The organism is Catenulispora pinisilvae (genome assembly GCF_015356865.1).
GTDB lineage: Bacteria > Actinomycetota > Actinomycetes > Streptomycetales > Catenulisporaceae > Catenulispora > Catenulispora pinisilvae.
This window is the reverse complement of record NZ_JAAFZA010000029.1, coordinates 1-57,671: the sequence shown is the minus strand read 5'-3', so window position 1 is coordinate 57,671 and position 57,671 is coordinate 1. Positions and strand designations below refer to the sequence as shown.

Below are 57,671 nucleotides of genomic sequence, written 5' to 3'. Positions count from 1 at the left end.
TCTCGGGGTCACCGGACTTGAAGATGCCGGAGCCGACGAAGACGCCCTCGGCGCCGAGCTGCATCATCATCGCGGCGTCGGCCGGGGTGGCGATGCCGCCGGCGGTGAACAGCACGACCGGCAGCTTGCCGGTGCCCGCGACCTCCTTGACCAGCTCGTACGGCGCCTGGTGGTTCTTGGCCGCCAGGAACAGCTCGGAGGAGTCCAGCGTCGTCAGCCTCTTGATGTCGGCGCGCAGCTGGCGCATGTGCCGGGTGGCCTCGACCACGTTGCCGGTGCCGGCCTCGCCCTTGGAGCGGATCATCGCCGCGCCCTCGGCGATCCGGCGCAGGGCCTCGCCGAGGTTGGTGGCGCCGCAGACGAAGGGGACGGTGAACTCCCACTTGTCGATGTGGTGGGTCTCATCGGCCGGGGTCAGCACCTCGGACTCGTCGATGTAGTCCACACCGAGCGCCTGGAGCACCTGGGCCTCGACGAAGTGGCCGATCCGGGCCTTGGCCATGACCGGGATGGAGACCGCCTCGATGATGCCGTCGACCATGTCCGGGTCGCTCATCCGGGCCACGCCGCCGTCCTTGCGGATGTCCGCGGGCACCCGCTCCAGCGCCATCACCGCGACCGCGCCGGCGTCCTCGGCGATCCTGGCCTGGTCGGGGGTGACGACGTCCATGATCACGCCGCCCTTGAGCATCTCGGCCATGCCGCGCTTGACGCGGGCGGTACCGAGTTCGGGGGCCTGCGAGCTGGTCTCGTTCACGGACACGGTGGACCTCACAAGGGAAGGTAGATTAAATAACTGCCGGATGAGCGGACTGCCTCCGGAGCACCATCCTAGAGGGCGCGCAAGTGTGATCCACCTGACAATCTGGCCAGGTCAGGATGCGGGAGTGGACGGTGAGGCGACTTGCGTCGGCTGGGACTCGTCAGAACCGCAGGTCCGTGATGGTCCTTACACACACCGTGCCCCTTACGCGCCTCTTACCGCGCCCCGCACGCCCGAGACTACCCGGCGGCCATCCCGCGCAAGCCGACCGGTTCCTCGTCGTCCATCTCGAACTGGTCCGGGAACGGCGCGTGTCCGGCCAACCGGAACCACCGCACCAGCCGCTGCCGCCGCAGCACCCACGTGACGCGCACGGCGTCGTTGTAGAAATGCCGTGACAACTGCACCCGCCGGCAGGCCGAGTCCAGTTCGACCAGCAGCGCGCCCCCGCCCGGCCGCTCCTTGAGCGCCAGGCTCTCCTTGGGGTCGTCGAAGACGTCGCGCAGCACCCGGGTCAGGTTCGTCTCCGCGAGGTCGCGGCTGTCCGCGGCGGCGTCGCGCGCGGTGTGCGCGGCGTCGTCGAGCAGGATCGAGGCGGCCGGGTCCAGCAGCCGAGAGGCCGCCAGGTCCAGCGACACCGAGGCCCGCCGCACGAGCTGCGCGTCCAGCGCGGCCCAGGCCGCGTCGCGCCGGGTGTGCAGACGGTCCAGCCGGTTGGCGGTCCAGCTGAGGTAGAGGCCGATGAGCAGGACGACCGCTGCGGCGTAGACGAGGACGGACACGGTTGGTCAGCCTAGTGGGCCGGGGGTGGTCTGGGCCCCTCGGTCGATGAGGGGGCGGGAAAGTACCGCGCACAGCGCAACCCCGGCTGAGCGCAGCGGTGGCTCTCAACCCTGCGTAGCGCGCGCTCGGTAGGCCGCGACGGTCGTGCGGCTCGCGCAGGCGTTGCCGCAGAAGCGCCGCGTGCGGTTCCGGGACTGGTCCACGAAGTAGTTTCCACAACCCGCCGCGGCGCAGCGGCCCAGCGTCACCGCCGGATCGCCGGCCGCCACCAGGGCGAGCTTCGCCGCGATCAGCTGGCCCAGCCAGCGCTCGGCGGGGGCGCCGTCGCGGCTGAAGTGGATGTGGAGGACGCCGTCGTGGTCGGACAAGTGCATCTCCGGCGGGTAGTCGCGCAGGAGCCGGTGGACCGCGTCGGGGGCGTCGCCGTCGACGAGCTGAGCCAGCGCGGTGCACACCAGGTCGGCGAGGCCGCCGTAGGTGCCGTCGGGCGGCGGGACGACCTCGTGTTCGTCGAAGAACGCCGCGACCAGTTCGCCGTCCAGGTCCAGCGTGGCGGTGTTGGCCAGCTCGACCGCGAGTCGGGTCACGTTTCCTATGTAGTCACCGTATTGCACTTGACCGCCTACATCGCCGATTCCTACTGTAGGCTCCATGATAGCTGACACCACCTACATAGCTCGGCGTTTGTGGCTGCTCGGAGAGTGGGACGCGGCGCTGGCCGCGCTGGCCCCCGACACCGAACCCGAGCTGCGCGCCGAGATAGCCGTGGAACGCTGGTTCTTCCAGTTGGCCGGGCACGACGAGGCCGAGCAGGCCGTCGCAGCCCTCGACCCGGCCTCGCCGGCGGCCCAGGTGCTGCGGGCGCGCCTGGCCTACAGCCGCCTGTTGTTCCGCCGCGACCCGCGTCCGGACGACCGCGCCGACGCCGAGGCCGGATTCCGGAACGCGGTGCGGGACGGCGACCGGGCCACCCGCGGCTGGGCCGAGTTCCACTGGGGATGCCTGCTCGACAACGTCGACGGGGACGCCGGCGGCGCGGTCCCGCGCTTCGAGGCGGCGCTCGAAGTCGGGGTGAAGGAGCGGGACGCGCGCTTGGAGTCCATCTGCGTCCGCCACCTGTCCGCACACCGCGAGCCCGCGGAGGGCGTCCAGATGCTGCGACGCTCGCTCCACCTGCGCGCGGCGCTCGGCGCCCGGGCGCTGACCCTCGCGGCACAGGCCGCGCTGGCCTCCGCGCTGCCCGAGGACGATCCCGAGCGCGCCGACCTGGTCCAGACCTACAGCGTCAGCGCCGAGGAGCTGCGGATCCCCTGGCTGCTCGGCGGTGCGACCGGCAGCACTGAGAGCTTCGAGGACTTCGAGGATTTCGAGGGCTGAATCAGGCAGCGAAAACGGCCCGGGTGGACCACCCGGGCCGCGCGACAGCCGTGGAACCTCAGGGCTCCAGCAACTCGGCCGCGCTCAGCGCCTCCACCTCGGCGGCCCGCGCCACCGAAGCCGGATCCGTCGTCACCATCTCGTACACCGCGAGCAGGTCCGCGGCCACCACCGACCAGTCGTAGCGGCGCACCGCGAGCGAGGCCGCCTCCGACAGCCGCGCGCGCTCCTTGGCGTCGCCCAGCAGCTCGATCGCGTCCTCGGCCAGGGCGTGGGCGTCGCCGACCGGGAACGTGCGGCCGACCGTGCCGCCCTCCAGGACCAGCTCGAAGGCGTCCAGGTCGCTGGCCAGCACCGGCGCTCCGGCGGACATGGCCTCGACCAGGATGATGCCGAAGCTCTCGCCGCCGAGGTTGGGCGCCACGTAGACGTCCACGCTGGAGAGCAGGCGTGCCTTGTCCGTGTCGGAGAGCCGGCCCAGGAACTCCACCTGGCCGCGCACCGCGTCCGGCAGGAACGCCGCGGCCTCCTCGGTGTCGCCGCCGCCGAGGACCAGCAGGCGCACGCCCGGGCGGGCCGCGGCGATCTCCGGGAACGCCTCCAGCAGCGTGGCCAGGCCCTTGCGGGATTCGTTGATGCGGCCGATGAACGCCAGCGTGCCGCCCTGCCCGGGCTGCGTCTGCCACTCCGCCTTGGGCTCGGCGCGTTCGTAGAAGCCGACGTCCACGCCGTTCGGGATCACCACCGCGTCGCCGCCCAGGTGCTCGACCAGGGTGCGGCGCGCGTATTCGGACACGGCGATACGGGCGCTGATCTTCTCCAGCGTGGGCTGGAGGATCGGGTACGCGACCGTCATCGCCCGCGAGCGCGGGTTGGCGGTGTGGAAGGTGGCCACGATCGGCCCAGAGCCGGCCCAGCAGGCCAGCATCGACAGGCTCGGCGAGGACGGCTCGTGCACGTGCAGCACGTCGAACGCGCCGTCGTGCAGCCAGCGCCGCACCCGCGCGGCGGACAGGAAGCCGAAGTTCACGCGCGCCACCGAGCCGTTGTACGGCACCGGGACCGCACGCCCGGCGTGGGTGACGTACGCCGGCAGCGAGGCCTCGTCGTCGGCCGGGGCCAGCACCGAGACCTCGTGGCCCAGCCGGATCAGGTGCTCGGCCAGGTCCCGGACGTGGTTCTGCACGCCGCCTGGGATGTCCCACGCGTAGGGGCAGACCACGCCGATTTTCACGACGCCCCCTGGGACGGCGACGACTCCGCCTCTTCGGGCTTCGGCTCCGCGGGCTCTGACTCTGCGGGCTCAGTCTCTGCGGGCTTCGCCTCTGCGGAGTCCGGCTCCGCCGGCTTCGCCTTGGGTGCCTTCGCCGGATCCAAGTCCGCGAGGAAGAACTTCTGCATCATGTGCCAGTCCGCCGGATGCGCCGCGATCCCCTCGGCATAAGCGTCGGCGAGCTGCTGGCACATCACGGCCACCTTCTCCGGCCGCTTCCCGTCCTCCGGAACCGGAATCTCCAGCCCCACCCTTATGCTCATCTGCCCATACGACGGGTACCACAGCTGCACCGGCAGCAGCGCCGCCCCGGTCTGCACCGCCAGCGCCGCCGGCCCGGCCGCGATCCGCGTGGCCTCGCCGAACATCGTCACCTGCGCGCCGCTGGCGCTCAGGTCCCGGTCGGCGACCAGGGCGACCGTCTTGCCGGCCCGCAGCCGCCGGGCCAGCGTGCCGAACACCGACGGGCCCCCGTCGTGCGGCAGCACTTCCATGCCCAGGCCGCGCCGGTAGTCCAGGAACTTCTCGGCCACCGACTCCGGCTTCAGGTGCTCGGCGACCGTGGTGAAGCCCTCGCCGGTGAAGTGCACCAGCCACACCCCGGCGTGGTCGTAGTTGCCGGTGTGGCCCAGGGCCAGGATCGCCCCGCGGCCGGAGGACATCGCCGCCTTCAGCCGCCCTATGTCCTCGGCGGGGAAGTCGACGCCGCTCATGATGCGCTCGCGGCTCCACGTCGGCACGCGGAACTGCTCGCAGTACTGCCGCAGCGCCGACCGCATGGCCTGGTGCGAGACCGCGCGCAGCGCCGCCTCCGACGTGTCCTTGCCCAGCACCCGCAGCAGGTTCTTCTCCAGCTGCCGCACCTGGCCGCCGCGCCGGGCCCACAGCCGGTCGGCGATGAGGTCGAACACCCGGTAGGCCGCGCGCTCCGGCAGCAGCTTCACCGCCCCCCACGCCGCCCCGTACCCCCAGCTGACCAGCCGCTCCTTGGCGCTTTCCGTACGCACGGTCCCCTCGCTCACGCGACCGCCTCCCCCTTGAGCAGTTGCTTGCGGACCAGCATCACCCGCTGCACCAGCGTGACGAAGGACCCGATGGCGATGGCCCACAGCGTGACCGCCTGGATGTAGGGCACGCCCAGCCCGGACAGGCCGGTCGCCACCAGCGACCCGACCAGCCGCTCGCTGCGTTCGACGTAGCCGACGTTGGCGTTCACCCCGAGCCCCTCGGCGCGGGCCCGGGCGTAGGACACCACCGCGCCCAGCGCCATGATCGCCAGACAGAGCCCGAACATCACCGGCTGGTTCCCGCCCCGGGCGAACCAGTACGCCAGCCCGCCGAAGATCGCCGCGTCCCCGAGCCGGTCCAGCGTGGAGTCCCAGAACGCCCCGAACTTGTCGGTGCGCTCCAGAATCCGCGCCATCGTGCCGTCGATCAGATCGGAGAACACAAACGCGGTGATGACCACCGTCCCGACGAAGAACGACCCGCGCGGGTAGAAGCACAGCGCCCCGGCGATCACGCCGAGCGTGCCGACCAGAGTCACCGCGTCCGGACTGATCCCGATCTTCAGGAAGAACCGGGCGGTCGGGGTGAAGATGGCGGTGAAGAAGGCACGCGCGTAACGGTTGAGCATGACCGTCCTGAAATCGGGTACGTGGGGTCAGTGGGGCGTCTGTCCCGCGGCCAGCCGACCGCGAGGCCATCATAGGGGTCCGGCCGCCTCCGGCTACCCTCGGTGGCCGGGCGGGACCGTCCCGGCCCGACCCCCTCGCACCCGTCGTCAGGCCTGGTCGAGCGCCTGGTTCAGGGCGGAGACCGCGGCCCGGACCATCGCCGTCAGCACTGAGGTGCTCAGGCCCACCCCCCAGACCTCATGACCATCCACCCGGGACCGGATGTAGCAGGCGGCCACGGCGTCGGCGCCCTGAGCCACCGCGTGCTCGGAATAGTCGAGTACTTCGAACCGGATCCCGGCCTTCGCCAGAGCGACGATCAGCGCCGACAGCGGCCCGTTCCCTGAGCCGGATACCGGGATAACACTGCCGTCGGCGCGGATCACGCTCGCCCCGACCCGGTGGCCGCCCTCCGGGAGCTCCTGGAACGCCGGCTCGGTCAGCTGCCACGGGCCGTCCTCCCCCGGCACCACATACGTCGCCCGGAACAGCTCCCACAGATCCTTCGGCGCCATCTCCTGACCGTGCTGGTCGGTGGCCCGCTGCACGACCTTCGAGAACACCGGCTGGAACTCGCGCGGCAGGTCGACGCCGTAGTGCGTGCGCAGCAGATAGGCCATCCCGCCCTTGCCGGACTGGCTGTTGACCCGGATCACGCCCACGTAGCCGCGCCCGACGTCCGCCGGATCGATCGGCAGGTACGGCACATCCCACGGCGCCTGGTCCGGCGGCACTCCCAGCTTGGCGGCCAAGGCGGCGTGGTGCGCCATGCCCTTGTTGATGGCGTCCTGGTGCGTGCCGGAGAACGCGGTGTAGACGAGGTCGCCGCCGTAAGGGTGCCGCACGTGGACCGGGATCCGGTTGCACTCCTCGACCACGGCCTTGATCGCGTCGATGTCGGAGAAGTCGATCATCGGGTCCACGCCCTGCGCGTGCAGGTTGAGCCCCAGCGTCACCAGGTCCACGTTGCCGGTGCGCTCGCCGTTGCCGAACAGGCAGCCCTCGACGCGCTGCGCCCCGGCCAGCACCGCGAGCTCGGCACAGGCCACGCCGGTACCGCGGTCGTTGTGCGGGTGCACGGACAGGATCACGTCCTCGCGGCGGGCCAGGTTCCGGCTCATGTACTCGATCTGGTCGGCGTAGATGTTCGGCGTCGCCACCTCGACCGTGGCCGGCAGATTGTGCACCACGGGGCGGTCGGCACAGGCGTCCCAGATCTCGGTGACGCGGTCGCAGACCTCGAGCACGTAGTCCGGCTCGGTCAGGTTGAACACCTCAGGGGAGAACTGGAAGCGCATCCGGCCGGCACCCGAACCGTTTCCCGCCCCCGAGCGCTGGTCGGCGAGCTTGGCGACCAGTTCCGCGGCGTCCTCGATCAAGGCCTTGACCTCGGCCCGGCTGCCCCGCAACACCAGGTCGCGCCAGGCCGGCGCGGTCGCGGTGTAGAGGTGGACCAGCACGTTCGGCAGGCCGCGCACCGAAGCGAAGGTCCGCTCGATCAGCTCGGGCTTGGCCGGGGTGAAGACGGAGATGGTGACGTCCTCCGGGAGGTCGTCGCGGGCCGCCAGCGAACGGACGAAGTCGAAATCCGTCTGGCTGGCCGAGGGATACGCGACCTCGATCTCCTTGTAGCCCATCAGCAGGAACAGGCCGAACATCCGGGCCTTGCGCTCGGTGTCCATCGGCTCGGCCAGCGCCTGGTTGCCGTCCCGCAGGTCCACCGGGACCCACAGCGGCGCGGCGGTGAAGCGGTTGTCGGGCCAGGTGCGCGCGGGCTGTGTCTTCGCGGCGAGCGGGACGTCCACCCGGTCGAAGACGCTCCGGTAGCGATGCGAGGGCATCTGGCTGGGCTGCTGGGGATTCCACGGCGGGGTCAGGGCTCGGGTCGTCATGCCCCCGAACGGTAGCACTCCTCAGACAAGCTGAGCACCTGAGTTGCTGAGCACCGCCGCGCCGGTGGTACAACTGGGGCCGTGAGCCTGCGATCGATCCAGCCCAGCCCGCTCGTGGAGCAGGCCGCCGAACAGCTGCGCGAGCAGATCACCGGCGGGGCCTGGCCGGTCGGCACCAAACTGCCCGGCGAGACCACGCTGGCCGCCTCGCTGGGCGTCGGCCGCTCCACGGTCCGCGAGGCGATCCGGGCCCTGGCCGGCGAGGGGCTGCTCCAGCCGCGACAGGGGGCCGGGGTGTTCGTGCTGGCCGTGGAGTCCCGGACCGATCTGGCCGACCACCTGCGCAAAGCCTCGGTCGCCGACCTCTACGAGGTCCGGATGATGATCGAGACCCGGGCCGCGCGGCTGGCCGCCGAGCGCCGCACCGAGGCCGACGTCGCCACGCTCGAAGCCGCGCTGGAGCGCCGGACCCGCGCCGCGCGCAGGTCCCACGAGGAGTTCGTCGACGCCGACGTCGCCCTGCACACGGCGCTCGTGGCCGCGGCCGGGAACCCGGTGCTGACCGCCTTGTTCGAGCAGTTCGTCCCGACCCTGCGGGAGGGCCTGGTGGAGATGGTCAAGCGGCTGGGCCGGGCCGACGAGAACCTGGGGCACCGTGCGCACGCGGCCCTGATCGCGGCGGTCGCGGAGGGGAACCCGGACCGGGCCGAGACCGTGGTGTCCGAGGAGATCGGCGCGACCACGCTGCGCCGGATTCCGTGAGGGGCCCGCGCGACCTCGTGAGCCCAGACCTCGTGAGCCCAGACCTCGTGAGCCCAGACCTTGTGAGCCCAGACCTCGTGAGCTGCGACCCGATGCGCCGCGACCTCGTGAACACCGTGTGAACCACTCGGGCCTCGCCCCCTTGTGGCCTGTCCGATATAGGAGTTGGCTGCAAGGAACAGCCGGGTAACGAAGTATGTACAGCTGGTACAACCGTTGCCCCCGTGTCATGACAAGATCGGCTCCGGCTCGGTGACGAGCCGCCCTGACCCAGGAAAAGGAGCACGCTCGATGGCAGACAAATCAGGCGGACAGGGCGGCCACGCCGGGGCCGCCGGCAGGGTGCCGACGCCCTCCGGGCCCGAGCAGATCCGGAACGTGGTGCTCGTCGGGCACACCGGAGCCGGCAAGACCACACTGGCCGAGTCCCTGCTGGCGGCCACGGGCGCGGTGAGCCGGCCCGGCCGGGTCGAGGAGGGCACCACCGTCACCGACTTCGACGAGGTCGAACAGCGGCAGCAGCGCTCGGTGGCGCTGGCCCTGGCCCCGGTGGAGTTCCAGGGTGTGAAGGTCAACCTGCTGGACGCCCCGGGCTACGCCGACTTCGTGGGCGACCTGCGCGCCGGACTGCGGGCGGCGGACGCCGCGCTGTTCGTCGTGTCGGCCGCTGACGGAGTCGACGGCTCGACGCGGCTGCTGTGGGAGGAGTGCGCGGCGGTCGGGATGCCGCGCGCCGTGGTCGTCACCAAGCTGGACTCGGCCCGCGCCGACTTCGACGAGATGGTGCTGATCTGCCAGCGCATCTTCGGCGACGGGGTGCAGCCGCTGTACCTGCCGCTGCTGGACGACGAGGAACACGTCGGCGGGGTCATCGGGCTGCTGACCCAGAGGATCTACGACTACTCCGAGGGCGAGCGCACCGAGCGCGACGCCGAGGAGGCGCACCGCGAGGGCGTGGAGAACGCCCGCAACGCCCTGATCGAGGGGATCATCGCCGAGAGCGAGGACGAGACCCTCATGGACCGCTACCTCGGCGGTGAGGAACTGGACACCGAGGTGCTGATCGACGACCTGGAGAAGGCGGTCGCGCGCGGGTCCTTCTATCCGGTGCTGCCCTACTCGGCGATCGCCTCGGGGGCGGTCGCCGCTCCGCCGGCACTGGGCTCGATCGAGCTGCTGGAGCTGATGACCAAGGCCTTCCCCTCGCCGCTGGAGCACGAGGTGCCGCCGGCCAGCTCGCCGGAGGGCAAGCCGAAGGGCCCGCTGACCTGCGACCCCGACGGGCCGCTGGTGGCCGAGGTGGTGAAGACCTCCACCGACCCCTACGTCGGGCGGATCAGCCTGGTCCGGGTGTTCTCCGGCACGCTGCGCCCGGACCTGCCGGTCCACGTCTCCGGCCATGGCCAGGAGGCCCGCGGCCACGCCGACCACGACATCGACGAGCGGGTCGGCGCGCTGTCCTGCCCGCTGGGCAAGGTGCAGCGCGGCATCGACGCCGGGATCGCCGGCGACATCGTCGCGGTGGCCAAGCTGCTGCACGCCGAGAGCGGCGACACGCTGTCCAGCAAGGACGATCCGATGCTGATCGAGCAGTGGCTGATGCCGGACCCGCTGCTGCCGGTCGCGATCCGCGCACACGCCAAGAGCGACGAGGACAAGCTGTCGCAGTCGCTGTCCCGGCTGGTCGCCGAGGACGCCACGCTGCGCCTGGAGATGAACCCGGAGACCCGGCAGCTGGTGCTGTGGTGCATGGGCGAGGCGCACATGGACCTGGTCCTGGACCGGCTGAAGAACAAGTTCGGCGTGGCCGTGGACACCGTCTCGCACCGGATCTCGCTGCGCGAGACCTTCGGCGGCGCCGCCAAGGGCCACGGCCGGCACGTCAAACAGTCCGGCGGCCACGGCCAGTACGCGATCTGCGACATCGAGGTCGAGCCGCTCCCGTCCGGCAGCGGCTTCGAGTTCGTCGACAAGGTGGTCGGCGGCGCGGTGCCCCGCAACTACATCCCCTCGGTGGAGAAGGGCGTGCGGGCACAGATGGAGCGCGGCGTCGCGGCCGGCTACCCGATGATCGACCTGCGCGTCACCCTCTACGACGGCAAGGCGCACTCGGTGGACTCCAGCGACATGGCCTTCCAGACCGCCGGCGCCCTGGCCCTGCGCGACGCCGCGGCCAAGACCAGCGTCCTGCTGCTGGAGCCGGTCGACAGCCTGGAGATCCAGGTCGCCGACGAGTACGTGGGCGCGGTCATGGGCGACCTGTCCTCGCGGCGCGGCCGGGTGTCGGGCTCGGAGCCCGGCGAGAACGGCCGCACGGTGATCCGGGCCGACGCCCCGGAGGTGGAGATCGGCCGCTACGCGATCGAGCTGCGCTCGCTGTCGCACGGCACCGGGACGTTCACCCGGAGCTACCTGGGGCACGAGCCGATGCCGCCGCAGCTGGCGACGAAGGTGAAGGCCGAGGTCGAGCAGGAGGCGTGAGGGCACCGAAGAACGCAAGGTCCTAACACGGCAGGAGGGGTCCCGACGCAGGACCCCTCCTCCCGCCCGTCATGTACACCAGTGTTCAGACTCAACACCGTGAGTCGCTGGTGAACCTCGACGGGTGAGGGTGGGAACGACGGTGCCGCGCAAGTCCTCGGCGAATCAGCCGACCATGCAATTGAGAGTCCCGGGGCCGGCGTCGGTGGGTACGGCGCCGCCACAGTCGCAGCCGGGGTTGCAGTCGCAGCCGGGGTTGCAGTCGCAGGCCGGGTCGACTCTGGTGCGGCCCTTGCCGCAGCCTCCGATGCAGCCGCCGGGGCAGCCTCAGCTTCCAGGGCAATCCGCGCCGAGGCCGTCTCGCCGGGCGGTCCTGGTCATCGCACTCGCCGTCCTGCTGGTCGCCGCCGGCGGCGTGACCTGGGCGATGTGGCCGACGAGCAAGGCGGCGCCGCCCGCGGCCAGCCCCCTGCACGTCGTCCCGGGCACGGTTCAGGCCGCGGTGTTGACGCCGGACGAGGTCAGCAAGGCGATCGGGACGACGGTGATCGCCGGCCCCCAGACCGACCAGCCGCCGGCCGCGCTGACCGCCGATCCGGCGTTGTGCGCGGTGGCCGTGGGACCGGCGACCGCGTCCGGCTATACGTCGGGCTGGACTGTCTTCCTGTCCACGACGTATGAGGACTCTGCCGGGTCCGGGGACTACACCGTGACCCAGACCGTCGGCGTCTACGGCAGCGCGGACCAGGCCACGAGCGTGTTCGGCAAGCTCGGCGACGGCGTGAAGGGCTGCCCGTCGGCCACCCGGACCGACCCGAATCAGAGCCCGGTGAAGTGGGACTACAGCGTCGGCACGGCTACCTCGGACACCCTAGTCTGGACCGCCACGCAGGAGTCCGGCGGCGGGTGGGCGTGCTACCGGCAGGCCCGGCTCAAGGGCAAGGACGTGGTGCAGGTCGCGGTGTGTGAGGGCGGGGCCGGCGGGTCGGCGGCGGCGCAGGTCGCCGGGCAGTTCACGGCTCGGTTGGGCGGGTAGCCGTGGCTGTTTCCACCGCTACCGACCGCGGTTCGCTGCGGCGCCGCTCCGTCGCGGTGCTCGCCACCGCCGCACTGGGCCTGGTGACCTTCGCCGGACCCGCGCAGGCCACGTCCGGCCCGACTGTTCCGCTCGCGCAGCCGGTCTCGGCCACCGCGACCGCGGCCGGGCTGGCCACCGACGACAACTCCGGGCTGACCCCGACCCCGACCCCTGATATGCCGGCGCCACTGATCGCCACGGCCGAGCCCGAGGCTCAGGCGATCGCGGCGAAGTACCAGGCCGACGCGCAGGCCGTCACAGCGGAGGCAAGCGCGGCCAAGGCCGAAGAAGGCCCGCTTGAGACACGCGCGGCCGACGTACAGACACGCGAGGCCAACCTGGACGCGCAGTTCGCGAGCACCCAAGCGCGGACCAACACCCTCAACGGCCAAGCCGACGCCCTCAACACCGCCATCGCCACCCACAACGGCGAACCGCACCAGTTCCGGCTCCCGGCCCAAGCAAGCCAACTGGCCGCGTACAACCAGGAGAAGGCGAACCTCGAAGCACAACAGGCGAACCTGCAAAGCCAGTTCAACGCCCTCACCGCACAGACCACCCAACTACAGAGCGCACAAGCCCAGGCCGGCGCCGACCAGGCAAAGGTCAACGCCGACATCCAGAAGCACAACGCCGCCGTGGCGGCGCTCCAGACCCAGATCACGAACCTGAAGGCCGAGCGCCAAGCGTGCGTCGCGAAGATCGCCGCACTCCTCCAGAACACGCTCCCGGGCACCCAGACCGGCGGCGCCAGCCCCCTGGCCACCGCCGGCGGCGACCAGTCCGCCCCAGCATCCGTCCTCGCCCCGACCCCGCAGGCCCGGGCACTGCCCAGCGGCGGCGGCGACCAGGCGGCCCCGGCACAGGTCGGCACGTACGCGGTCGCCACCGGGGCGACGGGCACCGCGGGCGCCCAGGCAGGACCGGCCCAGACCGGCACGGCACCCCCGCTCACCGTCACCCAGACCACGGTGGCGACGTACCTGCCCCCGGCCGCAATCGCCGGAATGTCCGCGGACCAGGCCGCCAACGTGAACCCGGTCCAGACCTACGGCGCCCTGATCCCCGAACCCAGCGGCAACTACGCGGTACTCCAACTCCTGCCACCCGCGGGCACCACGGCACCCCCGGGCCAACAGGCCTACACCAACGCCATCAACAAGGGAGCCAAGGCCACCACCTACATCGCCGGCAAGCCGGTCGTGGTCGACCATGTCGTGCAGGCGAGCCCGATGCCCACGGCGAACCAGGGTGCCGACACCGCGCGGCCGGCGCTGGCCTCACCGCTGGCTGCGGCGTCGCCCTGGGCACCGGCGCTGGCTCAGCCCGGAGCGGTGGTCGGGCCGCCGGTCGGTATCACCGCGCTGCCCAAGCTGCTCGCCCAGCGCGGCCTGGGCAAGCTGGCGAACCAGTTCGACCTCGAATACGCGCCGGTCCTCGTGGACGCCAACGGCAACCCCACGTATGCCGTCGCCCCGGTAGACGCGCAGGGCAACCCCGCGCTCGGGGCGACCGGGAAACCGATCATCCGGCTCTCGAATTTGGCGCTACAGAATGCCACCCAGGCGGCGAGCGCCTTCGCCAATGCGGCCCTGATCGGCAGCAGCGCCTATTCGCCCTGCCCGGAACACAGCTTCTCGGGATCCACCAGGGTCCTGATGGCCGACGGCGGCACCGAGCCGATCGCCGACGTTCACGCCGGGGACCTGATCGAGAACGCCCGGCCCGGCGGCGGGACCGAAGTCCACCGCGTCGACCAGGTGCACGTCACCACGACGGACACCGATTTCGTCGACGTGCTCGTGGGCTCGAACACGCCGGGCGGCGGGGGCACCGTCACCGGGACCGCGAACCATCCGTACTACGACGCCGGCACCGGCGGGTTCGTCGACGCCGGTGCGCTGAGAAGCGGCGACCGGCTGCAGAGCAGCGCGGGTACGCAGGCGACGGTCCGGGGCGTCCGCTCACACGTCGGGCCGATCGTCACCTACGACCTGACGATTGACGGGCTGCACACGTACTACGTCGTGGCGGGCGATACGCCGGTCCTCGTCCACAACTGTGGCGGCCAAGGCCTCGGGCGTCAGGTACTCGGAGATGGGGTGTCGAATCACATTCTGGCCGGCCATCGCTATCCAGGAGGCATCAACAGTCAGGGAAACCCGCAGGACCCCTTTCCCCAGAGTTGGACGGATGACGATATCCTGAATGCGGTAGCAGACGTCCTCACAGACCCCAACAGCGCCCGAACATGGAAGACGGGGTCTGCTAAATGGGCACCGAAAACCGGACTGACCCATAGGGGAGATCCCGCTGTACAAGACGTGATCGGGACCGTGACCGTGAAGGGCGTCCCAGTGAAGATCGACGTGCGCTTCGAACCGCTCACCGATAAAGTGCTCACGGCATTTCCTATCGGAACTCTACAACGGCCCTGATATCGCATGACGGGAAGCGACGTGGACCTCAACGATCTGCTGAAGCGGCTGGACGACCCGGATTGGCTCGTATCCCCCCGGGGTTACAACCCCACGGCGATGGTCGAGTCTTTCGCCGCACTGGTTCACGGCCTGGATGTCAGCTTTGAAACGCGCTGCGCTACCGACACGGAGATACAGGACTCCAGCGAATACGCCCGCGTCGAGGTGCCCGCCGAAGCGACGGTTCGCGAAACACGGATCATTGTGTCGATCAGCAAATTCGGATCTCTGGCCTTTGTAGCCGCGGAGAATCCGGGGGCTTTCCTCGGTACCGCCCACGCACAAGCCGAAGGCGAGCTGGACGCGGGCGACCTGGCAAAAGTAGAACAAGCCCTCGCCGACTCGGGGTATGTCGTCGTTCCCGAGGAATTGCTCACGAGTCGTTACTACGGGCCGAGCCACCTCCGCAAGATGAGCCCCTCATTCCCACCAACCTGGTGGGATCGCTACTTCGGTTCCTTCTAGCCGGCCAGACAAACCTCGGCCCCGCTGGAAACCTCCAGCGGGGCCGAACTCGTCAGGCCTCAGCTCAGCCCGAAACACTCCCACGCGCCGCCGGCGGCAGCGCGCAAGCAGCGGTGCCGCCAGGCATCCGCTGCCGGTTGTTGGCGATCAGGCGATACACGCCCGCCGCGATCCAGCGGACCGGCGGGGTGCGGAGCATCCATCCGGCCGCGGCGTAGATTCCGCCCGCTGAAATCAAAAGGCGCGCAACTGCCTGCGCGCCTCCGTGGATTCGGCCTGTCGGGTCCACCCACAACACTTCGTGTGTCGCCCGATCCTCGGTTGTTCCGTACAACTCGAGGTCTGTGAACTGGTAAGCCGTCACCTCCGCATCGATCGGGAGGCGCTTGAGGACGCTGACCGAGCGCGTGCAGAAGGCGCAGTCACCGTCATAGATCAGAACCGGCTTGGGGAAGCTGCCCTCGTCCATACCCCTCAGTCTACGGGCCATTCGTCCGCCAACAGCTTGCGGGTTTCCCCTAGCAGCTGCGGAAGGACCTTGGTGTGGCCCACCACGGGCATGAAGTTCGTGTCCCCGCCCCAGCGTGGGACCACGTGTTGGTGTAGATGTGCCGCGATGCCCGCACCTGCGACGTCGCCCTGGTTCATGCCGATGTTGAAGCCCTGCGCGCCGGAAGCGGCGCGGACCGCGGTCATCGCGCGCTTGGTGAAGTCGGCGAGTTCGGCGGTCTCCGGCAGGGTCAGGTCTGTGTAGTCCGCCACATGCCGGTACGGGACCACCATCAGGTGCCCGCCGTTGTACGGGTACAGGTTCAGCACCGCGTAGACCAGTTCCCCGCGGGCGATGATCAGCCCGTCCTCGTCGCTCAGCGACGGGATGCGGCAGAAGGGGTCCTCGCCGGCGGCCGGGCCGGTGGGCTTGTTCTCGCCCTTGATGTAGGCCATGCGGTGCGGCGTCCACAGCCGCCGGAAGCCGTCCGGCTCCCCGACGCCGTCCTGCACCTGAAGGTCGGCCTCCGGGTTCGGGTCTTCGGGCGAATGCGGCATGGTCATGAAACGAAGCTTAGGCGGTACGGCTTTCGAGACGGAATACCGGTCTGAGGATCATTCACGTGCCCGGGGACACCCCGGGATGCCCCGGCGAGCGCATATTGTTGAACGCACTATGACCCTCACCGATCGCCTGCCCGCCACCGACGACCCCGACGCGCTCTTCGACGCCTTCAGCGAGTGGGCCGGCGAGCAGGGGATCACGCTGTATCCAGCCCAGGAGGAGGCGCTGCTGGAGGTGGTCACCGGGGCCAACCTGATCCTGTCCACCCCCACCGGCTCCGGCAAGTCGCTGGTCGCCGCCGGCGCGCACTTCGCCGCGCTGGCCCGCTACCGTGACGACCCCCGGCAGCGCACCTACTACACCGCGCCGATCAAGGCGCTGGTGAGCGAGAAGTTCTTCTCGCTGTGCGCCATGTTCGGCGCGGACAAGGTCGGGATGCTCACCGGCGACGCCAGTGTGAACCCGAACGCGCCGATCATCTGCTGCACCGCCGAGGTGCTGGCCAACCACGCGCTGCGCGACGGCGCCGAGGCAGACATCGGCCAGGTGGTGATGGACGAGTTCCACTTCTACGCCGAACCGGACCGCGGCTGGGCCTGGCAGGTACCGATCCTGGAACTGCCGAACGCGCAGTTCGTGCTGATGTCGGCGACGCTGGGCGACGTCGCCCGGTTCGAGGAGGACCTCACCCGGCGCACCGGCCGCCCGACCGCGGTGGTCTCCTCCGGGCAGCGTCCGGTGCCTCTGTACTACTCCTATTCAGAGACGCCGCTGCACGAGACGCTGGAAGACCTCCTGCAGACCAACCAGGCGCCGATCTACGTCGTGCACTTCACCCAGGCCGCGGCCATCGAGCGCGCGCAGGCGCTGATGAGCGTCAACGTGTGCACCAAGGAGGAGAAGGCCAAGATCGCCGACATGATCGGCAACTTCCGGTTCACCGCCGGCTTCGGCAAGACGCTCTCGCGGCTGGTCCGGCACGGGATCGGCGTGCACCACGCGGGCATGCTGCCGAAGTACCGGCGCCTGGTGGAGCTGCTGGCGCAGGCCGGGCTGCTGAAGGTGATCTGCGGCACCGACACCCTGGGCGTCGGCATCAACGTGCCGATCCGCACCGTGCTGTTCACCGGGCTGACCAAGTACGACGGCGTGCGGACCCGGCAGCTCAAGGCCCGCGAGTTCCACCAGATCGCCGGGCGCGCGGGCCGGGCCGGCTACGACAGCGCCGGCTACGTGGTGGCGCAGGCACCCGAGCACGAAGTGGAGAACGCCAAGCGCGTCACGAAAGCCGGCGGCGACAAGAAGAAGCTCTCGCGGGTGGTCCGGGTCAAGGCGCCGGAGGGCTTCGTCTCCTGGGGCAAGCCGAGCTTCGAGCGCATGGTCGGCGCCGAACCGGAGCCGCTGACCTCCAGCTTCCAGGTCAGCCACGCGATGCTGCTGAACGTCATCAGCCGGCCCGGCAACGCCTTCGAGGCGATGCGGCACCTGCTGCAGGACAACCACGAGGACCGCAAGTCCCAGCTGAAGTTGATCCGCAAGGCCATCGCCATCTACCGCGGCCTGCTGGCCGCCGGGATCGTCGAGCGCCTGGACGAGCCGGACGAGCAGGGCCGGACCGTGCGCCTGACCAAGGACCTCCAGTTCGACTTCGCCCTGAACCAGCCGCTGTCGCCGTTCGCGCTGGCCACGCTGGAGCTGCTGGAGCCGGAGTCGCCTACGTACGCGCTGGACGTCCTGTCGGTCATCGAGTCGACGCTGGACAACCCGCGGCAGGTGCTGTCCGCACAGCAGAACAAGGCGCGCGGCGAGGCCGTCGCGCAGATGAAGGCGGACGGGATCGAGTACGAGGAGCGGATGGAGCTCCTTGAGAACGTCGGGTATCCCAAGCCGCTACAGGAACTCCTAGAGGCGGCCTACGACGTCTACAAGCGCAGCTCCCCGTGGGTCGCGGACTACGAGGTCGCCCCGAAGTCCGTGGCGCGGGACATGTTCGAGCGCGCCATGACCTTCGCGGAGTACGTGAGCTTCTATACGCTGCCGCGCTCCGAAGGACTCCTCCTGCGCTACCTCGCGGACGCCTACAAGGCGCTCAAGCACACGGTGCCCGAGGAGATGCGCGACGACGAGGCCAACGACCTCATCGAGTGGCTCGGTGAGATGGTCCGGCAGGTCGACTCCTCGCTGCTCGACGAGTGGGAGGAACTGGTCAACCCGGGCGAGGAAGCCCCGGCCGTCTCTCCGCACAACTTCGACGAGCGCCCGCCCCCGGTCACCGCGAACGCCCGCGCGTTCCGGGTCATGGTCCGCAACGAGCTGTTCCACCGCGTCGAGCTCTTCGCGTTGAGGAAGTACGACGACCTCGGCGAGTTGGACGCGGCTTCCGGCTGGGACTCCGAGAAGTGGTACTACGCGATCGAAGACTACTTCGACACCCACGACGAGCTCGGCACCGGTCCGGACGCCCGCGGCCCGAAGCTGCTGGTCATCGACGAGAAGCCGGAGGACCGGCCGGGCACCTGGCTGGTCCGGCAGATCTTCGACGACCCCGAGAGCTACCACGACTGGGGCATCAGCGCCGAGGTGGACCTGGCGGCCAGCGACGAGGCGGGCACGGCCGTGGTGACCGTCACCGCCGTGAACCAGCTGTAGCACCCCGGGATCGTTCCGCGACCCTGCCGCGTTGGTCGGTTGGAGGACCTACGATGGCGCGGCGGCACCGATGACCGCCGCGCACGACCGACTGCCGTGTAAGACCGATCGCCGTGCAACACCGACCGCAGCGCACGACCGACCGTCCCGCGCGACCGACCGCCGTGCGCGACGAGACGACGACCCAGCCGACCCCCGAGGTGAGTGACCCGATGGCCCGCAAGAACCTGCGCCTGATCAAGCCCGGCGAGTACCGGCCGGACTGGTCCCAGTCCGCGCGCGGCGGCGGGATCTCGCCGATCTTCCTGGCGCTCGTCGCCTGCTTCGTGGCCAGCGGGATCGCGCTGTACAAGGGCTACGGCAGCGACCGCGCCGGGGTGTTCATCTTCGTGCTCTCCGGCTGGCTGGTCTCGCTGTGCCTGCACGAGTTCATGCACGCCGCGGCCGCCTACTGGGGCGGCGACCACACCGTGGCCGGCAAGGGCTACCTGCGCCTGGACCCGCGCGTCTACGGGCACCCGGTGCTGACCTTCGTGCTGCCGCTGTTCTTCCTGCTGATCGGCGGCCTGCCCCTGCCCGGCGGCGCGGTGATGATCGAGTCGCACCGGCTGCGCGGGAAGTGGAAGGACTCGCTGGTCTCGGCGGCGGGACCGGCGGTGAACGTGGTGTTCTCGATCGTACTGATCGTGGTGCTCAAGGTGTGGGGGCCGGGCTACATCCTGTACCCCAGCATCCCCGCCCACGCCGGCGCCCTCTGGTCCGCCTTGACGTTCCTGGCTTACATCCAGGTCGCCAGCGCGATACTGAACCTGCTCCCGATCCCCGGCCTGGACGGCTACGGCATCATCGAGCCCTTCCTCAACGCCGACTGGCGCCGCATGGGCGCGCAGATCGCGCCCTACGGCATCCTCCTCGTCTTCGCGCTGCTCTACGCCCTCGGCCCGGACCGGAACTTCATCGCCAAGTGGGCTCAGGACATCCTGAATGGGCGCACCCCGGTCAACGGCCAATTCTTCGGGTACCACTTGTTCAGGTTCTGGGACACGATCAGCTACTGAGTCCCCGCTGCATTCACGGGGGTCAATGCGGCGATACAGGCCCGCAGCGCCGCACCGAGCTGGCGGCGCTGACCGGTGTCGAGCCCGGCCAGCATGTGCTGTTCGATGACGGTCACCGCCGCGTCGCAGGCCTGAAGGGTTTCGCGTCCCTCGTCGGTGAGTTCGGTCTGCAAGATCCGCCCGTGGTTGGGATGCCTGCTGCGGACGACCCAGCCGCGCTGTTCGAGGTCGCGCAGGTTCTCGTTCATGCTCTGCGGGGTGATGAAGGCGCGTCGTGCCAGTTCGGCGTTGGACAGGCCCGGTTCCTCGGCCAGGGCCGTGAGCACGGCGAACTGGGTGAGGGTGACGCCGTACTCGTGGAGCGCCCGGGTCATCTGGGCGTTGAGCGCGGCCTGGGCCTTCTTGATCAGGTAGCCGGGCCGGTCGACGGTGTCCCGCGGCTGGTACGCCTCACCCATGCTCCCCCTCCTTCGCCTTCGGTCCGATCGATTGATATCAGGTTACCTTGCATAGTTCGGGGTTCGAGCCTACGCTGGATATCAGGTTCCCTGACATCAAAGGAGTGGTGCCGTCATGGCTGTCACCGGCCCGTCGTTCGTCGCATTGCAGGTACACGACTTGGAAGCGTCCGCTCGCTTCTACGAGGAGCGGCTCGGGCTCACCCGCGCGCCCGTCTCCCCGCCGCACGGAGTGGTGTTCGACACCCGGCCGATCCCGTTCGCGGTGCGCGAACCCGTGGTCGACCTGGACGCCGCCGACAAGCTCGGTTGGGGCGTGGTGCTGTGGCTCAAGGCCGAGGACGTCGACAAGATCCACGCCGACCTGGTCGAACACGGCGTGCGGATCGTGACCGAGCCGTTCGACGGCCCGTTCGGCCGGACCTTCGCGTTCGCCGATCCCGACGGGTATGTCGTCACGCTGCACAGCTGACGGCCCACGCGGGCGTCGCCGTCAGGCACGGTCAGGCATCACCAGGCATCACCAGGCACCGCCGAACCGTGAGCGCCCGCCGCGGATTCCGCGACGGGCGCTCGAAGTCCGGCCGGCTACGCCAGTCCGGCCCGGCGCAGCGCGTCGGCCAGCGCACCCTGCGGCTCGCTGTTCCCGCCGCGCCGATCGCCGCCGCGACCGCCGCCATTGCCACCGCTGTTACCGCCGTTGCCGCCGCCACCGCCGCCGCCGCTGTTGCCACCACCGCCACCGCCACCGCGCCGGTCACCGCCGCCGCCCTGGCCGCCGTTCCCGCTCCGCCGGTCGCCGCCACCGCCGCCGCGGCCATCGCGCCCGCGACCGCCGCCACCACCGCCGTTCTCCGCGGACTGCCGCTGCCGCCCCGGCCCGCCGGACCCGCTCCCGGCCTCGTCGTCCAGCCGCAGCGTCAGCGCGATCCGCTTGCGCGCCGCGTCCACGTCCAGCACCTTCACCCGCACCACGTCACCGGGCTTCACCACGTCGCGCGGGTCCTTGACGTAGGTCTTGGACAGCGCCGAGATGTGCACCAGGCCGTCCTGGTGGACGCCGACGTCGACGAAGGCGCCGAAGGCCGCGACGTTGGTGACCACGCCCTCCAGCAGCATCCCGGGCTCCAGGTCGCTGAGTTTCTCGACGCCCTCCTTGAAGGTCGCCGTCTTGAACGCCGGGCGCGGGTCGCGGCCCGGCTTCTCCAACTCGGCGAGGATGTCCGTCACGGTCGGGACGCCGAAGGTGTCGTCGGCGAACTGCGCCGGCTTCAGCGCGCGCAGGGTCGTGGTGTCGCCGATCAGCTCCTTGATGCCGGCGCCGGTCGTCGACAGGATCCGGCGCACCACCGGGTAGGCCTCCGGGTGCACCGAGGAGGCGTCCAGCGGGTCGTCGCCGCCGGGGATGCGCAGGAAGCCCGCGCACTGCTCGAAGGCCTTGGCGCCCAGCCGCGGCACGCTCTTGATGGCGCCGCGGGTGGCGAACGGGCCGTTGGCGTCGCGGTGCGCCACGATGTTGTCCGCCAGCGAGGAGCCGATGCCCGACACCCTGGTCAGCAGCGGTGCCGAGGCGGTGTTGACGTCCACGCCGACCGCGTTCACACAGTCCTCGACCACCGCGTCCAGCGAGCGCGACAGCTTCCCCTCGGCCAGGTCGTGCTGGTACTGGCCGACGCCGATCGACTTCGGGTCGATCTTCACCAGCTCGGCCAGCGGGTCCTGGAGCCGCCGGGCGATGGACACCGCGCCGCGCAGCGAGACGTCCATGTCCGGCAGTTCCTGCGAGGCGAACGCCGACGCCGAGTACACCGAGGCGCCGGCCTCGGAGACCATGATCTTCGTCAGCTTCAGCTCCGGCAGCCCGGCGACCAATTCCATGGCGAGCTTGTCGGTCTCGCGCGAGGCGGTGCCGTTGCCGAACGCGATCAGCTCGACTTTGTGCACCTTGCACAGCGAGGCCAGCTTGGCCAGCGCCTCGCTCCACTTGTTCTGCGGGACGTGCGGGTAGATGACGTCGGTGGCGACCACCTTGCCGGTGGCGTCGACCACGGCGACCTTCACGCCGGTCCGGTAGCCCGGGTCCAGGCCCATGGTGGCGCGGGTGCCGGCCGGGGCGGCCAGCAGCAGGTCGCGCAGGTTGGCGGCGAAGACCCGGACCGCCTCGTCCTCGGCCAGCGTCCACAGCTGCATCCGGACGTCCACGCCCAGCCGGACCAGGATGCGGGTGCGCCAGGCCCAGCGCACGGTGTCGTTCAGCCACTTCACCCCGGCGCCGGCCGTGCTCGGCGAGGGCACGGCGAAGTTCTTGGCGATCCGGACCTCGTAGCCGCTCTGCGTCACCGGCGCACCGGGCTCGGCATCCTCGGGCTCGGGGTCGAAGGTGAGGTCCAGGACCTCCTCCTTCTCCCCGCGCAGCAGCGCCAGGATGCGGTGCGACGGCAACGCGGTGAAGGGCTCGGCGAAGTCGAAGTAGTCGGAGAACTTCGCGCCGGCCTCCTCCTTGCCCTCGCGGACCTTGGAGGTCAGCCGGCCGGATTCCCACATGCGCTCGCGCAGCGCGCCGATCAGGTCGGCGTCCTCACCGAACCGCTCGACCAGGATCGAGCGGGCGCCGTCCAGGGCCGCGGCGGCGTCGGCCACGCCCTTGTCGGCATCCACGTAGTCTGCGGCGGTGCCGGTCGGATCGAGGTTCGGATCGGCGAGCAGCGCGTCGGCCAGCGGCTCCAGCCCGGCCTCCCGGGCGATCATCGCCTTGGTCCGCCGCTTGGGCTTGAACGGGAGGTAGATGTCCTCCAGCCGGGACTTGGAGTCCGCGGCGAGGATCTGCGCCTCCAGCGCCTCATCGAGCTTGCCCTGACTGCGGATGGACTCCAGGATCGCCTCCCGGCGCTCCTCCATCTCGCGCAGATAGCGCAGCCGCTCCTCCAGCGTGCGCAACTGCGCGTCGTCCAGGCCCTCGGTCACCTCCTTGCGGTACCGCGCGACGAATGGCACGGTCGCGCCGCCGTCCAGGAGCTCGACGGCCGCCCGGACTTGCCGGTCGACGACGCCGAGCTCCTCGGCGATGCGCAGGTGGATGGACGCTGCTGTCGCTGCCACGCGTGGTACTCCCGCCAGGTGAAAAGCCTGCTATCTCGCGAGAGCGATCCTAGCGACTAGAGGACGAACTTCTCCGCGACCGTCGAGTACTCGAAGAGTTCTTCGTCGGGGAACCACAGCGCGACTTCCTGCTTGGCCTCGTCGAGGTTGCCCGAGGCGTGCACCAGGTTGGCCACGGCGATGCCGTTGGCGGTGGCGTAGGCCTTGTTCTGGTGCGCGAAGTCGCCGCGGATGGTGCCCGGGGCGGCCTCGTTCGGGTAGGTGGAGCCGACCAGCTTGCGGACCGTCTTGACCGCGTCGATGCCCTCCAGGACCAGGGCCAGCACCGGACCGGACTGCATGAAGGCCGCGGTGGCGTTGTAGACGCCGGCGCCGAAGCGCTCCTCCAGGTCGAAGTAGTGCTTGCGGGTCAGATCGGCGTCCATCCAGACCATCTTGGAGCCGACCACCTTCAGCAGCGCGTCCTCGAACCGGGTCAGGACCCGTCCCATCGTGCCGCGCGCCACGGCGTCGGGCTTGAGCAGGACGAGCGTCCGCTCGACGGGGGCGCCGTTGTCGGTCATATGCGTGGTCCTTCGCTCTTCGACGATGTTTCCGATACTTCTGTAAGCATCTTATTGGGCGCGCGCGACGGTGATGATTTCGCGGCTGTCCGCCGTCAGCGGCCCGCGCCGCCAGTCGCCGTACTGCTCCTGGATCCGGAAACCGGCTTCTTCCAGGAACGGGTTCAGTGTCTCGGGGGTGTGGAAGCGCAGCGTCGTGCCGGAGACGCGCAGCGGGGCGCCGTCCGGGAGCGCGGTGGTCTCGGTGAACGTCACCCGGGGGCCGTCGACCCGTTCCACCTGATACCAGCCGCGGATCTCGCGGCCGTCGGGCAGCGTGAGGTTCCCGGCGTTCGCGGGATTCCACTCCTCCCAGGCCCGGCCCTGGAGATGGCGGGTGCCGAACACGAACGTGCCGCCGCCGACCAGCGCCCGGCGGATCGCGGCCAGCGAGGCCCGCAGCTCCTCGTCGGTGACGAAGCACTGGAAGGCGTTGCTGGCCATCACGGCGAGGTCGAACTCCTCGGCGTAGGCCAGCTCTGCGGCGCTCGCCCGGACCCACTCGATGTCCGTCCGGCGCCGGGCCCGGGCCAGCATCGACTCGTCCGGATCGACGCCGACGAACCGGCCGGTGTGCCCGGCGGCCCGGGCCGCGTGCAGCATGCTCCCGGTGCCGCAGCCCACGTCGAGGACCGTCTCGGCGGCGGCGACCGCGTCGGAGTAGAAGCGGTCGGCCGGCCAGTCGGGGTCCCAGGGGTTCTCCAGGTCGTATACGAGAGCTGAATCATCGTCGGTGAAGGTCTGCGAGTCCTGATCCACTCGGACAGCTATAGCCGCCGAAAGCCGGCGCCGTCCACTGGTTTCCACTGTTCCTAGCAGGAACTTCGCTGCTCACCGTCGAGTGCCTGTCGTTAACCTCGCGGTTGCAAAATCGCGTTGTATCGCGTGTCACAATAGGCGGGTAACGAGTCCGCGAGTCGGACCCGCACATAGGGGTGGGGACCGTCCGCGGACTCCAGGTCGCGATAGCCTGAGGGGGCTCTTTCGTGAGTGGTAACGCGTTGACCAACGCGGATTCGGAACCGGGTGTCTTCGCCCGGGTCGTGTCCGGGCGCAGATCCAAGTGGGCGGTGTTCGCCGCCTGGCTGGTGGTGATCATCGCCCTGGGCAGCTTCGCCACGAAGCTGAACGGCGCCCAGAAGAACGACACCACGTCTTGGCTGCCCAAGAGTGCCGAATCCACGAAGGAACTGAAGATCGAGGGTGACTTCCACCCGAACTGGTACCCGGCGATCCTGCTCTACGCCCGGTCGACCGGGCTGACCGACGCCGACAAGGCCCAGGCCCAGCACGCCGCGGCGGTCATGGAGCAGGACCCGCCGGCGAAGAACCTGGACCTGGTGGTGCACAGCGCCGTCCAGGTCATCGCGCTGACCACCGGCCCGAACGCCGGCAAGGCGATCCAGATCATCGTGCCGGTGAACCCCGGCAGCGACGGCTGGAACAAGTTTCCGGACACCGTCGCGGCCATGAAGGCCGCGCTCGGCCCGCCCACCGCCGGCCTCCAGACCTACGTCACCGGGCCGATGGGTGAAGCCGGCGACGAAGCCGACGCCTTCAAGAAGATCAACGGCTCGCTGACCTACTTCACCGGGTTCGCGGTGATCATCATCCTGCTGATCGCCTATCGCAGCCCGATCCTGTGGCTGCTCCCGCTGATCACAGTCGGCGGCGCCGCCCTGACCGTGGCCGAGTCGGTGATCTACCTCCTGGCCAAACACGCGGGTCTGACGGTGAACGGGCAAGCCGCGTTCATCTTGATCGTCTTGGTGTTCGGAGCGGGCACCGACTACGCACTACTGCTCATCGCGAGATATCGAGAAGAGCTCAGGCGGTACGAGGACCGGCACGAGGCGATGGCGCACGCCGTGCACCGAGCCGGGCCCGCTCTGGTCGCCAGCTCCGCCACGGTGGCCGTCAGCATGCTGATCCTGCTGGTCGCCGAGATGAACTCGACCAAGGGCATGGGCCCGGTCCTGGCCATCGGCGTGATCATCGCGCTGTGCGCGATGCTGACCCTGATGCCGGCGCTGCTGGTGATCGTCGGCCGCTGGGTGTTCTGGCCGGTGCGCCCGACGTTCGGCTCCGACGAGCCGACCCAGCACGGTGTCTGGGCCCGCATGGGCAAGCGGATCGCGGTCCGGCCGCGCGCCGTGTGGGTGGGCACCGCGGTGGTCCTGGTCGCGCTGGCCGGCGGCATCGCCGAGCTCAACGCCCACCAGCAGACGGTGGCCGAGCAGTTCGTCACCAAGCCCGCCTCCGTGACCGGCGCCGAGGTGCAGGCCCAGTACTTCCCGGACAACTCCGGGCAGCCGCTGGCCGTCATCGGCGATGCCGCCCAGGCGGACGCGGTCGTGGCGAAGCTGAAGACGGTCCCGGGGGTCGACCCGAACGGCGTCGAGGTCCCGAAGACCCTGAAGAACCCGGTCGTCAACGGGCACTTCTACGTCGAGGCGGCGCTGACCGACGCCCCGGACTCCAAGGCCGCGCAGAACACGGTCGACCGGGTCCGTACCGCGGTGCACTCGATCCCGGGCGCCAACGCGGTGGTCGGCGGCGGCCCGGCGGTGACGCTGGACATCGCCCGCGCCTCCAGCCACGACAGCAAGCTGATCATCCCGCTGATCCTGCTGGCGGTGTTCATCATCCTGGGCCTGCTGCTGCGCGCCTTCCTGGCACCGCTGTTGCTGATCCTGACGGTCATCCTGTCCTTCGGCGCCTCGCTGGGCATCAGCGCCCTGGTGTTCAAGGGCCTGGGCTGGCACGGCGTGGACATCGGGATGCCGCTGTTCGGCTTCGTGTTCCTGGTGGCACTGGGTATCGACTACAACATCTTCCTGATGACCCGCATCAGGGAGGAGTCGGTCCGGCGCGGCACCCGGCGCGGCGCGCTGGTCGGCCTGTCGGCCACCGGCGGCGTGATCACCTGGGCCGGACTGGTGCTGGCCGCCACCTTCGGGGTGCTGGCCACGCTGCCGATCGTGCCGTTCGCCGAGATCGGCTTCGCGGTCGCGCTCGGGGTGCTGCTGGACACCATGATCGTGCGGTCGGTGCTGGTCACGGCGCTCACGCTGGACATCGGCAAGGTGATGTGGTGGCCCTCGCGGCTGTCCCGGTCCGACGAGCCCGACGGCGGGACGCTGGCCGCCGCGCGCTCCTCGGATGACAGCGTGCTGGTGTAGGTGCCGCTGTAGCTGAGCGACGGCGATGGGGAGGTTCCCGACCGGGAACCTCCCCATCGCCTTGTGCCCGCTACTGCCCGGCGAGTTGTTCCACGACCGGCGCCATGGCGTCCAGATCGTCGATCAGGAACGAGCTGATCCCGAAGCGTTCGCGCAGCTCCAGGAACTTGCGCGTCAGGTCCTTGGCGCTGCCGACGAAGGTGTGCGGCGACTCCAGGACCTCCTCGACGCTCAGCTCGACGCCGGTCTGCTCGCGGATCCGGTCGACGCGGCGCCGCGCCTCGATCCGGGGCTCGGCGGTGACGACGATGGGCCCGCCGGTCGGATAGGTGTTCAGCTCGATCTCGTCGAAGCGGTCGCCCGCGGCGGCCCGGATCCAGCCGATCTTCTCCTCGGTCGCCGCCGCGGTGATACTCGGCGCGTCCAGGCGGGGAGCACCCTCGCCGATCACGAGGCGCGGCGCCAGCCCGACGATCTGGGCCTGCCGGCCGGCCAGCGTCAGGAACCGCTTGCCGCCCCCGCCGAGGAAGAACGGCGGATGCGGCCGCTGCACCGGGGCCGGGATATCGGCCAGATCGGTGATCGTGTAGTACTCGCCGGCGAAGGAGAACGGCCCCTCGGTGAAGCTGCCCTTGATGACCGCGATCGCCTCGGCCAGCTTCTTGATGCGCACGCCGACCGGCTCGAAGGGGATGCCGATCGCGTCGTATTCGGGCTTGTTCCACCCGGCGCCGATCCCGATGTCCAGGCGGCCGTTCGACAACCGGTCGAGGGTCGCCAACTCCTGGGCCAGCACCGCCGGGTGCCGCAGGCTGTTGTTGAGGACGAAGGTGCCGACCCGCAGGCGCTCGGTCACCGCCGCGACCTGCGCCAGCGGGAGCAGCGGGGCCAGGCCCATGAGGTGGTCGGGGATCACGAAGGCGGAGTAGCCCATCGCCTCGGCCTTGCGGGCGAACGGGATCAGGTCGGAGAACGCCTCGTCGTCGTCGATCGCCGCGAGGAAACGAAAGGGACGCATGGCCGCCATCTTCCAGGAACGTGATGGTCTGTGACTGGTTCTCAGGCCCCGGAAGCGGCGATCGCCGCCGCGACCTCCTGGGCACTCGGCGCCTCGGCCGCCCACCCGATATAGCCGTCCGGCCGGACCAGCCGCACCGGACCGCCGTCTGCCGGCACCGCCGCCGAGACCCCCGCTGCGGCCGCCACCGCATGCAGCTCCGGCGGAGCCAGCAGCACGAAACCGCCGCTGCGCAACGCTTCCAGCAGGCGCGCGGGCGTGCCGGTCAGCGCCACGTCCCCGGCTCGGTGCCCGGTCAGTGCGTGGGCGCCGCGGGGAGCCGGATACGTGATCCACAGTCCCGACAGGGCGAAGCCGATCCGTCGGTTCACCGCCGGTCGCCCGAGGGCGAAGTGCATCGCCAGGTTCCGGGCCTTGCGGGCCGGCGTCATCTTGATCTGCGCGGCCCGCAGCAGCCGGCCCGATCCCTTGATCACCGCGGCACCGACCGGATGGCGCTCGCGCTCATAGCTGTCCAGCAGCCCCTCGCCGGCCCGCCCGCGCAGGACCGCGATCAGCTTCCACGACAGATTGGCGGCGTCCAGCAGGCCGGTGTTCATGCCCTGGCCGCCGGCCGGGCTGTGGGTGTGCGCGGCGTCGCCGGCCAGGAACACGCGCCCGACCCGGTAGCGCTCGGCCTGCCGCTCGTCGCTGTGGAAGCGGCTGGACCAGCGCGGTTCGCCCATCCCGAAGTCCGAGCCCAGGGTCTCGCGCAGGATGTCGCGCACCTCGGCCAGTTCCACCGGCTCGGTCTCGGCCTTGGCGTGCTTCTGGTCCCAGCAGATGACGCGGTGGTAGCCGTCCTTGAACGGGGCCACGAAGGCGAACTTGTCGCCGTCGGTGTTGGTCGCGATGCGGGTCTGCGGCGGGTGGGACAGCTTCGCGTCCACCAGCATCACCGAGGCCACCACGGTGTGCCCGGGGAACTCCACGCCGAGCAGCGAGCGGACCGCGCTGCGGCTGCCGTCGGTGCCGACGACGTAGGCGGCGCGTTCTTCGCGGGTGCCGGACGCCTCGCGGACCGTCACGGTCACACCGTCCAGGTCCTGGCGCAGGCCGACGACCTCGGTCTCGTACCGGATCCGGACGCCGAGCCGTTCCAGCCGCTCGTACAGCACGGCCTCGGTCTCGTACTGCGGCACCACCAGCAGGTACGGATAGGGCGTGGGCAGCTCTGAGACGTCCACGACCGCGGTGTCGAACAACCGCAGCGACCGCACCGGCGCGCCGCGCTCGATCAGCGGGGCGGCGATGTCCCGGGAGTCCAGGGCTTCCAAGGTGCTCGCGTGCACGACCAGCGCGCGGCTCAGGTTGGAGCGGCCCGGATGCCGTCGCTCCAGCAGCGTCACCGGGATGCCGGCCGCCGCCAGATCGCCGGCCAGCAACAGTCCGGTGGGACCGGCGCCGACCACGACCACGCCTCGACTATCAATGTCTTTATCTCGGTTCTCTGACACGCCTGGGAACGTAGCGCCCGCAAACGCTTGGAGTCCAGAGCACCGGCAACGGTGCGGCCTGCGCACTCACGGCGATCGCGGAGCCGAGAAGCCGGGGGATCCGCCGATGGCCACCCGGCCACCATCAGCGGCGGATCCCCTGCTGACCAGTCCTGGACCCCCGGTCCGCCGGCTCAGGTCGCCAGGCGCATCGTCGCGCCCCACGAAGAGTTCATCCGCATGTCCAGTTCCCGGACCGAGCGGGTGTCCCCGAAGTTGTCCATCTTGCGGCGCACGTTGTAGATCCGGTCCCAGCCGATGCCGTACCAGTGCTTGTCCAGGTTCACCAGGGCCCGCTCCAACGTGACGCAGGCCTGCTCGATCTCCTTGGTGCGCACGTGGATGTCCGCCATGTCGGCCAGCACGATGGTGCGCTGCTTGGCCTCGTTGGGCTTGAGCGCCATCAGCGAGCACAGCAGCGCTTCCTGGGCCAGTTCCGGACTGCCGCCGTTGATGTGGCAGAAACCCTTGAATCCGTTGAGGCGGGTGGCGTCGAAGTAGTCCAGCCACTCCGGGTCCGGGACGCTGGAGCGGTCGGCGTCCGACAGGGCCTCCTCCGCCCTGCCGATCAGGTCGACCGCGCGCTTGTGATCGCCCAGCCGGGCCTCGATCTCGGCGTCCACGGCGTGCAGCCAGGAGCGCTGGACCGCGCTGACCCCGCGGGCGGCGTGCGCGTAGGCGGCGCGCATCAGGTCCCGGGACTCCCCGGCCTTGCCGTCCCAGGCCGGGACGAAGGCCAGGTGCGCCAGGATCGCCGAGCCCAGCTGGTGGTCGTCGGCCTCGCGGGCGGCGACCAGTGCGTTGCGGTAGTGCATGCGGGCCGGCTCGGTCTTCTTCAGGTCGAAGAACGCCAGCCGGGCGGCCAGCAGCGAGGCCTCGGCCAGCGAGCCGGCCAGCCGGGAGCGCTGGGTCTGCGGTCCGGTTCCGCTCAGCAGCGCCGCCCCGAGCTGGGCATGCGCCACCGCCGGGGAGTACATGCGGGCCGGGGGGACCGTGTAGTACAGGGACCGCTGTTGGCTGGTGATGAACTCGTAGCCGTCCACCATCTGGCGGTCGAACGGGACCGCGCGGCCGGCCGGGTCGGCGGCGGCCGGGAGCCGTTCAGAGGCCTCGGCGGCGTACGCGGACTCACCTGCCCCGGCCACGGTCAGCGCCGCTGCGGCGCTGGTGACGAACTCTCGTCGCTTCACTGGGTCGTGCCCTCCAGATCGGTCGGCGGGCCGTGTGCGGCACAGCCCTGCCATCCGTCCGTGTTGCGTGGCTCCCCCAGCTACCCCGTCCTGCTCAGGCTCCGCATCCGTTGCACACCCAGTAGCGGCGGTCGGTGGCTGCGACGATTCCGGCCGCGGTGCCCACGGCACCGACCATCCGACCTGGAATCCCATCTGCGCGACGGAGACGCCGAAAACTTCTTCCAAGACCCGCTGGTACGCCGGGAGCGGACACGGCGGATCCTCACTCTCCCACCGGCGGACCTGCCGGACGGACAGTGACAGCACCTTACCAAGCGCACGGGAGGCTTTCTCGAACTCGGCGGCGAATTCGGCCTGAGTCCAGTGCCGGGACAGCCGCAAGGCCTTCAGCGCGGTGTTGCCCGCCGGCTTCTTACCCGGGGAAGAGCCTGAATCCACCTGCATGGCAGAACCCTTCGGTCCATGCGCCTGGAGCGGACCGGCCCCGCGCCGACCGCAGCCCGACACGGCGGCGGCCTGTGGGCCGGTCGTCGCAGAGGGCTGGTTCAGACGTTAGACCCGAACAAGCCTCCAATGGTAGTACAACCACCCGAAAGGACTATGGCGAATACCTGCGAAAGCCGGGATCAGCCTGATCAGGGCCCTGTGACAGACGGCGGTTTCGGCAAAAAATCTCCTTCTTACCGGGCCGGAGGGCACCGGGCGCCCGGCATTGCCGATCGGGGCCGACATCGGAGGCGGCGCAGCCGATGGTGCGGCCAGTTGGCCTATCACTGTTGCCATAACATCGTGCGAAAAATTCTCCTCCCCCAGTGGTTTATCCGCCGCCGCGCCGATGAACCCCATCCGGGCGTCATACCGCCTTCTCGAGTGAATCCGCCGATGCTCGTGCAACCGCGCGTGCATGTGCCGTGACCGGTCGGGACCGGGCCGTTCATCGAAACGAGCTGAGAAGATTTCGCCCCGTTCGGCGGGAACACGGCAAGCCCGTGATCCGTTACACCCGTAACCCGGCGTTGCCGCTGACGGCATCCAGCTGAGAGGCGGTGCGACTGCGTCCGGGTGAGTCACGGCAGGTGCGCGGGGAAACCTGCGCAGAACCTGTGTAGAACTAAAGGCAGTGGAGGGGGTGAGCCGACCATGGCTCAGCAGACCACGGTGCGAGGAGCCGTCGGGCCGATACCGGTCCGCTCGTCGTCGGCCCGGACGGCGGCCCGGATCCCGCCGATCGCCGAGCTCAAGCTCGGCTGGCAGGAGCGCGGACTGTGCCAGTCCGGGGACGCGGCGGTGTTCTTCGCCCCGGATTCGGAACGGATCCGGGAACGGGAGAAGCGCGAGACGGCGGCCAAGCGGGTGTGCGACGACTGCCCGGTCCGCCAGCAGTGCCTTGAGCACGCGCTGGCGTTGCCGGAACAGTTCGGCATCTGGGGCGGATTGACGGAGCTGGAGCGGGGCGAGGAGTCCCGGCGGCGCCGGGGCGCGGCGACCGGGGCCCGACCGGTCGTGGTGCCGATCCGCATCGGCACACAGCGCGACCGGGGCTTCGCGGACGCCCAGGCGGCCAGGGAGGGGACCGAAGTGGCGGCCTGACCCGCCACGAGATCACAAGAGCACAAGAGCACAAGAGCACAAGAGCAGAAAAAGCCTTACCCAGCACAGAAGACTTACGGCAACACGGCAAGACAGCAACGCAGCCACGTTACGGACAAGCGCCGGGTGGGCCGGGAGGCCGCCCGGCGCTTGTCTTTCGCCGCGCACGCGGGAAACAACAGCGGACATGATCCACGGCTTTCCCAGTCATCATCGCCCGATCCCCCGCGCCTGCTTGATGGGTCATCACGCGTCGGCTACCGGGAAATCCGCTCCGAACAACACTTAACGCGTTGTACCTGACCGTATTTCAGCCGACCTCCGAGAAAACGCAATCGGCTATCGGGCGAGAACTCAACTCCCAGCAGCGATCGCGTAACAAGCGACCGCCGCCGCGGCCGCCACATTCAGCGAATCCACGCCGGCCGTCATCGGAATCCGCACCCGCAGATCCGCGGCCGCCAACGCCGGATCCGACAGACCGTCCCCCTCGGTTCCGAGCAGCAACGCGACCTTGTCCCGCGGCCCGAACCGCAGGTCCCGCAAGTCGATCGCGGTCGGACCGGGAGTCAGCGCGACGGTGCGGAAGCCGTGCTCGGCCAACGTCGCCAGGCCCCCGGGCCAGGAATCCAGGCGCGCATAAGGCAGAGCGAAGACCGTCCCCATCGACACCCGCACCGAGCGGCGGTACAGCGGGTCCGCACAACTCGGTGTCAGCAGCGCCGCGTCCATGCCGAGCGCCGCCGCGCTGCGGAAGATCGCACCGAGGTTGGTGTGGTTGACGATGTCCTCCATGACCACGACGCGGCGCGCGCGCTCCAACACGGTCCCGGCCGACGGCAGCGGGGTGCGCTGCATCGAGGCCAGGGCGCCGCGGTGGACGTGGAAGCCGGTCACCGCCTCCAGCAACGCCTCGTCACCGACGTAGACCGGGGCGTCGACGGCATCGATCAGCGGCCGCATCGCCCGCGCCCACTTCGGCGACAGCAACGTCGAGCGCATCGGATAGCCGGCGGCCAGGGCGCGGCGGATCACCTTCTCCCCCTCGGCGAGGAACAGGCCCTCGGCGGGTTCGCGGACCTTGCGCAGCTCGACGTCGGTGAGGCCGGAGTAGTCGTGCAGGCGCGGGTCGGACGGGACGGTGACTTCGATCAGTTCTCCCACGCCGACGAATCCTGCCGTATCCGGCGGCTCAAACCGGAATCCGGCCTTGCCCACCCGGACTTGCCTACACCGCGGGCGGCCGCGGCAGAAGGCCGTCGCGCAGCAGCGTCCAGACGTTGGCGAAGGCCTCGTCGATGGCCGGGCGCACCCACTCCGAGCGGGCGGCCGGATTGTGGAACTTGGCGGTGGCGTCGAACACCGCGAGGGCGGTCGCCCTCGGGTCCGCCGACGCGATCTCGCCGCGCGCCACGCCCTCGGCGATCACCTTCGTCAGCTGCGCCACGACGAAGTCGACATGCGCCACCACCGGCGTGCGCGCCTCCTCGGCCAGTTCGGCGAACGCCGTGAAGAACTCCGGGTCGTTCTGCGACTGGGTCCACTTCATCTCCGCCAGCGTCCAGAGCACCAGCCGGACCCGCTCGGCAGCCGCCCCCTCCCCCTGGGCCACGGCCGACAGCCAGGGGTGCATCCGTTGCAGCCAACGGTCGACTACGGCATCGCGCAGGTCCGCCTTGGTCGGGAAGTGCCGGTACACCGACCCGTGGCTGACGCCGAGCGCCCGCGCGACATCGACCACGGTGGTCTTTGCCGGGCCGAAGCGGCGCAGGGTCTCCTCGGCCGCCTCCAGGATCCGCTCGGGGGTCAGGGGTCCGCTGGCGTTGCTGGTGCTCACCGCTGAACTCTATTTCTCGGAGTCCAGGTCGGCCATCTGCCCGGCCTCGTAGCGGTCGCCGGCCGCCGCGCCGGCGGGCACGGCCTTCTCGATCTCCGCCAGGTCATCGGCGGTCAGCGTGACGCCCAGCGAGCCCAGCGACTCGGTGAGCCGGTCCCGGCGGCGGGCGCCGACCAGCGGCAGGATGTCCGGGCCCTGCGCCGCGACCCAGGCGATCGCCAGCTGCGCCACGGTGACGCCCTTGCGCTCGGCGATCGTGCGCAGCGTCTCGACCAGCGCGAGGTTGTGGTCCAGGTTCTCGGCCTGGAACCGCGGCGAGGCGGCACGGAAGCCCTCGGCCGTGCTGTCCTTGCTCCAGTGGCCGCTGATCAGGCCGCGGGACAGCACGCCGTAGGCGGTGATCCCGATGCCCAGCTCGCGGGCGGCCGGCAGGATCGAGTCCTCGATGCCGCGCGAGATCAGCGAGTACTCGATCTGCAGGTCCACGATCGGGTGCACGGCCGCGGCCCGGCGCAGCGTGTCCGCGCCGACCTCGGACAGGCCGATGTGCCGGACGTATCCGGCCTGCACCATCTCGGCCAGGGCACCGACGGTCTCCTCGATCGGGACCCGCGGGTCCAGCCGGGACGGGCGGTAGATGTCGATGTGGTCCACGTCGAGCCGGCGCAGCGAGTACGCCAGCGAGGTCTTCAGCGCGGCCGGGCTGGAGTCGAAGCCGATGAAGGCCCCGGCCGGGTCGCGCTGGGCGCCGAACTTCACGCTCAGCAGGTAACGGTCGCGGGGGATGGCGCGCAGCGCGTCGGCGAGCAGGAGCTCGTTGTCACCCATGCCGTAGAAGTCGCCGGTGTCGATCAGGGTCATCCCGGCGTCCAGGGCGGCGTGCACGGTCGCGATGGACTCGTCGCGGTCGGTCGGGCCGTAGAGGGCGGACATGCCCATGGCGCCAAGACCGAGCGGGAACACTTCAGGGCCGGTGGCGCCAAGCTGGCGGGCGGCGGAGGGGCTGTCAGTCGTCGTCATGACTCCACGATACGACTGACAGCTGACAGATTTCAAGTTTTGTCATTCGCCAGCCGCCCGGCCGGCGGCCGGACTCAGGCGGCGCCGCCCACCGGGCTGGCCGGGTCGGTCGGGCTCGAGGTGGCACCCGGCGTGCCGGGCTTCTTCGGCGTCTTGGCCGGCTCGACGACATCGGTGGCGGTGATCGTGTCGCCCTTGCGCTCGCCACTGACCGTGACGGTCATACCGGCCTTGAGCTGGGCGGAGGTCAGGGGGTGGGCCTTCGTTCCGAACTTGGTCTCGGCGTCGTAGTCGACCGTCACGGTCGTGCCCTTGGCCGCGGTCCCGGTGAACGATCCGGAACCGACCTGGGTGATCTTGATGCGCGCGGGCTTGCCGGCCTTGGCGTGCTTGCCGCCGGCGCCCCCGGTCGTCCCGCCGGCGCCCGGCGCCTGGCCGTCGGTCGGGCCGGTGGCCGGCGCGGCCGCGGCGGTGTTCGACGAGGACGAGCCCGACGACTGCATCGCCGCCGTCGTCCCCCAAGCCGCCCCGCCGAGCACGATCACCCCCGCGGTGCCGAGCAAGGCCACCTTCAGCGGACCGAGCCGGGTCAGGCGCTGCTTGAACCCCGGCTTCCGCGGCTCCGGCTGGGGCCCGCCATAAGGCTGCTGCTCGAACCCCTGCTGGTAATCCCCATACCCCTGCGTCGGCGCGGCGCCCTGGTCCGGAGGGATGTTGTACGGGTCAACCGGCTCGAAGCGCCGGGTCGCGTCGATCGGGTCCTGATCCTGGCTCATACCGGTAGTACAGCGACGTGCGGATAAGCCGGCAGTCAATAAGCCCGCTGTAAAGGTTCCGAGGGGGAAGGCTGTCAGGTCAGCCCGACGACCGGCCCCACCACCACGATCGCCGGCGGCCGGATCCCGGCCTCGGCCACCGCCTCCGCGATCAGCCCGAGCGTGGTCTGCACCCGGCGCTCGCCGGGCATCGTGCCCTCCTGGATCACCGCGACCGGGGTCTCCGGGGACCGGCCGTTGGCCAACAGGGTCGCGGCGATGGCGGCTATCCGCTCGATGCCCATCAGGATCACCAGCGTGCCGGTCATCCGGCCCAGGGCCGGCCAGTCGACCAGCGACTTCGGGTTGTCCGGGGCTACGTGCCCGGAGACCACGGTGAACTCGTGGGCCACGCCGCGGTGCGTGACCGGGATGCCGGCCAGCGCCGGCACCGAGATCGAACTGGTGATGCCGGGGACCACCGAGCACGGGACGCCGGCCTCGGCGCAGGCCAGCACCTCCTCGAAGCCGCGCCCGAAGACGAACGGGTCGCCGCCCTTGAGCCGCACCACGAACTTGCCGGCCTTGGCCCGCTCGATCAGCACCTCGTTGATCGCGTCCTGGGCCAGCGCCCGGCCGTAGGGGATCTTCGAGGCGTCGATGATCTCCACGTCCGGGGCCAGCTCGTCGAGCAGCCCGCGCGGCCCGAGCCGGTCGGCGACCACCACGTCGGCCTCGGCCAGCAGCCGGCGGCCGCGCACGGTGATCAGGTCCGGGTCGCCGGGCCCGCCGCCGACCAGCGCCACGCCCGGGGTGCGGCCGCGGTGGTGCGGGGCGGCCAGGGTGCCGTCGCGCAGCCCCTCCAGGACGCCGTCCCGGACGTCCACGGCACGCCGCGGGTCGCCGCCGCCGATCACCGCGACGGTGACGCCGTCGTGCCGGCCCACGGCCGGGGTCCAGGCGCTGGAGTCGTCGGCGGAGTCCGCCCGCGAGCAGAACACCCGGCCGGCCTCGGCCGCGCGGGCCACCGCCGCGTTCACCGCCGGGTCGTCGGCGGCGGCCACCGCGTACCAGGCGTCGGCCAGGTCGCCGTCCCGGTAGGGCCGCCGCTCCCAGCGGATCTCACCGCCGTCGGCCAGCGCCTCGACCGCCGGCGTCGCCTCGGGGGCGACCACCAGCACGTCGGCGCGGGCGTCCAGCAGCCCCAGGACCCGGCGCTGCGCGACCACGCCGCCGCCGACCACCACCGCCCGCCGGCCGGCCAGCCGCAGGGCGGCGGGGTAGACGGGAGTCGGATCGGTGGTGGCGCTCATCTGTCGTGATTCCCGGGTGGTAGCAGGGACGTCGGTCAGGCGGCGTTCTCGTCGTCCTCGGCGCTCTGCGCGACGCCGGCCGACTCGAAGGTCGCCACGTCCCGCAGCGCCCGCACGGCCGCCTGCACCAACGGTAGAGCCAGCACCGCTCCGCTGCCCTCTCCCAACCGCAATTCGAGATCGATCAAGGGGATGACGCCCAGGGCCTCCAGCGCGAGCTGGTGCCCGGACTCCGCCGAGCGGTGCCCGGCGACCATGGCCGCGGTGGCGTCCGGGGCCAGCGACTGGGCCACCAGCGCCGCGGCGCCGGCGATCACGCCGTCCAGGATCACCGGGATCCGCAGGCTGGCCGCGCCCAGGATGAAGCCGGCCAGCGCCGCGTGCTCCAGGCCGCCGACCGCGGCCAGCACGCCCAGCGGGTCCGCCGGGTCCGGCCGGTGCAGGTCCAGGGCCCGGCGCACGACGTCGACCTTGTGCGCGTAGGTCTGCTCGTCTATCCCGGTGCCGTACCCGGTGACCTGGGTCGGCGAGGCGCCGGTGAACGCGGCGATCAGCGCGGCGCTCGCGGTGGTGTTCGCGATGCCCATGTCCCCGGTCAGCAGCACCTTGTTGCCGGCGGCCACCAGGTCGCGCGCGGTCTCCACGCCGACCTCCAGCGCGGCCAGCGCCTCCTCGCGCGACATCGCCGGGCCCTCGGACAGGTCCGCGGTGCCGTAGCGGATCTTGCGCGGCACCAGCCCGGTCTGCTGCGGCAGCTCGGCGTTCACGCCGACGTCCACCACGCACACCTCGGCGCCGATCTGGTGCGCGAAGGCGTTGACCACGGCCCCGCCGGCCAGGAAGTTGAGCACCATCTGCGCGGTGACCTCCTGCGGCCACGGCGTGACGCCCTGGGCGTGCACCCCGTGGTCGCCGGCGAACACCGCGACCGCCGCCGGCTCCGGGATCGGCGGCGGGAAGACCCCGGCCAGCCCGGTGAGCTGCACCGAGACCTCTTCCAGGACCCCCAGCGACCCGGCCGGCTTGGTCATCACCTCCTGGCGGGCCAAGGCGGCGTCCACGGCCTCCTTGTCCAGCGGCCCGATCGCGGCCAGCGTCTCCTCCAACAGCGACACCGGGTTGCTGCCGGGCAGCGCGCGCCGGCCGTACTGCTCGTCGTGCACGGCCCAGGACAGCGGCCGGCGCTTGGCCCAGCCGGCCCCGGACAGCTCCGGCTCGCCCGGGAACTCGTGGACGAAGCCGACGCACAGGTACGCCACCACCGACAGGTGGTCCGGCAGGTCCAGGGTCCGGGTCAGCTCGCGCTCGTCGAAGAACGACACCCAGCCCACGCCCAGGCCCTCGGCCCGCGCGGCCAGCCACAGGTTCTCCACGGCCAGCGCGGCGCTGTAGGGCGCCATCTGCGGCTGCGAGTGCCGGCCCAGCGTGTGCCGGCCACCGCGGGTCGGATCGCAGGTCACGACGATGTTGACCGGGGTGTCGAGGATCGCCTCGATCTTCAGGTCCTTGAACGCCCGCTGCCGGGCCTTGGGCAGCGAGGCGGAGTAGTCGTCGCGCTGCCGGGCGGCCAGGTCGTGCACCGCCTGCCGGGTCTCGCGGCTGCGCAGCACGAGGAAGTCCCAGGGCTGGGAGAAGCCGACGCTCGGCGCGGTGTGCGCGGCCTCCAGGACCCGGGTGAGGATCTCGTCCGGGATCGGGTCCGGCAGGAAGGTGCTGCGCACGTCGCGGCGTTCGCGGATGACGCGGTGGACGGCGGCCAGTTCGGCGTCGTCGTAGGGCGGGACCCGGGGGACGTCGTCGTAGGGTTCGCCGTCGGTGTCGAAGAGGTCGTCGGGGGTCTGCTGCGGCTGCTGCTGGGGCTGGCCCGGCGCCTGGACCTGGACCTGGCCCGGAACCTGAACCTGGCCCGGAACCTGAACCTGCCCCTGGACCTGGCCCTGAGCCTGCGGCGGCACCGGCACCGGGACCTGGCCCTGCGCCTCCAGCTCGGCCTCGGCGTTCTCCGCCCCGGCGTTGGCCCACGGGACCAGCATCTCCGGCTCGGCGTCGCCGTCGGCGTCCTCGTCCAGCGCGCCGTCCTCGGCGTACTCGGCGACCGGCTCGGCGGGGGTGATGGCCACGGTCGGGGTGGCGAACACCGGCCCGGGCTCCTCCCCGGCCCCGCCGAACTCGACGCCCTCGGCCGGATCGTCGAACACCGGCGGCGCGGGCTCGAAGCGCGGCGGGTCCAGGTGCGCCCCGAGCGGCACCTCGGCCTGCGGCTCGGCGGCGGGCGCCAGGCCGTAGTCGGGACCGGTGTTCGGGGTCAGCGGCCGGTCGCCGAACGAGGGCATGCCGCCCTCCGGCGCACCGAAGACCGACGGGGCCGCGGGCGCCTCGGCGGCGCCGAAGGCCCGCACCTCGGCCTCCGCGCCCGGAGCCGCGCCGAACGACGGCTCCTCGGCGGGCCGGGAACCGAACGAGGGCTCCTGGACCGGACGCGCACCGAACGACGGGTCGTTGCCGGCCTGCGGCACGAACGCCTGCGGGCCGCCGAAGGTCGTGGTCGGGTCGACGCCGGCGTGCGCGTCCGGGGCCGCCGGGAAGCCGGGCTGCTCGGGCTCGCCGAACACGGGCTCACCGAACACGGGCTCGCCGAACGCAGATTCACCGAACACAGACTCGGCGACGCCGTTGTGCGCGCCGAAGCCACCGGCGGGCGGGAAGCCCTGCCCGGCCGTTTCGCCGGCCTCGGTACCGAAGCCCGGCGCGCCGGTCGGCGCAAACCCTTGCCGGGCATCGAAAACCGACTCGCCGGGCGCGAAACCCGGCCCGGTGGCGTCCCCGGCCTCGGCCGCGAAACCCGGCGCCGAGGCGGGCGGGAAGCCCTGCCCGGCATCGAACACCGACTCACCGGGGAAGCCCTGACCGGCAGCCTCACCGGCCTCGGCGCCAAAGCCCTGGGCGTTGGCGGGCGGAAAGCCCTGCTGACCGTCGAAACCGGCGTCGTCGGCGCCCTGCGCGCCACCGCCCGGCGCGCCGAACGCGCCCGCGGGCGAGAAGCCCTGCGGACCGGCCGCGGGCGGGAACCCTTGCGGCGCACCGAACCCGGCCTCGGCGGCCTCGCTCTCGGCACCGAAACCTTGCGCACCCGCGGGCGGGAACCCTTGCTGGGCACCGAACCCGGCGTTGTTCGCCGGCGGGAAGCCCTGCTCGCCGAACGACGGGTCGAAGGAAGCCGGCGCCTCCTCGGCGGCCGGGTGCCGGCCGAAGGAGTCCGGCCCCGGCTCGTCGAGGATCGCCGGGATGATGTCCGTCGGCTGGTCGTAGGAGGCCGGGCCGCGCAGCGGCGCGCGCAGGTCGAAGCCGGGACGCTCGGGGCCGGGCTCGGGCGCCGCGTCGAAGACGCTGATGTCCACCTGGCCGCGCGGGTCGCGCGGGTCGCGCGGGTCGCGCGGATCACGCTGGTCGCGCGGATCCCGGGCGTCGCGCTCGTCGCGGGGCAGCGGCGTGCGGTCGGCGGCCTCGTCGAAGTCGTTGCCGTCGGCCGGGGACGCCTGCTGCGGGACCACCGGGTCGCGGCGGAAGACGTCGAACTGCTGCGCCTGGCGCAGGGCCTCGGCGCCGCGCTGGCCCGGCGAGCGGCGGCCGGCGGGGCCGGAGTCGGCGTTGGAGTCGCGCTGCTGCGGGACGCCGAAGCCACGGTTGTCAGGACCCTGATTCCGCGGACCGGGGCCGGGCTGCGGGCCGCGACCGGGCGGCGGCTGCATCGGGGGCATCATCGGACGCTGAACGCGTCCGGGTTCGGCCGGGCCGGGACGGCCGTCCACCGGACCACGCGGACCGGGACCGTCCACGGGACCACGCGGACCCGCACCGGCGCCGTCCACCGGACCACGGCCGCCGGCCGGCGGCTGCTCACGGAACACCGAGCCGGGCGGCACCACGGGCCCACCCGGAGCGCCGGCCGGACGCGGGCGGATCGGCCGCGTCGGACGGTTGGCCGACTCCGGACCCTGCGGTCCGCCGGGGCCGCCAGGTCCACTGGGACCCCCAGGTCCACCGGGACCGCCGGGACCGTTCGGCCCGCCGGCCGCGCCACCCGGTCCGCCAGGGCCGCCATCGGGTCCGCCACCCGGACCGCGGGGCCCGCCACCGCCAGGACCGCCCTGCCGTCCCGCCGCCTCACCGAAAGCAGCCCGCGGTTCCCGCCCGTCGCGCACCCGCATGCCGCCGGGTCCGCCGGGGCCGCCGGCCCCGCCCGGAGCCGCGGAGCCGTTGCGCGGTCCCGGGAACTCGCCCTCGTCGTCGAACACCAGCCTGCTGAACTCGGTGGTCGGCGCGTTGTCGTCGTAGGGCCCGGCCCCCGGGGGGAAATCGCCCTCGAACGGCGGCCTGGCGGAGCCCTCACGCCCGAAATCGTCGGCACCGGTCACCGTGGGTTCCTCGATCCTGTCGTTCCATACCATGGTTCGTATCCCGCTCCCGTTCCCCGTGTCCCCCTCGTCGGCGGGGGTTCGCGTTCGCGTGGGCGCTGCCAAGTATCGCTCGTGAAAGGCGCGCGCAAGCCCGGAAGAGCATACGCAGCCCCTGATGGGTTGACTAAAAGGCCGGGTCTGTCACCCAAGCTCACCCCAAAGAACGAATACCGGGGCCGCCGGGGCCAACCGGAGCGCGTCACCGGGCCGGGGGGCCAGACGCGAGGCTTGCAACTGCACGCCGTCCACGCGCCGGTCGCCGATCCTGAGCGCCTGCCGGATGGCCGGCAGCCGGTCCAGGGCGGTGACCGCGGTGACCACGGTGCGCGCGCCGGTGGTGGCGCAGGCCCGCACGATGTCGGCGCGTTCGGTGCCGACGAAGACCGCGTCCGGGCGGGGCAGCGTGGCCAGCGCGGCCGGCGCCGGACCGCTGACCACCTCGACGTCCACGCCGTGCATCACGGCGTTCAGGGATATCCGCTCGCAGGCGTCGGGATCGCGTTCGACGGCGATCACCGCCGCGCCCAGCCGCGCGCACTCCACGGCCAGCGCGCCGGCCCCGGCCGCGACCTCCCACACCATCGCGCCCAGCCGCGGCGCCAGCCGCGCCAATATCAATGCCCTGATCTCGGCGGGCAGCACCTGCGGCCCGCGGGCCACGAACGCGTTGTCCGGCACCGCCCAGCCGGCCGAGGGCCCGGCCCACGCCGAGACCCAGCCCGAGCCCCAGCGCGGGTCGTGCGGGGAGTCCGGGCTCAGCCGCTCCTCGTCCAGCACCAGGATCGCGTCCGCGGCGCCCCAGACGACCCGGGTGGCGGCCTCGGCCGGGCTCAGACTCTCGATCCGCTCGTCGGGCTCCCCGAGGTGCTGGGCCACGATGAAGGCCCGCTGCGCGCCGCGCAGGGCCGCGGCGACCCGGTTCGGCGGGAACTCCGGGGCGGCCACGATCGCCACCTTCGGGTGCGCGCGGGCGGTGTTGGCGGCCCGCAGCAGCGAACGGTCGTCGGTCACGCAGACCACCACCGCGTCGTCCCACGGCAGCCCCAGCCGGCCCAGGGTGGCGGCCACCGGACCGGGCGCCGGGTAGCCGACGACTTCGAAGCCTGATTCGCGCAGATCGCGCAGCACGCCGAAGAACCCGGGGTCCCCGGCGGTCACCATGACCGCCGGTCCCGCCTGCGGATCGCCCAGGTGCGCGGTGAGCCGGGCATAGGCCAGGCGGTTGTCCTCGCCCAGCAGAATCCGCCGGACATGCTCGGGAACGCCGATCCCGTCGAGGTGCCGGGCGGCGCCCACGACCAGCTCAGAGGACTCCAGAACGCGGCGCACCACGGGCCCGGGCAGCGAGCCGTCGTAGCCGACGACCGCGACCGCCGCCGCGGCCTTGGCTATCGCCGACCCCGCCGCACCGTGCCGGCCGGCGGTCACGCCGGTCCCCCGCACACGGCCACCGCGAAGCTGGGGGCGCGCCGTGGATCGGCCATGAAAAAGTCCTCCGCGTTTCGTCTAAGGGACTCAACGCACACTAACACCGCCCGTTCCACGAGTGAGGCGGCGAACCCGGCGAAAGCGGGCGAATCAGACAGCGAACATGCCCGTTCGGCGGTGGCGCGCGGCGGCGGCCGGCGCCGGGCCGGATCGCCCGTCACCAGCCGCGCACGTGCAAAGGCACGTGCATCAGTGCGTCATGGTCACCTGTTGGACACCCTCGGCGATGAACGGATCCCCGGCCCGGGCGAAGCCGAAGCGCTCGGCCCAGGGCTCCAGCGCGGTCGGGACGTCGATCAGCAGTCTGCGCTCGCCGGCCATCTTCACCGCGTAGTCCAGCAGCCGCCCGGCGATGCCGCGGCCGCGCGCGCCGAAGCGGGTGGCCAGGCGCTCTATCCGCAGGGTGTCGTCGGATTCCTGCACCACGCGCACGGCGGCCAGCACGTCCCCGTCGCGCTCGGCCCACAGGTGCACGCTGGACGGCTCGGTGTCCCGGCCGTCGATGTCCAGGTGCGAGCTGCCCCACTCGACGATGAAGACCTCCTGGCGCAGCCGGAGCAGCGCGTAGATGGTCGGCGCGTCGAGGTCCTCGATGTGCGCGTAGCGGTAGGAGACCTTGCCCAAGACGAATCTCCGAAACGGGCCTGCCGGCGGTGTGCCGGATGCTGTGGTGGCGTGGCGAATGCGCCACACCGGTACTGCCGAACGTGTGCTGTCCCTGCTGTCGACGTCGTGTTGCCGCGGTCGGTCCGCCGCCCCCGGCCCCCGTCGGTTCCGCGACCCCCGTCACGGGCAGAATACTGACCCAGGTGCACGGACGCCATGCACGTGCGGCACGCCGCCGACACCATCTCCAGGATAGGTAGTATCAGCTGGATACACTGCCGATTCGGCGAAGATCACTTATGCGTGATAGTGCGAGGAGTTGTGCGGCTATGCCACCTCTTCGCGGCCGTCCTTAAAAGCTCTCTAAAGCTTCTCTAAAGCACCAGTGATGCGATGGCGATCAGCCCGACGACGATGATCAGCCCCCGCAGTACCGGCGGCGGCAACCGGCGCCCGACACTCGCCCCGATCTTCCCGCCGACCAGCGCTCCGACCGCGATCGCCAGGGCCGCGCCCCACCGCACCGAGGGATGCTGGGACCCGCCGAGGCCGAGTGCGCCGACCGTGATGAAGACGACCGCCGCCATCGCGTTCACCACACAGGCGAGGATGTTCTTCACTCCGTTGAGCACTTGCAGGCGGTCGCTGTAGGTGAGACCGAGGATGGCCATCAGCAACACGCCTTGCGCGGCCCCGAAATAGCCGCCGTACATCCCGCTGCCGAACACCGCGAGCAGGACGCCCCAGCCGCCGGCGCGCGCGCCGTCGCCGTTCGCCTCCCGGCGCGCCGCGACCCGCTTGGCCAGCCGCGGCTGGACGATGATGAGCACCAGGGCCAAGGCGATGAGCGCGGGCACGATCGCCTTGAACGCCTTGGCCGGCAGCAGGAACAGCAACAGCGCGCCGACCGCGGCGCCCAACAGCGAGGCCACCACCAAGCGCACCAGGCGCCGGCCGCCGGAGGCGCGGAACTCGGCGATCTCGGCGCGATAGCCGTAGATGCCGGACAGCGAACCGGGCACCAGGCCGACGGTGTTGGTGACGTTCGCGACCACCGGGCTGTAGCCGAAGGCGAGCAGCGTCGGGAAGGTCACCAGCGTGCCGGAGCCGACCACGGTGTTGATCGTGCCCGCCGCCAGGCCGACGCCCAGCAGCGCCGCCACTTCGCCGATGCCCACCGGTGCCTCCTCCTCGTGCGTGCCGGCCGGTCGTGCAGAGCGTAGCGGGGAAAGATCGGTTGGCTACTCCGCGTCCGTTGATTAGGATCGCTGACCGTGCACCGATTGTTCCCGGTCACCCCGCCGCCGAGCTCCTGAAGCGGGGTCGACCCAGTCACCAGGAACCACCTGTCGGCGTGTTGAGCCGACCGGCTGGGGTGTCACGCCCCGCTTCCCGCGACTGATTCCCGTTGTCCTTCCTGTCGCAGGAGCGATCCCTTGATCTACCTCGTCTTTTCCGGCCTGCTCTGGGGCACCGGCGGACTCACCGGCCGCCTGCTCTCACTGCACAGCCACCTGTCCCCCACCGCCGTGGCCGGCTACCGGCTGCTGATCGGCGGCCTGTTCCTCGTATTGTTCGCGACCGCCACCGGGCACGGACGCCGCCCGCGCGGCCGCACGGCCTGGATCCGCATCGGCGTCGTCGGCGCGCTGTCGGCGGGCTTCCAGGCGTGCTACTTCGCAGCGGTCGCCCTGACCGACGTCAGCCTGGCCACCCTGCTCACCATCGGGGCCGCGCCCGTACTGGTCGTCGGGTTCGAGCAGGCGACCGGGCGGCGGCACCTCGACACCCGGGTCGCCGCGACGGTCTCACTGGCCGTGGTGGGTTTGGGCCTGCTCGTCGGCGAACCCCCGCACGGCATCACCATGGCGCACATCGTCGTCGGCGCGGCGTTCGCGGTCGCCAGTGCCGCGGGCTTCTCGGCGATCAGCCTGATCGGCAAGAGTCCGGTCCCGGGCCTCAACGAGGTCACGATGACCGGTTACAGCTTCACCCTCGGCGGCCTGGTCCTGGTCGCCGCGGCCGCCCCGACCACGGGAGTCGGCTTCGCTCCGACCCCGGAAGCGGTGAGCCTCCTGTTGGCCTTCGGCCTGGTGCCGACAGCCATCGCTTATGCCTGCTACTTCATCGGCCTGCGCGACGCGGCGGCCAGCACCGGCACGGTCACCGCGCTCCTGGAACCGCTGACCGGCACGGTTCTGGCCGTCGCGCTCCTCGGCGACCGGCTCACGGCGATCGGAGTCGCGGGAGCAGCGCTCCTCGCGGTGTCGGTGACCGCTGAAGCGTGGCAGAACCGGCCGCGCGTCTCAGGCTAGTGCTGCATCAGGCAACGTTTGCCCGGGAGTTTTCGCGACGTGGTTCGCGATGTGGTTCGCGATGTGGTTCGCGGCGTGCCGGTCGGCGGGCGGGATCCGTCTGCGGGTGGAGTTTGCTGGGGCTGGAGTTCGTGGGCCGGGTTGTGGTTGGGCTGTGGGTTGAAAGGCGATTCTTACGGCCTTCGGTCATAGTTGTGCCGGTTCGGGGTTCGGGTCTGCGAGTGTGTTTGTCAGCTGCCGGTTTCCGCGTTCACAACCCCGCCCCACCTCAGGCCTCTTCAACTCCGGCAAGTCCGGGCAAGGGCACAGGCCAGATCAAGCGCAAGATCAAGGGCCACAAGCAAGATCAAGAGCTGAAGATCAAGGTCAAGGTCAAGAGCTGTGATGAAGGGCCGGGCCTCCGGCGGGCCTCGGCAACCTCAGGGAAACTAGCGCGGTTCCCTCGGGTGGCTGGGTCAGGGCTCAGCGGTGGCGGTCCCTGAGGTGGCTACGGTCCGTTCCCCACGGTCGCGTCGTCAGCCCGATGGGTACAGCACCGGTGTCCGGGGGTCAAGTCCGCGCGGCTGCGGTCGGGCGTGAAAGCGGCGGTCTCGTGCAGCGCGAACTTGACCCCCGGCCACCGGCACTGTAGGCGAAGCCCTGCCGACGCGACCGAGGGGAACGAACCGAAAACCGGCCGGAGAGGTGCAAAGCCCAGTGGTTCGGTACCGGCGACTCGGCGAGCTCGGCCGCCGGTCCAGCGCGTGGCAGCGCGGCAGTCCCGAGGCCACGCACTCTGAGCTGGCGGGTGCGGCCCGGCCCGGCCGCCGAGGCTGATGCTGGCGGATAAGCGAGGTCTGCCAGAGGAAGTCGGTAGTCGGCGGGCTGGCTACGACGATCGCAGCCGGTCCGCTGCCGCATACCGCACCCGGGCACGCTGTCGACCAACTGACCAGCGGCCCGCCACCACGCCCTTACCGGCGGCCGCACCGACCAGCTCGCGTCCTCGTACCCTGCGATTGCTTCTCTTCCGGCCGGTTTTCGGTTCGTTCCCCTCGGTCGCGTCGGCAGGGCTTCGCCTACAGTGCCGGTGGCCGGGGGTCAAGTTCGCGCTGTGCGAAACCGCAGCTCGGACGGCAAACCGCCGCGCGCGGACTTTACCCCCGGACACCGGTGCTGTACCCATCGGGCTGACGACGCGACCGTGGGGAACGGACCGCAACCACCTCACAAACCGCAGCCGCTGAGACTCACCCAGCCACCCGAGGGAACCGCGCTAGTTTCCCTGAGGTTGCCGAGGCCCGCCGGAGGCCCGGCCCTTCATCACAGCTCTTGACCTTGACCTTGATCTTCAGCTCTTGATCTTGCTTGTGGCCCTTGATCTTGCGCTTGATCTGGCCTGTGCCCTTGCCCGGACTTGCCGGAGTTGAAGAGGCCTGAGGTGGGGCGGGGTTGTGAACGCGGAAACCGGCAGCTGACAAACACACTCGCAGACCCGAACCCCGAACCGGCACAACTATGACCGAAGGCCGTAAGAATCGCCTTTCAACCCACAGCCCAACCACAACCCGGCCCACAAACTGCAACCCCCAAAAAAAGATCCGAACCCGAACACCCCAAACCGACCCTCTACCTCACCCCGCCAGCAATCTAGCGAAACCGCATGCCGACAACCTCTGCCCAGCCAAGTCATCACCAGGGCAAACGTCGTTGCCTGACACGGCACTAGGAGCACATGGCAAAGGGGCCGGTCGATGACCGGCCCCTTTCACGTGTTCTCGACTGTCAGCCGTCTATCGGCCGTCCGTCAGTCGTCGTCCTGGTTGAAGAACACATCGTCGGCCGGACTCGAACTCCCGCGCTGCCGCGGCGGCCGGTCCGCGCGCGGCTGCTGGCCGGCCGCGGGTCCCGGCGCATCGCCGGTCGCGGGCAGCGGGTTGCCGTTCGCGGCCGGCGCGGCCGGCATGCCCGGCATCCCCGGCATGCTGCCGACCCGGCCCAGCGCGCCGCCGACGCTCTCCAGCGCCTTGCCGAACTCGCTGGGGATGATCCACAGCTTGTTGCTGTCGCCCGCGGCGATCTTCGGCAGCTGCTGGAGGTACTGGTAGGCCATCACCTGGTTGTCGGCGTTGCCCTCGTGGATGGCCTCGAAGACCTTGCGGATCGCCGCCGCCTCGCCCTCGGCCTGGAGCGCGCGGGCCTTGGCCTCACCTTCGGCGCGCAGCACCGCGGCCTGCTTCTCGCCCTCGGCGGTGAGGATCTGCGACTGCTTGAAACCCTCGGCCGACAGGATCGCCGCGCGGCGGTCCCGGTCGGCGCGCATCTGCTTCTCCATCGAGTCCTGGATCGAGGCCGGCGGCTCCACCGCCTTCAGCTCGACCCGGGAGACCCGGATGCCCCAGTTGCCGGTCACCTGGTCCAGGACCCCGCGCAGCTCGTTGTTGATGTAGTCGCGGCTGGTCAGGGTGCGCTCCAGGTCCATGCCGCCGACGATGTTCCGCAGGGTGGTCACCGTCAACTGTTCTATCGCCTGGATGTAGTTGGTGATCTGGTAGACCGCGGCGCGCGCGTCGGTCACCTGGAAGTAGATGACGGTGTCGATCGAGACCGTCAGGTTGTCCTGGGTGATCACCGGCTGCGGCGGGAACGGGACCACCTGCTCGCGCACGTCGATGATGGCCCGCACGCGGTCCACCACCGGCATCAGGATGCGCAGGCCGGGCGTCAGGGTGCGGGTGTAGCGGCCGAAGCGCTCGATGACGGCGACGGTCCCCTGCCCGACTATGCGCACGGACTGGAACAAGCTCACCGCGATGACCGCGGCGATCACTACGAGGACGACGATCGTGGCGACCATGTCGACTCCTCCTACACGACATCGATGTCCGGCGGTCAGGAGGCGGCAGGCACCCCCCGGTGACAGTGCTCGATCTTAGTCCCACCCGTCTCCCACCAACCACCCTTCAACGAGGCGCTGAGCGCCGCTGTGCCAATTCCGAAGGGTCGGCGCACACCGTTCCGTCGAGGATTGTCCTGCCCGCGCGACAGGGTGCGGAATCCCAGGCGAGGACTAGAGAACGAGCGCGGTCGCGCCGTCGATCTGCGCGACGTTGACGCGGTCTCCGACCTCGTATTCAGTCTGCCCGTCAAAAGAGCGGGCACTCCAGATCTCCCCGGATATCCGAACCCGGCCGTCGTGCCCGTCGACCTTCGCCACCACCAGCGCTTCCCGGCTGATCAACGCCTCGGTGCCCTGCCGGTGCTCGGGCCCGCCGTGCAGCCGGCGCATCGCGGTCGGCCGGGCGAAGACCAGGGTGGCGACCGAGACGACCCCGAAGGCGGCGAACTGCGCCACGATGCCGGCCCCGGCCCCGGCGGCGATCGCCCCGGCGGCCGCGCCGATGCCGAGCATGACGAAGACCAGTGTGGTCGTGGTCAGTTCCAGCAGGATCAGTACGGCCGCGACGACCGCCCACACCATCGCGTGCATGGAGCCCATGCTACGGAAGGAAGACCGCGCTGTCCCGGGCCGGCGTCAGGGGATTGATGAATCAGACGGCGCGCGCGTACCAGCGGTCGCCGGAGGGGGTCTGGTACCTCTCCACGCTCAGCGGCAGGCCGAAGGTGGTGGTCAGGTTGTCCGAGGTGAGCGCTTCGTGGATCGGCCCGGCCGCCACCACCGCGCCGGCCCGCACCAGCAGGATGTGCGAGAAGCCCGGGGGGATCTCCTCGACGTGGTGCGTCACCAGCACCGTGACCGGGGCGTAGGGGTCGGAGGCCAGCCGGGACAGCCGGCGCACCAGGTCCTCGCGGCCGCCGAGGTCCAGGCCCGCGGCCGGCTCGTCGAGCAGCAGCAGTTCCGGGTCGGCCATCAGCGCCCGGGCGATCAGCGCCCGCTTGCGCTCGCCCTCGGACAGCGTGCCGAAGGTGCGGGCGCCGAACTCGTGCATGCCCCACCAGGCCAGCAGATCGTCGGCGCGCTGCGCGTCGGCCTGGTCGTACTTCTCCCGCCACCGGCCGACCATGCCGTAGGAGGCGGTCATCACCACATCGCGCACCGACTCGCCGCGCGGCAGCCGCTCGGAGACGGACGCCGAGGAGTAACCGATGCGCGGACGCAGCTCGAAGACGTCGACCGCGCCCAGCCGCTCGCCGAGCACACCCACCACGCCGGCGGTCGGGAACAAGGACGTGGCCGCGATGTTCAGCACCGTGGTCTTGCCCGCGCCGTTCGGCCCGAGCACCACCCAGCGCTCGCCCTCGCCGACCGTCCAGTTCACCGCGTCCAGCAGCTTGCGGCCGTCCCGCACCACGGAGACATCGACGAGGTCGAGGACGCTGTCTGGGTCGACGGACAGGGCATCGGCGTTCATGTTCGGCACCAGTTTCCTCACGCGGCAGGCCTGATCTTCGACCGCCTAGCTTAGGCCACCCACATGTCCACCAAGCCGCAGCGTCGGCCCGGCCACGTACCCTGGTGGTCATGCTGAGCGAACACCGGTCAGGGCGTCTGGTCGCCTGGGGCAACGCCTGGCTCGCCGGGCACACCAGCCTGGACTCGGCCGCCGACGAGGTCCGCGCCGACGGCGACGAGCCGCACCGGGTCGCCGGGGTGCCGGGCGAGGACGGCGACGTGAGCTGGACCGTCGCCCTGGGCCGGCTGCGCGCCGCCGGGGTGACCGGACTGCGGCTGGCGCTGCCCCGGCCGGGCGATCCCCTGGGGTTGAAGGGCCCGGCGGCCTTCAACCAGGTGGCGATCTCGGCCGGCGAGGCGGTCCTGACGGACGGACCGGCGCTCGGGATAGTCCCGTCGGTGGACGGCTACGGACCGGCCGGCGACCGCGGGCACGTGGTGCGCTGGACGGTGACGCCGGTCGAGAGCGGCGCGGCCGCGGTGCCGACGCTGTCAGAGGCCGAACGCGAGCTGAACACCGCGCTGCGCGAGGCCGCCGAGGAACTGGCGCGGCTGGACGTGGCGCGCTGGCGGCCGGAGGTGGCCGAGTCGCTGGCCGCGATCCGGGGGCATGGGCGGGCGCCGGAGGCGGTGCTGGCTCCGGGGTACCCGGCGCGGGCGGTCAAGGTGCTGACGCAGGCTCAGCGGCTGGCGGCGATCGCCGATCTGGCGGGGCAGGACGAGGGCGGGAGTGTGACGGCGCAGGAGTCGCGGTTGCGGGCGTCGGCGCTGGTGGGATTGGAGCGGGTTACTCGGCGGGCCCAGTTGGCTGCTTATCATTCGATTTTGGAGCCCGGGTACTGACGCCCGGGTACTGGCAACCCGGGTACTGACAACCGGCCGGCCGGCCATCACCCCATCGTCAGCGCCATGAACTCCATCATGACCCCGATACCCAGCACCACCAGCGCCCCGACCAGCTCCAGCCAGTCCCGCAGCTTCAGATCGAACCGCGACACCAGGATCCGCTCCGGGCGCAGGGGGTCGTACCAAAGCCGCACCTGCGCGCCCGTCGCCACGCTCTGATGCGGTCGGTATCCGTAGGCGCGGGTGACCACCGGTGGGCCGGTCGGGGCGAAGTAGCGGACGCGCGGGGCGTTGCGGATCGCGCCGGAGGCGTCGCAGGACACGACCATGCCGATCACTTCGCCGCGGGCGGGGACGCCGACCAGCCGCAGGCGTAGCCGGGACAGTCTGCGGGCGCACACCGCCAGCCAGAGTGCCCCGCCCCCGGTCCAGAAGAGGCCGGACGCGGCGAGGAACCCGGCGACGAAGGACATGTCGTCCGCGGCCATGGTTCCATGCTAGGCCGGTCGACCTCGGGTGGACCTGTTCAGAGACCAGACATCACCCGTATGGGAGATGGGACGGTGCGGCCCGGCGTTCGGCGGGTGCGGGACTCCGTGTCCATGCCGCGCCCACCAGCCGGACACTTCGCCGCCTTCCGGGGTCGCCCGGGTACCGTGGATCACACCATGAACACCGCGCTCGCCCTGCCGCCGCCCGCCGCAACTGTCCTGGTCACCGTATATGGCGCTGACCGTCCCGGGGTCACGGCGAGCCTGTTCGCCGCGCTGGAGCCGTTCGGTGTTCCGGTCGTGGACGTGGAGCAGGTGGTGGTGCGCGGGCGCCTGGTGCTGGCGGTGCTGGTCGGGGCGCCGGGCGAGGGGGACGGGCAGACCGCGCTGCGGGTGGGGCTGCATCGGTGGGCCGCCGCCGAGAAGCTGGACGTCGAGGTGGTCACCGGACTCGGCGACAACCGCAAGCGGCGGCAGGGCCGCACGCACGTCACCGTGCTGGGCGCTCCGCTGCCCGCGGCCGCGATGGCCGCGATGGCCCGGGAGGTCGCCGAGTGCCGTGGCAACATCGACCGCATTGTGCGGCTGGCCAAGTACCCGGTGACCGCGATCGAGCTGGACGTCTCCGGTGCGGATCCCGATCTGCTGCGGGAGCGGCTGGCGCGGGTCGCCGCGGAGGAGCACGTCGACATCGCGGTGCAGCCGGCCGGGCTGAGCCGGCGGGCCAAGCGGCTGGTGGTGATGGACGTCGACTCCACGCTCATCGAGGGCGAGGTGATCGAGGAGCTGGCGGCCCGGGCCGGGTGCCTGGACGCGGTGGCCGGGATCACCCGGCGGGCGATGCGCGGGGAGTTGGACTTCGCCGGGTCGCTGCGCGAGCGCGTAGCCCTGCTCGAAGGGCTCGACGCCGGTGCGCTGGACGAGGTCCGCGCCTCGGTGCGGCTCATGCCCGGCGCCCGGACCCTGGTCCGCACCCTGAAACGCCTCGGCTACCTGGTCGGCATCGTCTCCGGCGGCTTCACCCACGTCACCGACTCGCTGCGGGACGAGCTCGGCCTGGACTTCGCGCTGGCCAACACCCTGGAGATCGGCGCGGACGGCCGGCTGACCGGGCGGGTGATAGGGCCGATCGTGGACCGCGCCGGGAAGGCGGCGGCGCTGCGGGAGTTCGCGGAGGCGGCCGGGGTGCCGGCGACGGACACGGTGGCCATCGGGGACGGGGCCAACGACCTGGACATGCTGGCCGCGGCCGGGCTCGGGGTGGCGTTCAACGCCAAGCCGGTGGTGCGCGAGCAGGCGGACACCGCGGTGAACGTGCCGTTCCTGGACACGATCCTGTATCTGCTCGGGATCACCCGCGAGGAGGTCGAGGTCGCGGACGCCTCCGAAGAGGCGATAGAGACTGGACCGATAGAGGCCCGACCGATAGAGATCCCGCCGATGAAAACGGCTAAGCCCGCCGCCTGAGACACCCGCCGGCTCAGCCGCGCGGTGACTCCACCGCCACGATCGAGGCCGCGGCCGGGTCCAGGGTGGCCCAGGTGCCGTCGAACTCCAGGACGGTCAGGGTGTTGGTCGGGTATCCGGCGTGGACCCTGGCGACCAGTTCCGGATTCGTCTCGTCGGCCAGCGCCAGGGCCAGGTACTGCGTGCCGGGGTTGTGCGAGACGACCATCAGGGTGCCGACGCTCTCCGGCGTCTCGCGCACCACCTCCAGCATCTCCCCCGCCGAGGCGGCGTAGAGCTCGTCCTTGTTCAGCACCTCGGGCTTCAGCACTTCGGGCCCGGACGGGAACGCCTCGGCCGCCAGGCCGTAGGTCTGCTGGGTGCGCAGCGCCGTCGACACCGCGGCCCGGTCCGGCACCCGGCCGTTCGCCACCAGCCACACGCCGGTCCGCGGGGCGTCGCGGCGGCCGCGGTCGGTCAGCGGCCGGTCGTGGTCGGCGACGCCGTCGGGCCAGTCGGACTTGGCGTGCCGGAGCAGGATCAGGGTGTGCCGCATCAGCCGTTGGCCAGGCCCCAGAAGGACAGGATCACCAGGACCACCATGATCAGGGCGATCAGACCCAGCAGCTGGTACATGCTCCTCGTGCCCTGCCCGCGCTGGGCCTCGCGCCACTCGCGCGGCGGCCACTCGGCCTCGGCCGGCGTGTCCGGGGCGGAGCTCGTGGGCTCCTCGCTCGCTGCCGTCATGCCGACCAGTCTCCCACCGGTGTCTGAGCGGTGCTTGGCGGGGGTCCCGGTCGTGTCGCCGACCGGGCTCCGATGCCGCCCGCGGGCTCAGCGCTGCTTGGGCTCGACCTCGTCGGCCAGCTGCTCCAGCACCGGCACGGCCGCGTGCAGCGCCTCCAGCTGCGACCCGGTCAGCCGCTCCATGCCCTGCACCAGCGCCGCGGTCCGCAGATTGCGCACCTTGGTGATCAGCGCCGCGCCGCCGGGGGTCAGCGAGACCATGAACGAGCGGCCGTCCTCCGGGTCCGGCTCACGCTGCACCCAGCCGGCCGCGACCAGCCCGCTCAGCGTGCGGGTCATGGACGGCGCGGCCACCTTCTCCCGCTGGGCCAGGTCCCCGATCCGGATCGGTCCCCACTTCTCGATCACGAAGAGCGCGGACAGCTGGGCGAAACTCGCCTCCGACTGCCGCTGAAGCAACTGCCGGTTCAGGCGGCCCAGAGCCACCCGCAGGCGGGCGGCGACCTCGGTGTCGGGCTGGGTCGGCGAAGAGTTCATCGGGTCCTTCACAGGAGCGCAGAGCGGAGCCGGGAATGATGGACGTGGATCGGTGCGGTAAGGCGGATAAGGGGCACAGTGAAACACAGTGCCCCGGTCCCAATCTACCGACCCCCGGCTCAGCGGGCCGGTCCCACGCCTCGCGTGCGGCGTGGGACCCGCCGCGTCAGGCGGTCGCCGCCGCGCTCTGGTCGGCGGCCGCCTCGTCCTGGGGCGCCTGCAACTTGCCGGGCAGCGCCGAGGCCACGGCCCCGATCACCGCCATCACGATGGCGAGCCAGAACACGACCATCAGGCCGTCGTGAAAGGGCCCGGAGATCAGGTGCGGGAAGAATTCCCGGCCCGTCAACGTCTGCGCGTTGGAGGCGGGTAGCGCGTGCAGGGTCGACGAGCCGAGAAGCTGCTGCATCGGGTTGTAGCCGAGGAAGGCGGCGAACAGCGTGGCCACCGGGGGCAGGTGCGAGATCTGGGTCGCGGTCCCGGCCGGCACCCCCTGCGCGGCCAGGCCGGTGGACAGGGTGTGGGGCAGCGAACTGGACAGCCCGGCGACCATGAGCGAGAAGAAGATGCCCATGGACAGCACCATGCCGGCGTTCATGAACGTGGCCCGGGCGCCGGAGGCGGCACCGCGCATCCGCCCCGGCACGCTGGACATGATCAGCGACGTGTTGGGCGCGGAGAACAAACCGCCGCCGACGCCATTGAGGAAGATGAGTAGGGCGAATATCCAGTAGGAGAAGTCCGTAGGTATGAGCAACAGACCGGCGAACGACACCGCCATCGCCAGCAGACCGCCGGCGGCGAACACCCGGGGCCCGAACTTGTCCGACAGGTGCCCGGCGATCGGCCCGGCCGCGAGGAAGCCCAGGGTCAGCGGGATCATGTAGATGCCGGCCCACAGGGGCGTGTCCTTGTAGTCGTAGCCGTGCAGCGGCAGCCAGATGCCCTGCAACCAGATGATCAGCATGAACTGCAAGCCGCCCCGGGCGATGGCGCCGAGCAGGTTGGCCAGGTTGCCGGTGGCGAACGCGCGGTTCTTGAACAGTGTCATCGGCAGCATCGGATCGGAGATCTTGGCCTCGATGACGCAGAAGATGATGAGCAGCGCGAGGCCGCCGATCAGCCCGGCGTCGACCCACGGGTTGGTCCAGCCCTGGGTATGGCCGCCGTAGGGCTGGATGCCGTAGGTGATGCCCGCCAGCAACGCGGTCAGGCCGAAGGCGAAGGTGGCGTTGCCCCACCAGTCGATCCGCGACTTCTGTCTGAGCCCGGTGTCGTGCAGCGACTTGTAGGCCCACACAGTGCCGATCAGACCGATGGGCACGTTCACCCAGAACACCGCGCGCCAGTTCCACTCCGACAACGCGCCGCCCAGCACCAGGCCGATGAACGACCCGGCGATCGCGGCCACGATGTTGATGCCCAGCGCCATCCCGCGCTGCGCGGCCGGGAAGGCGTCGGTGATGATCGCCGCCGAGTTCGCCATCAGCATCGCGCCGCCGATGGCCTGGAACACGCGCCAGCCGATCAGCCACAACGCGCCGGTCGCGCCGTGGAAGGGGTCCAGGGACAACGCGACGGAACAGATCGTGAAGACCACGAACCCGGAGTTGTAGATCTTGACCCGGCCGTACATGTCGCCCAGGCGCCCGAGCGCCACCACGAACACCGCGGTGACGAGCATGTAGCCCATCAGCATCCACAGCAGGTAGCTGACGTTGGACGGCTGCAACGGGTCCAGCTTGATGCCGTTGAAGATCGCGGGCAGCGAGATCAGGACGATGGAGGAGTTGACCGTCGCGATCAAGGTGCCCAACGTGGTGTTGGACAACGCCACCCACTTGTAGTGCGGATGATCCGGCCCGCGCGCACCGCGGGCCTTCCCGGTCGCACTGGAAGCCTGCGTCGCGGTCATACAATCCCACCCTCTGTGACTTACATAGTTTACCAATGCTAATTATATGGGTAGGCAGGAGGGCTGACAAGTAGAGGTGTGACGATTGGACCGGGGCACCGGCCGAGCCGGGTGGCCGGGCAAGCCCGCTAAGCCAACGGAAACGCGATGTCGCACACCTCGTCGTCGGGCCCCGCGGCGGCCCAGTCGGCGAAGTACACCTCGCGCGCAGGCAGCGTCCCGGTGTGGCCGCCGTCCTTCAGCCAGCCCTGGACCGCGTCATAGGCGGACAGGATCTGCGGGAACTGCACCTGGGCCTTGACGATCCGCAGGTACGCCTCGCGATGCGCCGGCTCCTCGCGCGTCGAGACGGTGATCCGGTCGGCCCCGGCCGGGTCGATCGGGACGCAGACCTCTGCCGGGCCGTCGCTGTCGTGGTTGATCTCGCCGTGGTACACCACGAACGGCGCCGCCGAGGGACCGCCGACCGGGGCCGCCGCGGCCATCAGATGGGCCATCGTCCTGTCGATCCAGGCAGGCAGTTCTTCCGGCAGGACGTGGCGCCGCTCGGTGAGCACCAGCCGCGCCGGCACGTCACGGATGCGGATGGGCCCGGTCGCGGCGTGGCCGCCTTCGCGGCCGGACACCACCTCGCGCACCCGGGCCGCCAACCAGCGCTGGGCGGCGAAGCGGGCCTCAGCCTCCTGCCAGAACGCCGCCACCACCGCTTCGCGTTCGGCGGCCGGCACTGCCAGGACGCGCGCCACGTCGGCCAGCGGCATGTCCAAGCGCCGCAGCCAGAGGATCAGGCGGGCGTCGGCCAGGCGGCCGGTGCGGTAGCGGCGGTAGTGGCTGGCCGGGTCGACCTCGTCGGGGACCAGCAGGCCCTGCTGTTCGTACAGCCGCAGGGCTTTCGGCGACAGACGCGAGCGGCGGCTGAATTCGCCGCTGGTCAGCAGATCTTCTTCGGCCATGGCGGTTCGCCGTCCTCCAGACATCGGTGCCGTCCGGTAGGGGGCGAAGGAGGCTCGGCGCATGAACACGCCGAGCCTCCTTCG

48 protein-coding genes (1 of these 48 running past the window's edge) are annotated in these 57,671 nt (G+C 70.9%); 14 read left to right on the top strand and 34 right to left on the bottom strand.

Translation table 11 applies throughout. From position 1 onward, the window contains the following. The 3 genes from pdxS to IZR01_RS53140 all read right to left on the bottom strand — a co-directional run. Positions 1 to 763 carry the 5' portion of a pyridoxal 5'-phosphate synthase lyase subunit PdxS gene (gene pdxS, locus IZR01_RS10970; RefSeq protein ID WP_194892608.1) on the bottom strand. The gene continues 149 nt to the left of window position 1, outside the view, so the window shows 763 of its 912 coding nt (coding positions 1–763); the start codon lies at positions 761 to 763; its stop codon lies beyond the left edge, outside the window. 239 nt (positions 764 to 1,002) lie between these two features. Further along, positions 1,003 to 1,545: a LemA family protein gene (locus tag IZR01_RS10965; RefSeq protein WP_194923742.1), complete on the bottom strand. Its 543-nt coding sequence runs from the start codon at positions 1,543 to 1,545 to the stop codon at positions 1,003 to 1,005. 105 nt (positions 1,546 to 1,650) lie between these two features. Beyond that, complete coding sequence (locus IZR01_RS53140) at positions 1,651 to 2,133, bottom strand: CGNR zinc finger domain-containing protein (protein ID WP_323746976.1); 483 nt, start codon at positions 2,131 to 2,133, stop codon at positions 1,651 to 1,653. 64 nt (positions 2,134 to 2,197) lie between these two features. Here IZR01_RS53140 and IZR01_RS10955 point away from each other — a divergent pair, with 64 nt between their 5' ends. Continuing rightward, positions 2,198 to 2,923: a hypothetical protein gene (locus IZR01_RS10955; RefSeq protein ID WP_194923740.1), complete on the top strand. Its 726-nt coding sequence runs from the start codon at positions 2,198 to 2,200 to the stop codon at positions 2,921 to 2,923. A gap of 58 nt (positions 2,924 to 2,981) precedes the next feature. On the opposite strand, the gene IZR01_RS53135 is transcribed toward IZR01_RS10955, so the two are convergent. From IZR01_RS53135 to leuA, 4 genes are all read right to left on the bottom strand, one after another. Beyond that, positions 2,982 to 4,157 carry a glycosyltransferase family 4 protein gene (locus IZR01_RS53135; protein ID WP_194892612.1) on the bottom strand — a complete coding sequence of 392 codons (1,176 nt, stop codon included), beginning with the start codon at positions 4,155 to 4,157 and terminating at the stop codon, positions 2,982 to 2,984. Beyond that, the gene (locus IZR01_RS10945) at positions 4,154 to 5,218 is read right to left on the bottom strand and encodes a phosphatidylinositol mannoside acyltransferase (protein WP_323746975.1); all 1,065 of its coding nucleotides are present in this window, start codon (positions 5,216 to 5,218) and stop codon (positions 4,154 to 4,156) included. The genes IZR01_RS53135 and IZR01_RS10945 overlap by 4 nt, the downstream gene beginning before the upstream one ends. Beyond that, positions 5,215 to 5,832, bottom strand: a complete 618-nt coding sequence (gene pgsA / locus IZR01_RS10940) for a phosphatidylinositol phosphate synthase (protein ID WP_194892613.1) — start codon at positions 5,830 to 5,832, stop codon at positions 5,215 to 5,217. The genes IZR01_RS10945 and pgsA overlap by 4 nt, the downstream gene beginning before the upstream one ends. A gap of 147 nt (positions 5,833 to 5,979) precedes the next feature. Beyond that, positions 5,980 to 7,764 carry a 2-isopropylmalate synthase gene (gene leuA / locus IZR01_RS10935; RefSeq protein WP_228559175.1) on the bottom strand — a complete coding sequence of 595 codons (1,785 nt, stop codon included), beginning with the start codon at positions 7,762 to 7,764 and terminating at the stop codon, positions 5,980 to 5,982. 81 nt (positions 7,765 to 7,845) lie between these two features. Between leuA and IZR01_RS10930 the strand changes: the two genes are divergently transcribed. The 5 genes from IZR01_RS10930 (at position 7,846) to IZR01_RS10910 (ending at position 15,030) form a co-directional block, all read left to right on the top strand. Then, on the top strand, positions 7,846 to 8,526 hold the full coding sequence (locus IZR01_RS10930; RefSeq protein WP_194892614.1) for a FadR/GntR family transcriptional regulator: 681 nt from the start codon (positions 7,846 to 7,848) through the stop codon (positions 8,524 to 8,526). A 291-nt stretch (positions 8,527 to 8,817) separates the two neighbouring features. After that, positions 8,818 to 11,007: an elongation factor G-like protein EF-G2 gene (locus IZR01_RS10925; protein ID WP_194892615.1), complete on the top strand. Its 2,190-nt coding sequence runs from the start codon at positions 8,818 to 8,820 to the stop codon at positions 11,005 to 11,007. Positions 11,008 to 11,131: 124 nt separating this feature from the next. Beyond that, positions 11,132 to 12,043, top strand: a complete 912-nt coding sequence (locus IZR01_RS10920) for a sensor domain-containing protein (protein ID WP_194923739.1) — start codon at positions 11,132 to 11,134, stop codon at positions 12,041 to 12,043. Positions 12,044 to 12,045: 2 nt separating this feature from the next. Then, complete coding sequence (locus tag IZR01_RS53130) at positions 12,046 to 14,523, top strand: polymorphic toxin-type HINT domain-containing protein (RefSeq protein ID WP_194923738.1); 2,478 nt, start codon at positions 12,046 to 12,048, stop codon at positions 14,521 to 14,523. A 21-nt stretch (positions 14,524 to 14,544) separates the two neighbouring features. Beyond that, positions 14,545 to 15,030, top strand: coding sequence for a hypothetical protein (locus tag IZR01_RS10910; RefSeq protein WP_228559173.1), 486 nt, complete (start codon positions 14,545 to 14,547; stop codon positions 15,028 to 15,030). 64 nt (positions 15,031 to 15,094) lie between these two features. Here IZR01_RS10910 and IZR01_RS10905 read toward each other — a convergent pair whose 3' ends face one another. After that, a complete protein-coding gene (locus IZR01_RS10905) occupies positions 15,095 to 15,499 on the bottom strand; it encodes a thiol-disulfide oxidoreductase DCC family protein (RefSeq protein ID WP_194923736.1) in 405 nt (134 codons plus the stop codon). A gap of 5 nt (positions 15,500 to 15,504) precedes the next feature. Then, a complete protein-coding gene (locus IZR01_RS10900; protein WP_323746180.1) occupies positions 15,505 to 16,083 on the bottom strand; it encodes an HIT family protein in 579 nt (192 codons plus the stop codon). Positions 16,084 to 16,195: 112 nt separating this feature from the next. Here IZR01_RS10900 and IZR01_RS10895 point away from each other — a divergent pair, with 112 nt between their 5' ends. Next, a complete protein-coding gene (locus IZR01_RS10895; protein WP_194923735.1) occupies positions 16,196 to 18,733 on the top strand; it encodes a DEAD/DEAH box helicase in 2,538 nt (845 codons plus the stop codon). A 113-nt stretch (positions 18,734 to 18,846) separates the two neighbouring features. After that, positions 18,847 to 19,791: a site-2 protease family protein gene (locus IZR01_RS10890; protein WP_323746974.1), complete on the top strand. Its 945-nt coding sequence runs from the start codon at positions 18,847 to 18,849 to the stop codon at positions 19,789 to 19,791. Here IZR01_RS10890 and IZR01_RS10885 read toward each other — a convergent pair. Further along, positions 19,785 to 20,249: a MarR family winged helix-turn-helix transcriptional regulator gene (locus IZR01_RS10885; RefSeq protein WP_194923734.1), complete on the bottom strand. Its 465-nt coding sequence runs from the start codon at positions 20,247 to 20,249 to the stop codon at positions 19,785 to 19,787. The two genes, IZR01_RS10890 and IZR01_RS10885, sit on opposite strands and share 7 nt — an antisense overlap. 115 nt (positions 20,250 to 20,364) lie before the next feature. Here IZR01_RS10885 and IZR01_RS10880 point away from each other — a divergent pair, with 115 nt between their 5' ends. Then, entirely contained in the window at positions 20,365 to 20,721 is a 357-nt protein-coding gene (locus tag IZR01_RS10880; RefSeq protein ID WP_194892622.1) for a VOC family protein, read from the top strand. 116 nt (positions 20,722 to 20,837) lie between these two features. Here the strand turns inward: IZR01_RS10880 and IZR01_RS10875 are convergent, their stop codons facing one another. Genes IZR01_RS10875 through IZR01_RS10865 form a run of 3 tightly spaced genes read right to left on the bottom strand, consistent with a single transcriptional unit; the run spans position 20,838 to position 24,709 of the window. After that, a complete protein-coding gene (locus IZR01_RS10875) occupies positions 20,838 to 23,348 on the bottom strand; it encodes a Tex family protein (protein WP_194923733.1) in 2,511 nt (836 codons plus the stop codon). A 56-nt stretch (positions 23,349 to 23,404) separates the two neighbouring features. Continuing rightward, on the bottom strand, positions 23,405 to 23,911 hold the full coding sequence (locus IZR01_RS10870; RefSeq protein WP_194892624.1) for a nucleoside-diphosphate kinase: 507 nt from the start codon (positions 23,909 to 23,911) through the stop codon (positions 23,405 to 23,407). A 51-nt stretch (positions 23,912 to 23,962) separates the two neighbouring features. Then, positions 23,963 to 24,709 carry a class I SAM-dependent methyltransferase gene (locus IZR01_RS10865; protein WP_194923732.1) on the bottom strand — a complete coding sequence of 249 codons (747 nt, stop codon included), beginning with the start codon at positions 24,707 to 24,709 and terminating at the stop codon, positions 23,963 to 23,965. A 227-nt stretch (positions 24,710 to 24,936) separates the two neighbouring features. On the opposite strand from IZR01_RS10865, the gene IZR01_RS10860 reads away from it, so the two are divergent. Next, on the top strand, positions 24,937 to 27,132 hold the full coding sequence (locus tag IZR01_RS10860) for an MMPL family transporter (protein WP_194923731.1): 2,196 nt from the start codon (positions 24,937 to 24,939) through the stop codon (positions 27,130 to 27,132). Between the two features lie 70 nt (positions 27,133 to 27,202). On the opposite strand, the gene IZR01_RS10855 is transcribed toward IZR01_RS10860, so the two are convergent. From IZR01_RS10855 to IZR01_RS10845, 3 genes are all read right to left on the bottom strand, one after another. Further along, positions 27,203 to 28,150: a TIGR03621 family F420-dependent LLM class oxidoreductase gene (locus tag IZR01_RS10855; RefSeq protein WP_194923730.1), complete on the bottom strand. Its 948-nt coding sequence runs from the start codon at positions 28,148 to 28,150 to the stop codon at positions 27,203 to 27,205. A gap of 41 nt (positions 28,151 to 28,191) precedes the next feature. Then, entirely contained in the window at positions 28,192 to 29,607 is a 1,416-nt protein-coding gene (locus IZR01_RS10850; RefSeq protein WP_323746973.1) for an FAD-dependent oxidoreductase, read from the bottom strand. Between the two features lie 212 nt (positions 29,608 to 29,819). After that, a complete protein-coding gene (locus tag IZR01_RS10845; protein WP_499698274.1) occupies positions 29,820 to 31,322 on the bottom strand; it encodes a helix-turn-helix domain-containing protein in 1,503 nt (500 codons plus the stop codon). Between the two features lie 696 nt (positions 31,323 to 32,018). Between IZR01_RS10845 and IZR01_RS54160 the strand changes: the two genes are divergently transcribed. Further along, positions 32,019 to 32,468, top strand: coding sequence for a WhiB family transcriptional regulator (locus IZR01_RS54160; RefSeq protein ID WP_194892629.1), 450 nt, complete (start codon positions 32,019 to 32,021; stop codon positions 32,466 to 32,468). A gap of 354 nt (positions 32,469 to 32,822) precedes the next feature. On the opposite strand, the gene IZR01_RS10835 is transcribed toward IZR01_RS54160, so the two are convergent. The 9 genes from IZR01_RS10835 to IZR01_RS10795 all read right to left on the bottom strand — a co-directional run bounded on the left by IZR01_RS10835 (position 32,823) and on the right by IZR01_RS10795 (position 45,122). Further along, entirely contained in the window at positions 32,823 to 33,632 is an 810-nt protein-coding gene (locus tag IZR01_RS10835; RefSeq protein WP_194892630.1) for a TrmH family RNA methyltransferase, read from the bottom strand. Positions 33,633 to 33,696: 64 nt separating this feature from the next. Then, positions 33,697 to 34,305 carry a TetR/AcrR family transcriptional regulator gene (locus tag IZR01_RS10830; protein WP_194923729.1) on the bottom strand — a complete coding sequence of 203 codons (609 nt, stop codon included), beginning with the start codon at positions 34,303 to 34,305 and terminating at the stop codon, positions 33,697 to 33,699. Positions 34,306 to 34,314: 9 nt separating this feature from the next. Further along, positions 34,315 to 35,325 carry an aldo/keto reductase gene (locus IZR01_RS10825; RefSeq protein WP_194923728.1) on the bottom strand — a complete coding sequence of 337 codons (1,011 nt, stop codon included), beginning with the start codon at positions 35,323 to 35,325 and terminating at the stop codon, positions 34,315 to 34,317. A 74-nt stretch (positions 35,326 to 35,399) separates the two neighbouring features. Beyond that, positions 35,400 to 36,101 carry a DUF5666 domain-containing protein gene (locus tag IZR01_RS10820; protein ID WP_194892633.1) on the bottom strand — a complete coding sequence of 234 codons (702 nt, stop codon included), beginning with the start codon at positions 36,099 to 36,101 and terminating at the stop codon, positions 35,400 to 35,402. Between the two features lie 74 nt (positions 36,102 to 36,175). Next, positions 36,176 to 37,393 carry a uroporphyrinogen-III C-methyltransferase gene (gene cobA, locus IZR01_RS10815; RefSeq protein ID WP_194923727.1) on the bottom strand — a complete coding sequence of 406 codons (1,218 nt, stop codon included), beginning with the start codon at positions 37,391 to 37,393 and terminating at the stop codon, positions 36,176 to 36,178. 35 nt (positions 37,394 to 37,428) lie between these two features. Beyond that, on the bottom strand, positions 37,429 to 41,808 hold the full coding sequence (cobT, locus tag IZR01_RS53125) for a nicotinate-nucleotide--dimethylbenzimidazole phosphoribosyltransferase (protein ID WP_323746972.1): 4,380 nt from the start codon (positions 41,806 to 41,808) through the stop codon (positions 37,429 to 37,431). A 183-nt stretch (positions 41,809 to 41,991) separates the two neighbouring features. Continuing rightward, entirely contained in the window at positions 41,992 to 43,293 is a 1,302-nt protein-coding gene (locus tag IZR01_RS10805) for a bifunctional cobalt-precorrin-7 (C(5))-methyltransferase/cobalt-precorrin-6B (C(15))-methyltransferase (RefSeq protein WP_228559171.1), read from the bottom strand. A gap of 234 nt (positions 43,294 to 43,527) precedes the next feature. Beyond that, positions 43,528 to 43,962 (bottom strand): GNAT family N-acetyltransferase, encoded by a 435-nt coding sequence (locus IZR01_RS10800; RefSeq protein WP_012786529.1) that lies wholly within the window; start codon positions 43,960 to 43,962, stop codon positions 43,528 to 43,530. 356 nt (positions 43,963 to 44,318) lie between these two features. After that, entirely contained in the window at positions 44,319 to 45,122 is an 804-nt protein-coding gene (locus tag IZR01_RS10795) for a sulfite exporter TauE/SafE family protein (RefSeq protein ID WP_194892635.1), read from the bottom strand. A 258-nt stretch (positions 45,123 to 45,380) separates the two neighbouring features. Between IZR01_RS10795 and IZR01_RS10790 the strand changes: the two genes are divergently transcribed. Then, entirely contained in the window at positions 45,381 to 46,259 is an 879-nt protein-coding gene (locus IZR01_RS10790) for a DMT family transporter (protein WP_194923726.1), read from the top strand. 1,786 nt (positions 46,260 to 48,045) lie between these two features. On the opposite strand, the gene IZR01_RS10785 is transcribed toward IZR01_RS10790, so the two are convergent. From IZR01_RS10785 to IZR01_RS10775, 3 genes are all read right to left on the bottom strand, one after another. After that, a complete protein-coding gene (locus IZR01_RS10785) occupies positions 48,046 to 49,095 on the bottom strand; it encodes an SPFH domain-containing protein (RefSeq protein ID WP_194898755.1) in 1,050 nt (349 codons plus the stop codon). A gap of 213 nt (positions 49,096 to 49,308) precedes the next feature. After that, positions 49,309 to 49,728 carry an NfeD family protein gene (locus tag IZR01_RS10780; RefSeq protein ID WP_194898754.1) on the bottom strand — a complete coding sequence of 140 codons (420 nt, stop codon included), beginning with the start codon at positions 49,726 to 49,728 and terminating at the stop codon, positions 49,309 to 49,311. A 61-nt stretch (positions 49,729 to 49,789) separates the two neighbouring features. Continuing rightward, positions 49,790 to 50,611, bottom strand: coding sequence for an ABC transporter ATP-binding protein (locus IZR01_RS10775; RefSeq protein ID WP_194923725.1), 822 nt, complete (start codon positions 50,609 to 50,611; stop codon positions 49,790 to 49,792). 110 nt (positions 50,612 to 50,721) lie between these two features. Here IZR01_RS10775 and IZR01_RS10770 point away from each other — a divergent pair, with 110 nt between their 5' ends. Beyond that, positions 50,722 to 51,495: an Rv1486c family protein gene (locus tag IZR01_RS10770; RefSeq protein ID WP_194898752.1), complete on the top strand. Its 774-nt coding sequence runs from the start codon at positions 50,722 to 50,724 to the stop codon at positions 51,493 to 51,495. Between the two features lie 47 nt (positions 51,496 to 51,542). Here IZR01_RS10770 and IZR01_RS10765 read toward each other — a convergent pair whose 3' ends face one another. Then, on the bottom strand, positions 51,543 to 51,986 hold the full coding sequence (locus IZR01_RS10765) for a DUF3592 domain-containing protein (RefSeq protein WP_194898751.1): 444 nt from the start codon (positions 51,984 to 51,986) through the stop codon (positions 51,543 to 51,545). Positions 51,987 to 52,166: 180 nt separating this feature from the next. On the opposite strand from IZR01_RS10765, the gene serB reads away from it, so the two are divergent. Next, positions 52,167 to 53,456, top strand: coding sequence for a phosphoserine phosphatase SerB (gene serB, locus IZR01_RS10760; protein WP_228559169.1), 1,290 nt, complete (start codon positions 52,167 to 52,169; stop codon positions 53,454 to 53,456). A gap of 13 nt (positions 53,457 to 53,469) precedes the next feature. On the opposite strand, the gene IZR01_RS10755 is transcribed toward serB, so the two are convergent. The 5 genes from IZR01_RS10755 to IZR01_RS10735 all read right to left on the bottom strand — a co-directional run bounded on the left by IZR01_RS10755 (position 53,470) and on the right by IZR01_RS10735 (position 57,587). Then, positions 53,470 to 53,991: a SixA phosphatase family protein gene (locus tag IZR01_RS10755; protein WP_194898750.1), complete on the bottom strand. Its 522-nt coding sequence runs from the start codon at positions 53,989 to 53,991 to the stop codon at positions 53,470 to 53,472. Further along, positions 53,991 to 54,182, bottom strand: coding sequence for a hypothetical protein (locus IZR01_RS10750; RefSeq protein WP_194898749.1), 192 nt, complete (start codon positions 54,180 to 54,182; stop codon positions 53,991 to 53,993). The genes IZR01_RS10755 and IZR01_RS10750 overlap by 1 nt, the downstream gene beginning before the upstream one ends. Positions 54,183 to 54,269: 87 nt before the next feature. Further along, a complete protein-coding gene (locus IZR01_RS10745; protein ID WP_194898748.1) occupies positions 54,270 to 54,719 on the bottom strand; it encodes a MarR family winged helix-turn-helix transcriptional regulator in 450 nt (149 codons plus the stop codon). Between the two features lie 166 nt (positions 54,720 to 54,885). After that, positions 54,886 to 56,634, bottom strand: a complete 1,749-nt coding sequence (locus IZR01_RS10740) for an MFS transporter (protein WP_194923724.1) — start codon at positions 56,632 to 56,634, stop codon at positions 54,886 to 54,888. Between the two features lie 128 nt (positions 56,635 to 56,762). Beyond that, on the bottom strand, positions 56,763 to 57,587 hold the full coding sequence (locus tag IZR01_RS10735; RefSeq protein WP_194898746.1) for a MerR family transcriptional regulator: 825 nt from the start codon (positions 57,585 to 57,587) through the stop codon (positions 56,763 to 56,765). Between the last annotated feature and the right edge of the window lie 84 nt (positions 57,588 to 57,671).

What these genes read in the sequence shown, in the direction of transcription:
- IZR01_RS10885 (WP_194923734.1), bottom strand. Translation starts at nt 20,249, where the DNA reads ATGGGTGAGGCGTACCAGCCGCGGGACACCGTCGACCGGCCCGGCTAC.
- IZR01_RS10955 (WP_194923740.1), top strand. Translation starts at nt 2,198, where the DNA reads ATGATAGCTGACACCACCTACATAGCTCGGCGTTTGTGGCTGCTCGGA.
- IZR01_RS10780 (WP_194898754.1), bottom strand. Translation starts at nt 49,728, where the DNA reads ATGCACGCGATGGTGTGGGCGGTCGTCGCGGCCGTACTGATCCTGCTG.
- IZR01_RS10905 (WP_194923736.1), bottom strand. Translation starts at nt 15,499, where the DNA reads ATGGACGAGGGCAGCTTCCCCAAGCCGGTTCTGATCTATGACGGTGAC.
- IZR01_RS10895 (WP_194923735.1), top strand. Translation starts at nt 16,196, where the DNA reads ATGACCCTCACCGATCGCCTGCCCGCCACCGACGACCCCGACGCGCTC.
- IZR01_RS10745 (WP_194898748.1), bottom strand. Translation starts at nt 54,719, where the DNA reads ATGAACTCTTCGCCGACCCAGCCCGACACCGAGGTCGCCGCCCGCCTG.
- IZR01_RS54160 (WP_194892629.1), top strand. Translation starts at nt 32,019, where the DNA reads ATGGCTCAGCAGACCACGGTGCGAGGAGCCGTCGGGCCGATACCGGTC.
- IZR01_RS10820 (WP_194892633.1), bottom strand. Translation starts at nt 36,101, where the DNA reads ATGAGCCAGGATCAGGACCCGATCGACGCGACCCGGCGCTTCGAGCCG.
- IZR01_RS10735 (WP_194898746.1), bottom strand. Translation starts at nt 57,587, where the DNA reads ATGGCCGAAGAAGATCTGCTGACCAGCGGCGAATTCAGCCGCCGCTCG.
- IZR01_RS10740 (WP_194923724.1), bottom strand. Translation starts at nt 56,634, where the DNA reads ATGACCGCGACGCAGGCTTCCAGTGCGACCGGGAAGGCCCGCGGTGCG.
- cobA (WP_194923727.1), bottom strand. Translation starts at nt 37,393, where the DNA reads ATGAGCGCCACCACCGATCCGACTCCCGTCTACCCCGCCGCCCTGCGG.
- pgsA (WP_194892613.1), bottom strand. Translation starts at nt 5,832, where the DNA reads ATGCTCAACCGTTACGCGCGTGCCTTCTTCACCGCCATCTTCACCCCG.
- leuA (WP_228559175.1), bottom strand. Translation starts at nt 7,764, where the DNA reads ATGACGACCCGAGCCCTGACCCCGCCGTGGAATCCCCAGCAGCCCAGC.
- IZR01_RS10750 (WP_194898749.1), bottom strand. Translation starts at nt 54,182, where the DNA reads ATGACGGCAGCGAGCGAGGAGCCCACGAGCTCCGCCCCGGACACGCCG.
- IZR01_RS10880 (WP_194892622.1), top strand. Translation starts at nt 20,365, where the DNA reads ATGGCTGTCACCGGCCCGTCGTTCGTCGCATTGCAGGTACACGACTTG.
- IZR01_RS10870 (WP_194892624.1), bottom strand. Translation starts at nt 23,911, where the DNA reads ATGACCGACAACGGCGCCCCCGTCGAGCGGACGCTCGTCCTGCTCAAG.
- IZR01_RS10900 (WP_323746180.1), bottom strand. Translation starts at nt 16,083, where the DNA reads ATGACCATGCCGCATTCGCCCGAAGACCCGAACCCGGAGGCCGACCTT.
- IZR01_RS10785 (WP_194898755.1), bottom strand. Translation starts at nt 49,095, where the DNA reads ATGGTCGCCACGATCGTCGTCCTCGTAGTGATCGCCGCGGTCATCGCG.
- IZR01_RS10845 (WP_499698274.1), bottom strand. Translation starts at nt 31,322, where the DNA reads ATGCAGGTGGATTCAGGCTCTTCCCCGGGTAAGAAGCCGGCGGGCAAC.
- IZR01_RS10770 (WP_194898752.1), top strand. Translation starts at nt 50,722, where the DNA reads ATGCTGAGCGAACACCGGTCAGGGCGTCTGGTCGCCTGGGGCAACGCC.
- serB (WP_228559169.1), top strand. Translation starts at nt 52,167, where the DNA reads ATGAACACCGCGCTCGCCCTGCCGCCGCCCGCCGCAACTGTCCTGGTC.
- IZR01_RS10925 (WP_194892615.1), top strand. Translation starts at nt 8,818, where the DNA reads ATGGCAGACAAATCAGGCGGACAGGGCGGCCACGCCGGGGCCGCCGGC.
- IZR01_RS10765 (WP_194898751.1), bottom strand. Translation starts at nt 51,986, where the DNA reads ATGGCCGCGGACGACATGTCCTTCGTCGCCGGGTTCCTCGCCGCGTCC.
- IZR01_RS10755 (WP_194898750.1), bottom strand. Translation starts at nt 53,991, where the DNA reads ATGCGGCACACCCTGATCCTGCTCCGGCACGCCAAGTCCGACTGGCCC.
- IZR01_RS10855 (WP_194923730.1), bottom strand. Translation starts at nt 28,150, where the DNA reads ATGCGTCCCTTTCGTTTCCTCGCGGCGATCGACGACGACGAGGCGTTC.
- IZR01_RS10775 (WP_194923725.1), bottom strand. Translation starts at nt 50,611, where the DNA reads ATGAACGCCGATGCCCTGTCCGTCGACCCAGACAGCGTCCTCGACCTC.
- IZR01_RS10825 (WP_194923728.1), bottom strand. Translation starts at nt 35,325, where the DNA reads ATGACGACGACTGACAGCCCCTCCGCCGCCCGCCAGCTTGGCGCCACC.